This window comes from Tardiphaga sp. (genome assembly GCF_044340795.1).
GTDB lineage: Bacteria > Pseudomonadota > Alphaproteobacteria > Rhizobiales > Xanthobacteraceae > Tardiphaga.
On sequence record NZ_JBIISY010000005.1, the window covers coordinates 1 to 57315 of the forward strand.

Consider the following 57315-nt stretch of genomic DNA (forward strand, 5'->3'; position numbering starts at 1 on the left):
GAGTTCAAAGTTGAAACTCCGCGGCGGATGACGGCTTCGCCTCATCCGCCCTACGGGTTCATGTTTCGAGCGATTCAAAGCTACAGGGCTTCTAAGCGCAGGGGCCCGGAAAGCGGTTGAGCGATGCCATCTCGCAGCCTATTCAGGCGTGGGGTCGCAAAGGAAAAGCTCATGCTGCCACAGCCGGTCAAAACCGCCGATATCACCGACGAGAATTCGGCGCAGACCTATCTCAACCAGGCGATCATGACGACGTTCTGCCGCGTGCTGGACAGTTCGCGCCTGCCGCCCGATGTGGTGATGAAGCTCCTGGCCACGGCACTCGGCCAGACCTATCGCGAAGTCGCCGCCGCCCATCAGGATGGCGGTTGCCCCTGCGGATGGCGCCCGCAGCCGGGGACGGATATCGAGACCCTGCGCACCTCGTTGGAAGAAGCTGCGGCGCCGCGCCGCATCGACGATCTGCTCAGCATGGCGGCAGTCGGCAGGGCGTAGCTGCTACGTCACTGATCTGCCCGCATTCTCGGCTGTTGCATCGCAAACCGTCATCGCCTCGACAGGCGATGGGCGGTTTTTCGTTGTCTCACGATAGTCTGATGACACGACTGCGCGGATTTTGCTAAATTGCTTTAGGCCTAAACTTTTGGCCTGATCCTTGAATGAATGTCGCGACCATCGTTGCTTCCAGCCGAGTGACCGCATGACATCGTTGACCGCCAAATCATCCCGCGCCGAGGTTGCAAGCGCGCCCGATTCCATTCCCGTCTGGCGTGCCGTGGCCCGTGCAATTGCCGACCTCGGCGCTAGGCGCTGTTTTGGCCTGGTGGGTGGTGCTAATTTCAAGGTGACGCTGGCGCTCACCGATCTCGGCGTCGAATTCATCGCCGCCCGCCACGAAGGCGGTGCGATGAGCATGGCCGATGTCGCCGCGCGCCTGACGCGTGAACTCGTGGTGGTTAGTGTCACCGCAGGGCCGGGTCTCACCAATGCGATCACCGGCATCGGCGAGGCTGCGAAGAGCGACACGCCGCTGCTCGTGCTCGCAGGCGACGTCGTCACCGGCGACAAGCAGTCGGCTTTTGCGTTCAATCAATCCGAACTCGTCCATGCAGTCGGTGGTGAATGGCGCCAGATAGCCGATCCGCAGACCGCCTATCTCGAAACCTGGAACGCCGCCGCGCGTGCGATCAGGGAGCGCAAGCCGGTGGTGCTCAGCCTGCCCATCGACGTGCAGGAGATGGCGGTCACCGCGACCATGGGCAAGCGGCATCCGCCATTGATGCCGCGCCGGACTCTCCATGCAGACAAGCTTGCGGAGCTGGTCGCCACCATCCGCTCATCGCGCCGGCCTCTGATCCTTGCGGGCCATGGCGCCGTGGTGGCCGATGCGCAGCCATTGCTGGTCGAACTCGCCGACAAGCTCGGCGCACTGCTCGCCACCTCCATTCAGGCGCATGGCATGTTCTCCGGCCATCCCTGGAATCTCGGCATTGCCGGCGGCTTCTCGTCGCCCGCTGCGGCCGAACTGATCGCGCAGAGCGACATGATCCTCGCCTTCGGCATGTCGCTGAACATGTGGACGACGAAAAAGGGCAAGCTGATCGACGATCACGCCCAGCTGGTCCAGATCGATGTGGAGAAGGGCCGCATTGGCATGCATCGTCCGGTCGATCTCGAACTCGAGGGCGATGCCTCGCAGGTCGCGACAGCCCTGCTGGAAGCGCTGTCTGCCGAGGATGTGGCGGGTATCGGCTGGCGCACGCCGCAGATCGCTGCGGTCATCGACGGCAAGAGCAATCGCAACGCACCGTTCGAGGACACCAGCAGTGGCGAGCACATCGATCCACGCACACTGAGCAAGGCGATGGACGATCTGTTGCCGAAGGATCGCACCGTCGTCGTCGATGGCGGCCATTTCGTCGGCTGGGTGGCGCGCTATCTGTCGGTGCCGGATCATCGCGGCTGGTGCATTCCGATCGCCTTCCAGTCCATCGGTCTCGGCCTCGCAGGCGCCATCGGCGCAGCGGTGACGCAGCCGGAGCGGCTGACGGTACTCGCGGTCGGCGATGGCGGGTTCTTGATGTCGATTGCGGAGCTGGAAACCGCTGTGCGGTTGAAGAAGCGCATCTGCATCTTCATCTATAACGACAGCGCCTATAGCGCCGAGGTGCATCACTTCGTGCCGGAGGGTTATTCCGCTGCGATGGCGCAGTTTCCTGTCACCGATTTCGCAGCGATCGCGCGTGGCTATGGTGCCGATGGCTGCGTGGTGAAGACGCTGGACGATCTCGGTGCGGTGAAGCGCTGGGTCGAGGCTGGCGCGCAGGGTGTCTTCATCGTCGATGGTCGCATCAATCCGAAACTGATTGCGGACTGGTATCGCGAGATTTTCGGATCGGCGAATCTATAGTGTGAGAAAGCGAACGCCCCGCTTGTCAGCGGAGCGTTCAGTCGTTTCATGCAGCCGCGTTGTCGGAGCGCGAGGTGTCGATCCCGCCCAACCATTCCTGCGCTACCGTCAGATCCGCCTGCGATAGCTGATGCCCGATCGGTAGTGTGCGATGTTGCACATCGGCACCGGCCTTGGCCAGTTCAATGGCCAGTCGCTGCGAGTTGCTCGCCGGAATGATCGGATCGAATTGCCCCGATACGATCAGTACCGGCTTGCCGTCCAGCTTGACCGCAGGCGGATCGCTCAGCGGCACCATGGCCCGCAACAGGATCGCGCCAGCGAGAACATCCGGTCGCAGTTGCAACACCGCCGCAGCGATATTCGCGCCGTTGGAATAGCCGAGTGCAATCGGCGCCGGCAGATCGTAGCACTTGCGGGCATCGTTGACGAAATCCGCCAGCGCATCGGCGCGGCGACGGACATCGTCCTCGTCGAACACACCTTCCGCCAACCGGCGGAAGAAGCGCGGCATGCCGTGTTCCAGAACCTGGCCACGCGGCGAGAGCAGCGATGCACCGGGCGAAACGGCCTGACCGAGCGGCAACAGATCGTTCTCATCACCACCCGTGCCATGCAGCAGCAGGAGAGGCGTAGCCTCGTGCCGGTTGCCCGGCACGAAGCGATGGATGTGGGACAGGTCGGTCATGCCGACACCTCATTCGTTGTGAGCGGCGGCAACACGCGCTCGATGTCGCTGCGATGCTTTTCGAGGAAAGCCGGCAGCTTCAGATGTTCGCCGAGGGACTCGACGGGCTCGTCCACGGCAAAGCCGGGGACATCGGTGGCGATCTCGAACAGCACGCCGCCAGGTTCGCGGAAATAGACCGAGCGGAAGTAGTTGCGATCCTTCTGCTCCGTCACATGCTGGCCGTGCACCTCGACAAGCTTGCGGCTCATCTCGGCCTGCTCGGCGTCATCCTTGGCGCGAAACGCGACGTGATGCACCGAACCGCGACCCTGGCGCGCCGGCAGGAAACCGCCGGCCTCATAGATATCGACCACGGCGCCTTCCCGGGCGTCGCCGGTCAGGCGGATGATCGAACCTTCGCGGGCGACCTCCTTGAAGCCGAACACGTCGGTGAGGATCGCACTCGTCTTCTCGGCCTTCTCCAGCAGCAGGGTCACGCCATGGAAGCCGCGGATCGCGTGCTCCGCCGGGATGTCGCCATTGCTCCAGCCCGCTTCATCTTCCGCGCCCGCGACGCCGACAAGCGCGAGGCTCATCCCGTCCGGGTCGGTGAAGGGCAGCACCGATTCGCCGAAGCGCTTTTCGAGCGCCTCATGGGCGATGCCCTGTTCGATGAAGCGATGCGTCCAGTAGCCGAGCGAACTGGCCGGCACGCGGAACGCGGTCTGCTGGGTCTGGCCGACACCGCCGCGACCGGGAGCGGCATGCTCCCACGGAAAGAAGGTCAGGATCGTACCGGGCTGGCCGGTCTCGTCGCCGTAATAGAAGTGATAGGTGCCGGGATCGTCGAAATTGACCGTCTTCTTGACGAAGCGCAGGCCCAGCGCACGGGTGTAGAAATCGAAATTGCGCAGCGCGGGGCCGGCGATGGCGGTGACGTGATGGATGCCTGACATGGTCTTGTCTCCGGTTTGGGAGGGCGTGTCGTCCTCCGTTGCCGGGATAATTGGTCTGTTCTCGTTCAAAGACAATCTGGTGATTTGTGGCAAGACTGTCTATGAATTGAGGACAATCGGATGGGACCGAAATGGACAAGCTCGACAGCCTGCGGGCCTTTGTGAAAGTGGTCGAACTCGGGAGCTTTTCGGAAGCCGGGCGTCAGCTCCGGCTGTCGCGCTCGGCGATGTCGAAATATGTCGCCGAACTCGAGGAAAGCCTCGGCGTGCAGCTGTTGAACCGCACCACGCGCCATGCCAGCCCGACTGAAGCCGGCCAGACCTATTTCGAGCGCGCGCTCAGCATTCTGGCTGATATCGACGCCGCCGATCAGGCGGTGGCGCAGGCGCAGTCGTCGCCACGCGGGCTGTTGCGGGTCAACGCGCCGATGTCCTTCGGCACGCTGCAGCTCGGGCCGGCGGTGGCGGATTTCATGGCCACGTGTCCGGAGTTGCAGATCCAGCTGGCGCTGTCGGACGATCAGGTCGATCCGATGCAGGGCGGCTTCGACGTGACGCTGCGGATCGCTGATCTGGAATCCTCCAGCCTCATCGCGCGAAAAATCGTCGCCATCGATCGCGCCGTCTGCGCTTCGCCGGATTACCTGAAGCAGCACGGCACGCCAAAGATCCCCGAGGATCTGCGCAAGCACGCGTTGCTCACCTACGGATTGCTGCTCACCGGCAATCAATGGAAGCTCACCGGCAAGGATGGCGATCACTGGATCCAGCCGAGCTGGTCGCTCTGCGTCAACAATGCGGAAGTGTTACGCGATGCGGCGATCGGGGGGCGAGGGATTGCGTTGTTGCCGACCTTCATCGCCGGCGATGCCTTGCGCGCGGGGACATTGCTGCGGGTGTTGAAGCCTTACAAGGCGCCGCCCCTGACGCTATACGCGATCTATCCGCCGACACGGCATCTGGCGATGAAGGTGCGGCTGTTCATCGATTTTCTGGTGGCAAGATTTGCGGGCACGCCGAGCTGGGATGCTGGGCTCTAGCGCCACAGCGAGCGCATGCGCGAATTGATGTCAACGCGCACATTGGGCATCGCGCCACGGGCGGTTTCCGATCCGGCGCGGGGCCAGCTGGTCCGCTCGAACAGATGCAGCAGCGCTTCCGGGATGAACCGCGTGCGCGAGGCATAGACGTGGCGGTCGCCATGCGACTGCTGGCCGTGGGTGAAGAAGCGCTGTGGCACCATCAGATGCAGATCGTCCTTGGCGCGCGTCATCGCCACATAGAGCAGGCGGCGTTCCTCCTCGATCTCCGCGGACGTTCCGGTGCCGAGATCGGACGGCATGCAGCCATCGACGACATTCAGCACATAGACCGATTTCCATTCCTGCCCCTTGGCGGAATGAATGGTGGAGAGGATGAGATAGTCGTCGTCCAGCAGTGGCACGCCCGATTGATCGCTGGTGGCATCGGGTGGATCGAGCGTCAGTTCGGTGAGGAAGCGCTCGCGCGACGGATAGCCAGCGGCGATGGACTCCAGCTGGATCAGATCGGCACGGCGCGTCAGCGCATCCTCATGAATACGATCGAGATGCGGCTCGTACCAGCGGCGGGCCAGTTCGAGTTCGGCCGGCCAGCCGGCGCGTCCCGATTTGATCTCTCGGATCACATCGACAAAATCGCGCCAGTCATGGGCGGCACGCGGCGGAGACGGTGCCAGCGCAAGCGCGGTGATCGGATCGGGCGATGCGATCATGTGATCGAGCGCCTTCTGCGCAGACGCTGGCCCGACGCCGGGCAGGAGCTGCATCAGGCGAAAACCGGCGACGCGGTCGCGCGGATTTTCGACGAAGCGCAGCAGCGCCAGCATGTCCTTCACATGCGCGGCGTCGAGAAACTTGAGGCCGCCGAACTTCACGAAAGGAATGTTCCGACGTGTGAGTTCGATTTCAAGCGGACCGCTATGGGACGATGTGCGGAACAGCACGGCCTGCTCCTTCAGTCGCGCACCTCCCTCGCGGTGATCGAGCACGTGCTCGACGATGGCACGGGCTTGATCGGCTTCGTCACGGACGGTGATGAGCTGCGGCCTGGCCGAGGATTCACGTTCGGTGCGCAGGTTTTTTGTGAAGCGCTCACGGGCGAGACCGATCACGCCATTGGCCGCAGCGAGGATCGGCTGGGTCGAGCGATAGTTGCGATCCAGCGTCACGATGGTCGCCGGCGGTGAAAACTGTTTCGGGAAGTCGAGGATATTGCGCACGGTGGCAGCCCGAAACGAATAGATCGACTGCGCGTCGTCGCCGACCACGGTGAGGCCCTGGCCATCGGGCTTGAGCGCCATCAGAATGGTCGATTGCAGGCGGTTGGTGTCCTGATATTCATCGACCAGCACGTGGTCGAAGCGGCCGCCGATATGTTCGGCCAGCTGCGGTTCGCTGGCCATCTGCGCCCAGTAGAGCAGCAGGTCGTCGTAATCGAGCACGTTCTGCTTCTGCTTGGCCTCGACATAGCCGGCGAACAGATCGCGCAATTCGGCAGCCCAGCCGGCGCACCATGGAAAGTTTGCGCCGAGCACCTGCTCCAGCGGCGTCTCCGCATTCACGCAGCGTGAATAGATGGAGAGGCAGGTGCCCTTGGTGGGGAAGCGGTTTTCCGTCTTCGAGAATCCGAGTTCGTGCCGGACCAGATTCATCAGGTCAGCGGAATCTTCGCGGTCGTGGATCGTGAAAGCGGGATCGAGGCCGATCTGTTCGGCATAGTCGCGCAGCAGGCGCGCGCCGATGCCGTGGAACGTGCCGGCCCAGGTCAGGGCGTCGGTCATTACGCCAGCATTGTCACCGATCACCTTGCGCGCGATGCGCTCGACGCGCTTGTTCATTTCGCTGGCGGCGCGGCGGGAAAAGGTCATCAGCAGGATGCGGCGCGGATCCGCGCCATTCACGATCAGATGTGCGACACGATGTGCCAACGTGTTGGTCTTGCCGGAACCGGCACCGGCGATCACCAGCAGCGGTGCAGATGGCGTGGCGATCCGTTCACGCACGCCGTGTTCCACGGCGGAGCGCTGTTCCGGGTTGAGGGTGTCGAGATAGGCGGCTGAAGCGAGCAAGGGAATGATCCGAGGTGACGAATCACGCTCGCTGATTCCCGTTCTGTTCGCAATGGAAGAGCGGCGCGCCGAAGCGCGCCGCCAGCGGTGATTAAGCCGCCCGGACTTCGCGCAGGAATGCGTCCACTTGGGTCTTCAGGTCTTCGCCGTTGCGCGAGAGTTCCCCGGCGGACTCGACCACCTGCGAGGCGGCGACGCCGGTTTCGCGGGCGGCCTCGTTGACCCCGGCGATGGTCTGCGAGACCTCACCCGTGCCGCGGGCGGCTTCGGCGACATTGCGGGCGATCTCCAGCGTCGCGGCGCCCTGTTCCTCGACGGCAGCGGCGATGGTGCTGGCGATCTCGCTGACGCGGCCGATGGTGGTGGTGATGTTCTGGATCGAATCCACCGACAGGCGTGTGGCACTCTGGATCGACGACACCTGCGCGGAGATTTCGTCGGTGGCTTTCGACGTCTGGGTGGCCAGCGCCTTCACTTCGGAGGCGACGACGGCAAATCCGCGGCCGGCTTCGCCTGCGCGCGCGGCCTCGATGGTGGCGTTGAGCGCCAGCAGGTTGGTCTGCGCGGCGATCTCGCTGATCAGCTTCACCACGTCGCCGATCTTCTGTGCGGCGTCTGCGAGGCTCTGCACTTCGCCATTGGTGACCTGAGCCTGCGACACGGCATCGCCGGCGACGCGGGCGGATTCGTTCACCTGCTTGGAGATCTCGCTGATCGACGCATTGAGTTCCTCGACAGCGGCCGCCACGGCCTGGGCGCTTTGCGTGGCTTCTTCCGAAGCGGCGGCGACGGCTGCGGTCTGGTTGGTCGATTCCGATGCAGTCGCGGCCATGGACTGTGCCGTATGGCGCAATTCGGTGGCGGCGGAGCTGACGGCGCTGACGACGCCGCCGACACCACTTTCGAAGCGTGCGGCGAGGGCATTCATCGTATCGCGTCGTTCATGCTGGGCCCGTTCGCGCTGCTGGTCCTGCGCAGCGCGCAGCTGTTCGGTCTCGAGCAAGCCGGTCTTGAAGACTTCGACGGCACCGGCCATCGAGCCGATCTCGTCGCTGCGGCCAGCGCCCGGCACAGCGATGCTGTGATCGCCGCCGGCAATGGTGCGCATCGCTGCTTCGAGTGCGTTGATCGGCTTCGCCATGCTGCGCCCCATGAAGGTCGCGACGGCGGCCGCGAGCAGCAATACGCAGACCGAGGCAAGAGCAAGCCAGGTCAGCGAACTGCGCGTCAGCGCCTGATAGGAGCTGGCGTCTCGCACGATCTCGAACACGGCGACCGGCTCGCCGGAGAAACTCTTGATCTGGCCGAAAGAGGTCGCCGAAGCGCGGCCATTCAATTCGCCCTGCTGGATGATGACGTCGCCCGCCAGCGCCCGACGGATCACGCTCGGATCGACGGCGGTGCCGGTAAAGGTCGAGGCCAGCGTCTTGGCGGCCTGGCCGTCCATCTGGTGAATGGCAACATCGACCTTGAAGCGCGCCTTCATGCTGTCGACGAATGCCTTGCCGAAAGGCGCGCCGACGTCGACCACGCCCAGAATGTTGTTGCCGTCCATGATCGGTGCGGTGCCGAACACGTTGAGCACGTCGCGGCCGGGCTCGACGCCACCGATCGGCTTGCGGTTCGCCGTCGCCTGCGCCACGGTTTTGCGACGCGGGGTCATGTCATCATCGAAGGTCTTTGGATTGTGAACCCGTGCGAAGCCAGTGCCCGGCGGGGTGGCGACGGTCACCAGTTCGAGACCGCGCGGCTTGATGCTGGCATAGGGCAGGTCGAGCAGCGCCAGCGTGGCGGCGCGGTCCTTGGCGCGAACGGCATCCTTCATCTGCGGCATCGCAGCCAATGTTTCGGCAACCGAAAGGGTCGTACGCGTTTCAGCGTTCAACGCCGCAGTGAGATTGAGATAGTCGTTCTGTAGTTCACGCTCGAGCGCGGTATCGACGATGGTCTGCTGCTGCCACATGCTGAAGGCTGCAAGGACGCCACAGGAGCCTGCGGCGACCAGCGTGATGGCAACGATCATGCGTGCCGAAATCGACTTGAGTACTAACATCTGAAATGCCCCTTCCGTCGCAACTAACAAAATGTCGCGTTCGTAAAATCCCCGGTCCAGCCTTAGGGAATTCCAGTGAAGGAGGTCTTAATTACCTTTCGATCTCAGCTGATCGGGTAATATTGTGCTGCAATGCGAAGGTTTTGGATCGCTGGGCGAACACAAAGCTGCGGATGGAGGTCTAGGAGGCCGCCTGCGCGTCAATGCTGTCGCTCGACATCGCGTTGAGCAGCGACTCATGAACCTGGATTTTGGCGTCGTAACTGATGAAACCGAGGCGCCGGAACTTGTTCATGAAGTAACTCACGCGCGAACGGGTGGTGCCGATCATCTCGGCGAGCGTCTCCTGGCTGATATCAATGTCGATCGGCCGGCTGCTGCCGTCTTCGCCGAAGCGGGCCAGAATCAACAGCAACCGGGCCAGACGCTTCTCGCTCGAATTGAAGAGCTGGTCGACAAGGTCTTCCTCGATCCGGGTATTGCGCGCCAGGAGATAGGCCATGAAGAATTCGGCCATGGTCGGTTCATCTCGCAACGTGGCGAGCATCGTCTGCTTGCTGATCACCGTGATGGTGCAGTCCTCCATCGTGGTCGCGGTCGACGTTCGCACGGGGACGCCGTTCAGGCAGCACTCGCCGAAGAACTGACCGGGTTCGAGCAGGCCGACCACGGCTTCCTTGCCCTGTTCTGACAGAACTGTGAGCTTGATCCGCCCTTGCAGAATGAAGAATACGGCATCGGCACTGTCGCCTTGGCCGAAGACGATCTGGTTCTTGCGATGGTCGGTGATGGACTTGCCGCTACCAGGCGTCGACAGAAAATAGGGCGCATCGAAATCTGTAACGGTCGGCATTCGGAGGACGGCGTGTCGTGTCATCATCACTCTCCGGATCGCGTCGGATCGAGTCTATTCGAGGTTGTGTTGCTTCACTAATATTTTAGATAATTGAAATTCGATTGTGAAGCGAGACGGCCGAACAACCGTGCTGCATGATGAATCCATCAGCTTCGATAGGTACATAGCTACGCAAATGATTCCGCTTGGGTAGCAGCTTCTGACGATTGTGTTCACCGGGGCGAAACGTCTCGGTCGCATCTTGGTTGCATCAACGCATGGAGGCGGATGATGACCGCGCGCGCGACCGCTCTCGAATTGCGGGGATTAACAAAACGTTTCGATCGGCCCGCGGTCGATACGCTGGATCTCACCGTGCATGCCGGTGAGTTCTATGCGCTGCTCGGGGCGAATGGCGCGGGCAAGACGACGACGTTGCGCATGGTGGCGGGACTGCTGCCGCCGGATGCGGGCGCCATCCATATCGCCGGAATTGATGCGCTGGCCGATCCCGTCGCCGCCAAGCAGGTGATGGCGTGGGTCTCCGACGAACCGATGATCTATGACAAGCTGACGCCGCTTGAATATCTTGAATTCATCGCGGGTCTATGGGGCTGCGATCCCGGAGCCGCCGATGTCGCGGCCCACGAACTCCTCGGCTCGCTCGGTCTCGCCGCGCATATGCACGAACGTTGCGAAGGCTTTTCCAAGGGCATGCGGCAGAAAGTGGCGCTGGCGGGCGCGCTGGTGCATGAGCCTCAACTCATCATCCTGGACGAGCCGCTCACCGGCCTCGATGCGGTGTCGGCGCGGCATGTGAAGGGACTGCTGCAGGCGCGGGTCAAAGGCGGCTGCACCGTGATCATGACCACCCATATCCTCGAGGTTGCCGAGCGCATGGCAGATCGCATCGGGGTGATCGCGGCCGGGCGATTGATTGCCGAAGGCACGCTCGCCGAATTGCGTCAGCAGATGGGGCAGAGCGACACCAGCCTCGAGGAAATGTTCGTCGCCTTGATCGAAAACGCGTCGGCTGCCGCATGAGCGCAGCCGTCAGCGCGCTGTGGTTTGCGCGGCACGAGCTTCGTCTCGGCTGGCGCGAGATGCTCGGCATGCTGACCGGCGGACGCCGCAGCCGCACCCGAAGCGCCACGATCCTGCTGGTCGTCTTCGCGATCTTCCTGCACCTGCCGGCCTATGCGGTGGTCGGTCGTTTCGCCGATGTGCAGACGCCGCTGGATCAACAGAGCGCCATCATCATCACCGCCAGTGTATTTCTCGCCTGGGCGCTGATCCTGTCGCAAGCGATCGAGTCGGTCACGCGGGTGTTCTATGCGCGCGCCGATCTCGATCTGATCGTGTCGTCGCCTGCGCCGCTGGGCAATGTCTTCTCCGTCCGGATCGCCGCGATCGCGCTCACCGTCACCGTGATGGCCCTGATGCTGGCGACGCCGTTCGTCAACGTGCTGGTGCTTGGTGGCGGCACGCGATGGTTCGCGGCCTATGGCGTCGTCCTTGCCATGGGTCTGTCGGCCTCCGCGGTGGCGATTGCCGTCGCGGTTGGTCTGTTCGAACTGTGCGGCCCGGCCCGCACGCGCATGGTCGCGCAGATCATTTCAGCTGTGACCGGCGCGGGTTTCGTCATTGCGCTGCAGGTGGCTGCGATCCTGTCCTACGGGACGCTGTCGCGTTTCGCGGTGCTGACCTCGGATGCTGTCGTCGCCTTCGTGCCGGATGCGTCGAGCATTGCATGGTGGCCGGCGCGGGCGATGCTGGGGGAGGTGAGCGTATTGCTGCCATTGCTGGCGGCTGGGCTGCTTCTGCTCGGCACGACCATGGCGCTGTTCTCTCCGCATTTCGGTCGCTATGTCGTAAGCGCTTCGCCCCAACTGGCCTCAAGAAAGATCGGGATCGCAAGGCCGTTTCGCGCCATCTCTCGTCGGCACGCGCTGCGCCGCAAGGAGTTCAAGCTGTTGTGGCGCGATCCCTGGCTGATGTCGCAGACGCTCATGCAGCTGCTCTACCTGCTGCCGCCGGCGCTGATGCTGTGGCGCAGCTTTGGCGACGGGCCGAGCGCTTTCGTCGTGCTGGTGCCGGTCATCGTGATGGCGGCCGGACAACTCGCCGGCGGCCTGGCCTGGTTGACCATCTCCGGTGAGGATGCTGCCGATCTGGTGACGACAGCACCGATACCGGCCGCGGCGTTGCTCACGGCGAAGGTTGAGGTGGTCCTGATTTGTATCACGGCGATCTTCACGCCGCTGATTGCGGCGCTCGGCTTAGTCTCGCGGGAGATGGCAGTGGTCGCCGCTCTTGCGACGATTGTCGCTGCGGGATCGGCGACGTCGATCCAGCTGTGGTTTCGCGTTCAGGCGAAGCGAAGCCAGTTCCGGAGACGCCAGACATCATCGCGTATCGCCACCTTCGCCGAAGCTTTTTCATCTATCGGCTGGGCTGCGACGGCGGTGCTTACATTGGTGCTGCCGGTCGGGGGTGCGATCGCGGGCGTGCTCACGGCCGGGATCGTGGCGCTGGCCTGGAAGCTCAGTCCGTCGCGGAGCTAGATCAGGCAACCTTCTGGTCCGACGTCGCGGTGTCGGTCACCTCGTCGGTGACCACTTCGAAGCGCGTCAAAAGCGGCTTGCCAAAAGCGGTGGAGATGGCGACATCAGCCGCATCGCGCCCGCGAGCCATGACGATGCGGCCGATGCGGGGCTCGTTGTGGCGGGCATCGAACGTGTACCACTGACCGAGCAGATAGACTTCGAACCACGCACTGAAATCCATCGGGGCGGGATCGATGGGAACGCCGATGTCGCCGAGATAGCCGGTGCAGTAACGCGCCGGAATATTCATGCAACGGCACAGGGTGACCGCGAGATGTGCGAAGTCGCGACAGACGCCAATGCGTTCTTCATGCGCCTCGAACCCGGTCCGGTCGTTGCGCGCGTGGTGATAGCCGAACTCGATGCGGTCGTGAGCATAGTCGACGATGGCCTGCACCAGTTGCGCGCCATCCGTGATGCCGTCGAACTGCGCCAGAGCCAGGTCGAACAGTTTCTGGGTATCGCAATAGCGACTGCCGAGCAGATAGATCAGGACGTCATCCGGCAGATCTCCCACCGGCATCAGCCGGCCTGCAGGGGGGCTGAGTTCCGGAAGGCCGCTATCGGAAATGAGAAAACTGTTGCTGATGGTCAACGGGCCGGGCGGCGCCACCAGACGGGTGCACGTATTGCCGTAGATATCGTGATAGTCGTGGAGCGGTATGTCGCGGGACAGGCTGATCTGATGCGGGCTCAGGAGGTCCTTTTCGCGATCGGGATGGATGCTGAGCATCAGCACCACCGCGGTATTCTCGCTGAATTCGAACGCGATGTCGTAGCCCGCGCGGATCTGCACCTGACGTTCCCCGTGGCTGCATTGCCATGCCAATAGCGTATGTCAGACAAGTTAAGTTGTGCAGCTTCGTTCCGCGCCAAAATACGTGCAGTCTGCGGGAATTGTGAGCAGCGACAGCAAGATGCCGCCGCTGCCCAAGTCTCACTTCTGCAGCGTCAGCAGCAGGAGCGAGCGTCCGGTCACCTGATACATCTCGCCGAACGGGAAAGTCTGTCCGCCCGGCGCGTCAGGAATATTGGTGTCGATCAGGAGCTCCCAGCCCTTGCCGCCAAAAGCTTCCGGCATGGTGAAATCGACCAGTCCCTCGAAGCCGTTGAAGATCAGCAGCATGGTCTGGTCGTCGGCCTGCTTGCGGATGCCGGTCTTTTGTGCGCGGCCGTCGAGCAGCATGCCGAAGCATTTGACGTTGCCGTCCTTCCAGTGCTCCTCCTGCATCGGTCCGCCATTGGCATTGATCCAGGTGACGTCGCGCACATCGAGATGCGGATCGTGCTCGCCGGTGAGGAACCGTGAGCGGCGCAGCACCGAGCAATCGCCAAGCAGGCCGATCAGACGCTTGGTGAAGGCGTGGAGGTCCTTGCCTTCCTTGGTCCATTTCCAGTCGAACCAGGAGATCTCGCTGTCCTGGCAATAGGCGTTGTTGTTGCCTTTCTGGGTGCGGCCGAATTCGTCGCCGCCGAGCAGCATCGGCGTGCCCTGGGCGAAGAGAAGCGTCGCCAGCATGTTGCGCTTCTGGCGCTCGCGCAGCGCGATAATCTCCTTGTCGTCGGTGGGACCTTCGACGCCGCAATTCCACGAGCGGTTATGCGAGTGACCATCCTTGTTGTCCTCGCCATTCGCCTCGTTGTGCTTCTCGTTGTAACTGAAATTGTCGTTCAACGTGAAGCCGTCATGGGCGGTGACGAAATTCACGCTGGCCCAGGCGCGGCGGCCCTGATGATTGAACATGTCACCGGAAGCGACGAGCCGGGGCGCGAGCGCCGAGACCGGCGCTTCGCCGCGCCAGAAATCACGCGCGGTGTCCCGAAACTTGTCGTTCCATTCTGCCCAGCCGGGCGGGAAGCCGCCGACCTGATAGCCGCCGGGGCCGATATCCCATGGCTCGGCAATCAGCTTGACCGTGGTGAGCAGCGGGTCCTGGTTCACGGCCTTCAGGAAGCCGCTCTGTTCGGTGAAGCCGTAGACCTCGCGCGCCAGAATGGTGCCGAGATCGAAGCGGAAGCCGTCGATATGCATCTCGCGCACCCAGTAGCGCAGGCTGTCCGTCACCATGCGAATGACATTGGCATGGGAGAGATTGACGGTGTTGCCGGTGCCAGTGTCGTTGATGTAGTAGCGCGGCTTGTCCGGCATCAGCCGATAGTAGCTGGCATTGTCGATGCCCTTGAAAGACAGGGTCGGGCCGAGCTCGTTGCCTTCGGCGGTGTGGTTGTAGACCACGTCCAGGATGACCTCGAGACCGCCCGCATGCAGCTTTGCGACCATCTCCTTGAATTCGCGCAGTGAGTTCGGCACGTCCGAGGCATAGCGCGGATCTGGCGCGAAGAAGCCGATGGTGTTGTAGCCCCAGTAATTGACCAGCTTCTTCTTCAGCAGATAGTCGTCATTGATGAAGGTATGCACCGGCAGCAGCTCGACCGAGGTGATGCCGAGATCGCGAAGGTAGTCGACCGAAGCCTGGGAGCCGAAGCCGGCATAGGTGCCGCGCAGTTTTTCCGGAACGTTCGGATTGAGCTTGGTGAAGCCCTTTACATGGGTCTCATAGACGATGGTGCGATCCCATGGCACCGGCTGCCGGCCGGCTTCACCGGTCCAGTCGAAGTCCCGATCGACCACCACGCATTTCGGCATGAAGGGGGCGGAGTCGCGCTCGTCGAAAGTGAGGTCGTCGCCGGTCTCCATCTTGTAACCGAACACGGCGGGGTCCCATGTCAGCGTGCCGGCATGGGCGCGCGCATAGGGATCGAGCAGCAGCTTGTTGGGATTGAAGCGGTGGCCCTTCTCGGGCTCGTAGGGGCCGTGGACGCGATAGCCGTAGTACTGGCCCGGTCCGACATCGGGCAGATAACCGTGAAAGATCTCGTCGGTATATTCCGGCAGTTCGATCCGGGTCTCCTTGTCGCCGTCGAACAGGCAGATCTCCACCTTGGTGGCGTTGGCCGAGAACAGCGCGAAGTTTGTCCCATTGCCATCCCAATGCGCGCCCAGCGGATAGGGAAGGCCTTCTTCAACAGCTTTGCTCACGATTGCCCCGTTCGGTCAAAATATTGGATTGAAACGCGCATTATAACGGCGATGGTTCGATTGCGTTGCACTGCGGAAAGCGCATTTTGGACATTATTTTCATGATTTCGCCGCGGCGTGATGACAGACGCGGCAGCGCTGCAGGAGCCGATCTATGAGCCAGCCTTTCCGTCCGAACCGCATTGCCTTGCTGGGCGCCCCCGTCGAGATCGGCGCATCGCAGCTCGGCACCCTGATGGGACCGGACGCCATGCGGACGGCTGGACTCAAGCCACTGCTGGAAGAACTCGGCTTTGCGGTCGAGGATCACGGCAATCTGGCGCCGTCGCGGCCGACGAGCACGGACACCCCGCCGTCCACTGCGAAACATTATCGCGAGATCCAGGCCTGGATTCAGGCACTCAGTGCGCGGAGTTACGAACTTGCCGCGTCGGGCGCGCTGCCGATCTTCATGGGCGGTGATCACAGCCTGTCGATGGGCTCTGTCAATGGAGTCGCCCGGCACTGGCACGCGCAGGGACGCGAGCTGTTTGTTCTCTGGCTCGACGCCCATGCCGACTACAACACGCCACACACGACCATCAGTGGCAACATGCATGGCATGTCCGCTGCCTTTCTGTGCGGCGAGCCGGGCCTCGACGGGCTGCTCGGCAGTGAGCCGCGCGCCGCCATCACGCCCGATCATCTCGACCTCTTCGGCATCCGCTCCATCGACAAGCTTGAGAAGGAGCTGGTGAAGCAGCGCAAGGTCTCGCTGATCGATATGCGGCAGATCGACGAATTCGGCGTCGGCGTGCTGATCCGTCGCGTCATCGACCGCGTGAAAGCGCGAAACGGCGTGCTGCATGTCTCGCTGGATGTGGACTTTCTCGATCCGATCACCGCGCCCGGCGTCGGCACCATGGTGCAGGGTGGCGCTACCTATCGCGAAGCGCATCTCATCATGGAGCTGCTGCATGATTCCGGCTTGATGTGCTCGCTGGATGTAGTGGAGCTCAATCCCTTCCTCGATGAACGCGGCCGCACGGCGCGGGTCATGGTCGAGCTGGTCGGTAGCCTGTTCGGTCAGCAGATCACGGACCGGCCGACGCCGACCAATGCGATCATACCGGCCGAGTAAGGTTTCTGCGCATCCAGCACGGCTTTCGTTCCCTTGCGGGGCCGGCTTTATCTAACCGTTTCGTAACAAAGCTCCGGAACGATCATGGCCACGCCGGATTGCCTTCTCATCGTTACGCAACTGAGGAGCAGGTCATGATCAAGCATCTTGCCATCGTCGCCGTGGCTGCGGCGAGTATCGGCACCGCACTTCCGGTTACCACCGCAAGCGCACAGGAAATCGGTGTGGGCGTCGGCCCGGGTGGTGTCACCGTAGGCGCCGTGGGCCGTGATCGTTACCATCGCGACTATGACCGCGATTATTATCGCGATCGCCGCGATCGCAACGAGACGGTGATCATCAAGCGCAGCCGCGACCGTGATCGCGGTTACTATGATGGCGGCGTCGAGCGTCGAACTGTCATCGAACGCTACTAGGATTTGAATATCGCGATTCGGCGGCCCTTCCTCGGAAGGGCCGCTTTTTCGTGCCGATTTTAGCTCATTCTGTCGGGTTCAATCCGCCTCATGACCATGTCCAGCAAAGCGTCCGCTGCATCCATCTGGTGGCAGGCCGGCACCATCTATCAAATCTATCCGCGCTCATTTCAGGATTCCAATGGCGATGGAATCGGTGATCTCAAAGGGATCATCGGTCGGTTGCCCTATCTCCACCAGCTCGGCGTCGATGCGATCTGGATTTCTCCGATCTTCCCGTCGCCGATGGCGGATTTCGGTTACGACATTTCCGACTATGTCGACATTCATCCACTCTTCGGCACGCTCGCGGATTTCGACGCGCTGGTGGAGGCCGCCCACGCGCAGGGGCTCAGGGTCATACTCGACCTGGTGCCTAACCACACCTCCGATGAGCATCCATGGTTCATCGAGAGCCGTTCGTCGCGAGATAATCCAAAGCGCGACTGGTACATCTGGCAAGATCCGAAGCCGGATGGCAGCGCACCGACGAACTGGCTGTCGGAGTTCGGCGGCAGCGCGTGGCAATATGACGAGGCCAGCGGGCAATATTACTATCACGCCTTCCTTGACCGGCAGCCCGATCTGAACTGGCGCAATCCCGATGTGCGCGATGCCATCTACGAGGTGATGCGGTTCTGGATGCGGCGTGGCGTCGATGGCTTCCGCGTCGACGTGATCTGGCATCTGATCAAGGACGACCAATATCGCGACAATCCTGTTAATCCGAACTATGTCGCAGGGCGACCGCCGCATGAGACATTGATCACGCTCTATTCCGCTGACCGTCCCGAGACCCAGGATGTCGTCGCCGAGATGCGTCAGGTGATCGACGAGTTCGAGGATCGCGTGCTGATCGGGGAGGTCTATTTGCCCATCGATCGGCTGGTGGCCTATTACGGTGAAGACCTCGGCGGTGCACATCTGCCGTTCAATTTCGCACTGCTGTCGGCTCCGTGGAATGCGCGCGACATTGCCGATCTGATTGCACGCTACGAGGCCGCCTTGCCGCTTGGCGCCTGGCCGAACTGGGTGCTCGGAAATCACGACCGGCCGCGCGTGGCAACACGTGTGGGGGATGCACAGGCGCGAGTCGCGGCGATGCTGCTGCTGACGTTGCGTGGCACGCCGACACTGTATTACGGCGACGAGATCGGCATGCGGCATGTCCCGATCGCGCCGGAACAAGTGCAGGACCCGTTCGAGAAGAATGTGCCGGGCATTGGTGTGGGTCGCGATGGCTGCCGAACGCCGATGCAATGGGCGTCGGGCGAGAATGCGGGCTTCACCGCCGGCATGCCCTGGCTGCCGCTCGATGATGATTTTCACCGGAAGAATGCGGCAACGCTGGCCGTCGATCCGCGCTCTATCCTCAGCCTCTATGTAAAGCTGATTGCGCTGCGCAAGCGAATGCCGGAGCTCGTATTCGGCAATTATGATCCGGTGGAGACGCAGGACGCGGTGCTCGCCTATCGGCGCAGCTATGACAACCAGTCGATCCTGATTGCACTGAATTTCACCGGCGAGCCGGCATCATTGCATATCGGGGCTGGGGAGGTGTTGATCTCGACGGAGCTGGACCGCGAGGGAGAGAATGTCCCGGGCCCACTCGAACTGCGGGGCAATGAAGGTGTGATCGTGCGATTGCGGTCGTAACGTGGATGCTGGCGCATCGCGCGGATGTCGTCCCCCGCGAAAGCGGGGGGATCCAGTAAACACCGACATTCGTGCTGAAACGCTAACGACGCGTATACTGGGTCACCCGGTCGAGCCGGGTGACGACAGTTGTGAGTGGGGCCGTTGCGCGATCAGTCCAGCCCAATCGTCGTCAGATCCTGGAACCAGTGCTGCGCCTGCACGAACTTCTTCACCTTAGGCGACAGCGCATGCGGATTGGTGTCGTGGACGACCCAGACCAGCACGGCATCGTCGACGATCTGCGCATGCGCTTCAGCCAGCAATTCGTCCTGCTTCTTCGGATCGAAATTGTTCTTGGCTTCATCGATCAGCGCGTCGACCTTCGGGTTCTTGTAGCCGCCCCAGTTCACGCCGACCGGTGCGATCTGGCCGGAATGGAAGAACCGCACAATGGCATAGAGCGGGTCCGAGGTGACATAGGCGATGTTGTTCGAGGTGATGCCCTTCATGCTCTCATCGGCCGCGCCCTTGCGCCACGCGGTGTAGAGAACCTCGAGCTCGACCACCTTGAATTCGACCTCGACGCCGATCTCCTTGAAGCTCTGCTGGAGGAATTCGTTGATCGGCAGCGACAGCATCTGGCCGGTGCCACCATTGGCGATGATGAAGGTCGCCTTCAGGGGCTTCTCCGGACCATAGCCGGCTTCCTTCACCAGCTTCTTGGCTTCGGCGAGATCATATTTGATCTTGAAGTTCGGCTTGCCGAACCATGGGCTGGACGGATCGACCTGGCCGATCGCCGGCTTGGCGAGGCCGTTCATCAGCGCGACAACGCCGTCGCGGTCGATCGCGAGATTGAGCGCCTTGCGCAAACGCACGTCGGTCCAGGGCGAGCCCGGCAGCACGCTGAGATGATAATTCCAGACATGCGGCGTGACGTTATCGACGATCTTCATGCCAGCGCCCTTGAGCTGCGGCACGGCGTCCGGGGCAGGCGTTTCGATGAGATCGACCTGACCGGCGAGCAGCGCATTGGTGCGGGTGAGCGCTTCCGGCATCGGGATCAGCACGAGCTTGTCCGCCTTGGGCAGTCGCTTCTTGTCCCAATAGTCAGCATTCTTGCTGAGCTCGGCAAGCTCGCGCGGCACGAGCTTGGTGAGCTTGAACGGGCCGGTGCCTGACGGCTGCGACGCGAACTTGTCCCAGTCCTTGCCGACCTTTTCATATTGCGCCGGGCTGGACACCAGAAACCAGAGCATCTGGTAGGGGAAGAAGGAGTCGACGGTCTTCGTCGTGATCTCGACGGTGCCGTCATCGATCTTGGCATAGCTTGCCACCGAGGGAAGGCGGGTCTTTACCTGCGCGCTCTGGCGCTTGTCGAACTGTGGTGCCTTTTCATTCAGCACCTTGTCGAGATTCCAGATCACTGCATCGGCATTGAAGTCGCTGCCGTCGTGAAACTTGACGCCCTTGCGCAGCGTGAAGCGCCACTTGGTCTTGTCCTTGTCGTCCACTTTCCATTCGGTGGCGAGGCCGGGAATGAGTTTTCCGGGGCGATCGGCGACATCCATCTCCCATGCAACCAGCGGATCATAGATCGTATATCCGGTAAACTGGTAGCCACCTGCGCCGCGATCAGGCTGGCCGGTGGTCAGCGGAACGTCCGCCATCGAGATGCCGTAACGCACAACGGTCTCGGCTTTCGCGGTTGCAGCGAGGCCGATAACAGCTGCCAGCGCTGCGCCTGCAAAAGAAAATCGAAAACTCATCCCCAACTCCTGATGTGGAAAACATTCGTTGGCGGCTAAGCAAGCTTGGTGCCAGACTGGTTCCATTCAACAGGACCCGCGCCAGTCGGTCGCGGGGGAGGAGGGTGTACACCGCACGCGCACGTTGCTCTGATTATTGGCACAGGCGTTGCATTGCACTGCATCAGAATTAGCCAACCGAATTCGTATCGAAAGAAGGGGACTAGTCAGAATGCGTATCGAGAAGCCCATCAAAGGCCGTTTTAGAACTGCTCTCGCGATGCTCACCGTCGCGACAGCGCTGACGCTGCCGCAATTCGCGCAGGCTCAGACCGTTAAGATCGGCATGACCGCTGCGGATATTCCGCGCACGCTGGGCCAGCCGGATCAGGGTTTTGAAGGCAATCGCTTCACCGGCAATACAATGTATGAGGGACTCACGCTTTGGGATCTCTCGTCTGCCACCAAGCCGAGCGTTGTGATCCCCGGATTGGCTACAGAATGGGCAGTTAACGATAGCGACAAGACCAAGTGGACCTTCAAGCTGCGTCCCGGTGTCAAATTCCACGATGGCAGCGATTTCAATGCCGATGCAGTGGTGTGGAACGTCGAGAAGGTCCTGAAGCAGGACGCGCCGCAATTCGATGCAAGCCAGGTCGGCGTCACCGCGTCGCGCATGCCAACTTTGCTGTCGGCCAAGAAGATCGACGACATGACCGTCGAACTGACGACGAAAGAGCCGGACTCTTTCCTGCCGATCAATCTGACCAACCTCTATATGGCGAGCCCGACCAAGTGGCAGTCCTTCTATGACAAGGCGCAGGGCGCTGATGCCAAGGCGAAGTCCGCTGCGGCATGGGATGCGTTCTCGAAGGACGCATCGGGCACCGGTCCGTGGAAAATGTCCAAGTTCACGCCGCGCGAGCGTCTCGAACTGGTGAAGAACGCCGCTTACTGGAACAAGGATCGCGTGCCGAAGGTCGATGGCATGGTGCTGTTGCCGATGCCAGAAGCAAACGCGCGCACCGCGGCATTGCTCTCGGGTCAGATCGACTGGGCCGAAGCGCCAGCGCCGGATGCGGTGAAGGAAATCACCGCGCGCGGCTTCAAGATCGAGAAGAACGAGCAGCCACATGTGTGGCCGTGGCAGTTCTCGCGCATCGAAGGCTCGCCCTGGAACGATATCCGCGTCCGCAAGGCCGCGAATCTGTGCATCGATCGCGAAGGCCTGCGTGACGGTCTGCTCGCTGGCCTGATGGTGCCTGCCACCGGCACGTTCGAGCCCGGTCATCCCTGGCACGGCAATCCGTCTTTCAAGATCAAATATGATCTGAAGGAAGCGCAGAAGCTGATGGCGGAAGCCGGTTACGGCCCCAACAAGAAGCTCAAGGTCAAGACTCAGACCTCGGCTTCTGGCTCGGGCCAGATGCAGCCACTGCCGATGAATGAATACATGCAGCAGGCGCTGGCGGAGTGCTACTTCGATGTGCAGCTCGACGTCATCGAATGGAATACGCTGTTTACCAACTGGCGCCGCGGCGCCAAGGACCCGACGGCGAACAACTCGAACGCGACCAACGTCACCTTCGCGGCAATGGATCCGTTCTTCGCGCTGGTGCGCTTCCTGCAGTCCGGCATGGCACCGCCGGTGTCGAACAACTGGGGTTTCATCAACAACCCGAAGTTCGACGAGCTGGTGAAAAAGGCACGCACCACCTTCGATGCGGGTGAACGCGACAAGGCACTGGCCGAGCTGCATGCAGCTTCGGTGGATGATGCGGCGTTCCTCTATGTCGCCCACGATGTCGGCCCGCGCGCGCTCAGCCCGAAGATCAAGAACTTCGTGCAGCCGAAGAGCTGGTTCGTCGATTTCTCGACCATGACGATGACGCCGTAAGGCGTCGCAAGCATCGGCTCCGCCCAGGCGGAGCCGATGTGTCCGCCGTCTTGCCCGGGGGCCAATCCCGGTCATGACGACCGAGAGGTCGGAATTCAAGAACCCAAAGGTGCCCCGTGTTCAGCTATGTCGCGCGCCGCGTCGTTTACGCGATCCCCATCATTCTCAGCGTCGCGCTGGTGTGTTTCCTGCTCGTCCATATCACCCCGGGCGATCCGCTGGTCGCCGTGCTCCCGGCGGATGCCTCGCAGGAGCTGGCGCAACAACTCCGCGTGGCCTACGGCTTTGACAAGCCGCTGCCGGTGCAATTTGGTCTGTGGGTCTGGCGCGCGCTGCATGGCGATCTCGGCGCTTCCATCGCCACCGGTCGCCCGGTGCTTGCTGAAGTGATGAATGCCGTTCGCAACACGGTCATGCTCGCGGTATTCGCAGCCTCCATCGGCTTTACGCTTGGTCTCTTCTTCGGCCTGATCGCCGGCTATTTTCGCGATACCTGGGTGGACAAGGTCGCCACCTCCATCGCCATCGCCGGCGTGTCCGTGCCGCATTACTGGCTCGGCATGGTGATGGTGATCATCTTCTCGGTGCAGCTCAACTGGCTGCCCGCGGTGGGCGCTGGCCCCGGTGGATCCGGCGCCTGGGCGTGGGACTGGGAACACATCAAGTATCTGATCCTCCCGGCGGTCACCACCTCGGTGATCCCGATGGGCATCGTGACCCGTACCGTGCGCGCGCTGACCGGCGACATCCTCTCGCAGGATTTTGTCGAGGCGCTGCGCGCCAAAGGCCTGCAGGAATTCAAGGTCTTCAAGCACGTCATCAAGAATGCGGCTCCCACGGCGCTGGCGGTGATGGGCCTGCAGCTCGGCTACATGCTCGGCGGATCGATCCTGATCGAGACCGTGTTTTCCTGGCCCGGCTCCGGCCTGTTGCTGAACTCGGCGATCTTCCAGCGCGACCTGCCGCTGCTGCAGGGCACGATCCTGGTGCTGGCGCTCTTCTTCGTCTTCCTCAATCTCCTGGTCGATATCGCGCAGGCGTTCATCGATCCGCGCATCAAGCGGGCCTGACGCCATGACAGTTCTCACTGACAACGCATTGCAGGCAGCACCCGTCACAAAGGCCCGTGGCTACTGGGCCACGGTCGGCCGCCGCATCCGTCGCGACAAGGTTTCGATGGCCTGTGCGGCCATCCTGCTGCTGATCCTGCTTGCCGCCATCTTCGCGCCCTATCTCGGCCTTGCCGATCCCTATCAGGGCTCGATGATCCGCCGCCTGCGCGCCATTGGCACGCCGAACTATCCGCTCGGCACCGATGAACTCGGCCGCGACATGCTCGCCCGCCTGATCTATGGCGGGCGGCTGTCGCTGCTCATCGGCATCCTGCCGGTGATCCTCGCTTTCATCATCGGCACGTCGCTCGGCCTTGTCGCCGGCTATGTCGGCGGCAAGCTCAACACCGCCATCATGCGCACGGTCGACGTGTTCTACGCCTTCCCCTCGGTGCTGCTGGCGATCGCGATCTCCGGCGCGCTCGGTGCCGGCATCGTCAATTCCATCGTCTCGCTCACCATCGTCTTCGTGCCGCAGATCACGCGCGTGGCCGAGAGCGTCACCACCGGCGTGCGCAACATGGATTATGTGGAAGCCGCCCGCGCATCGGGTGCCGATACGTTCACCATCATGCGCGTGCATATGCTCGGCAACGTGCTTGGTTCGATCTTCGTCTATGCGACCGGCCTGATCTCGGTGTCGATGATCCTGGCCGCCGGCCTCTCTTTCCTCGGTCTTGGCACCAAGCCGCCGGAGCCGGAATGGGGCCTGATGCTGAACACGCTGCGCACGGCGATCTATGTCAATCCGTGGGTGGCCGCGCTGCCCGGCGTGATGATCTTCGCCGTGTCGATCTGCTTCAACCTGCTGAGCGATGGCATGCGCAGCGCCATGGATATCCGGAACTGATGCGATGACAGATACGCTCGAAATTGCCGACAAGATGCTCGCCCCGATCGAAGACATCGGCGGCGAAGCGCAGCCGCTGCTTCATGTGAAAGGACTGACCAAGCATTTCCCGGTGCGTGGCGAGTTGTTCGCGCCGAGCAAGACCGTGCGCGCCGTGGACGATGTGTCCTTTGCTATTGGCAAGGGGGAAACCGTTGGTATCGTCGGGGAGTCCGGTTGCGGGAAATCCACGACGGCGCGTCTCCTGATGCATCTGATGGAGCGCAATTCCGGCGACATCATTTTTGACGGCCGCATGGTCGGGCGCGAACTGACGCTGCGTGAACTCCGTCGTGGCATGCAGATGGTGTTCCAGGACAGTTACGCCTCGCTCAATCCGCGCCTCACCATCGAGGAGTCGATTGCTTTCGGTCCGAAGGTCCACGGGATGGCAGACAAAGCTGCACGTGCCTTGGCCCGCGATCTGCTCGGCAAGGTCGGCCTGCGGCCCGAGACCTTCGCCAATCGCTATCCGCACGAAGTCTCCGGCGGCCAGCGCCAGCGCGTCAATATCGCCCGTGCGCTTGCGCTGTCGCCGCGTCTGGTCATTCTCGACGAAGCCGTGTCTGCGCTCGACAAGTCGGTTGAAGCCCAGGTGCTCAATCTTCTGGTCGATCTCAAGCGCGAATTCGGCCTGACCTATCTGTTCATCAGCCATGACCTCAACGTGGTTCGCTATATTTCCGACCGTGTGCTGGTGATGTATCTCGGCGAGGTGGTCGAACTCGGTCCGGTCGATGATGTGTGGGACGCGCCGGCGCATCCCTATACGCGTGCACTGCTGGCCGCGATGCCATCCACGGATCCCGACAATCGCACCGAAGTCCCGCCGATCACCGGCGATCCGCCGAACCCCATCGATCCGCCATCCGGCTGCCGCTTCCATACTCGCTGCGCCTTTGCCGAGGCGATGTGCGGCGAGAGCAAGCCGGCATTGACGGCAATCGCTGCAAGCGGTCATCAGGCCGCGTGTTTCATGGCGATTCCGGGCTCAGGCCACAGCAAGGCGCCCAGCGCAGGAGTGCAGTGAGATGACGAAGCCGACTGCGAAACAGATCAAGATTCTATCCGATGTGACTGGTGTGCCGGCTTCCGACGAGACGGCTGAGCGCATCGCCGTCTCCATGGGCCCGGCTTTCGAAAATTTTGCCGCCATCGCCGGGACATTGCCGCTGGACCTCGAACCCGCGACCTATATCGCCGTCCAGAACGGAGAGGCCGGCAAATGAGCGCCACCGAACCCGCATTGCTGTCGGTCACGGAGATCGCAGCGGCCATCGCCGACAGGAAGATCTCGTCGCGCGAAGCCACGCAATCCTGTCTCGATCGCGTGGCCAGATGGCAGCCGCATCTCAACGCATACATGTCCATTGAGGCCGATGCCGCGCTCAAGGCCGCCGACGCGGCGGATGCCGCGCTCGCCAAAGGCGAAAGCCATGGCGTACTGCATGGCGTGCCGATGGCGCACAAGGACATGTATTACGACGAGGGTCATGTGGTGACCTGTGGCTCGAAAATCCGCAAGGATTGGGTCGCCAAGACCACGGCCACCTCGCTCCAGCGCCTCAAGAACGCCGGCACTGTTCGTCTCGGCTCTCTGCAGATGGTCGAATTCGCCTTCGGCCCGCTCGGTCATAACACGCATTACGGTCCTGTCCGTAATCCCTGGCATGTCGCGCATGCCACCGGCGGCTCGTCGTCCGGATCCGGCTCGGCGGTCGCCGCGCGCCTGACCTTTGCAGCGCTCGGCTCCGATACCGGGGGCTCGATCCGCATGCCCGCGCATTTCTGTGGCGTGTCCGGTCTCAAGACCACCGTTGGCCTTGTCAGCCGTGCCGGCGCAATGCCGCTGTCGCAATCGCTCGACACCGTTGGCCCGCTGGCGCGCACCGTCGAGGATTGCGCGCTTGTCACCGGCTTGATGGCCGGTGCGGATCCGCTCGATCCTACCACCAGCACGCGCGAGGTGCCGGATTACATGGCGGCCACCAAGGCGTCAGCGAAAGGCATGACTGTCGGCATTCCCAAGGCGTTCTATATCGACGATCTCGATCCGGAGGTCGCTGCGATCCTGCAGAACACGATTGCAGCGCTCAAGGACGAGGGGATCAAGATCGTCGAGATCGATCTGCCCAATCAGCTCCAGCTCAGCGGTGCATCGCAGCTCGTGCTCGCGACCGAAGCTGCAGCCTTGCACAAGCGCTGGATGATCGAGCGCCCGCAGGATTACGGCCCGCAGGTTTTGATGCGTCTCGAAAACGGTCTCGCTGTCACCGGTGTGGCCTATCTCGAAGCCTTGCGCTGGCGCGGTCCTGCGCTTGCGGCGCATCTCGCAGCAACCGCCGGCGTCGATGCCATTCTCGCCCCGGTGTCGCCGATGGCGGCGCCGCGCATCGACGAGACTGACATCGGCAATGGCCCCGGTGCCGAGGCGCTGATCCAGCGCGTGACGCGCTTCACGCGCCCGATCAATTATCTCGGTTTGCCGGCGCTTTCGATCCCCGCCGGCTTCACCAAGGCGAAACTCCCGGTGGGCATGCAGCTCGTCGGGCGCCCGTTCGATGAAGCGACGCTGCTGACCATCGGAGCGACGTTCCAGCGTGCGACCGATCACCATACGAAATGCCCGGAATTGCCATGACCAACCTGATCGACGTCCGCAATCTCAATGTCACCTTCAGCGGTGAACGCACCGTCTATGCGGTGAACGATCTCAGCCTCTCGGTGAAGGAGGGCGAAGTGCTCGGCCTGCTCGGCGAGTCCGGTTCGGGCAAGAGCGTGACCTTGCGTGCGCTGATGCGGCTGCTGCCGAAGAAGCGCACGAAGATCGGCGGCAGCATCAATGTGCTGGGCAAGGATGTGCTGGCTCTCGACGATGACGAGTTGTCAAAATTCCGCGGCCAGAGCGTGTCGATGATTTTTCAGGAGCCGGCGCTGGCGCTCGATCCCGTCTACACCATCGGCCAGCAGATCGCCGAAAGCGTGATGCGCCATGAGGGCAAGAGCCAGGCCGAGGGCATGAAGCGCGCGCTGGAAATGCTCGAAGTCGTGCGCATTCCCTCTGCCAAGCGCCGCCTCGATGCCTATCCGCACGAAATGTCAGGCGGCATGCGCCAGCGCGCGATGATCGCTCTCGCGCTTGCCTGCAAACCAAAAATCCTGCTGGCGGACGAGCCGACCACGGCGCTGGATGCCACCGTGCAGATCCAGATCCTGTTGCTGCTGCGCGAGCTGCAGCGCGAATTCGGCATGTCGATCATTTTCGTGACCCACGATATCGGCGTCGCCATCGAAATCTGCGATCGCGTCGCCGTCATGTATGCCGGCCAGATCGTGGAGCAGGGCACCACGAGCCAGATCGTGCGTTCGGCGGTTCATCCCTATCCGAAGGGCCTGCTGTCTTCGACGGTGCATGGCGCCAAACGCGGCGAGCGTCTCGAAACAATCCCCGGCACGCCGCCCTCGCTCGACACCAAGCCAGCAAGCTGCTCCTTCGCGCCCCGCTGCAAGTTCGCAGAGGACCGCTGTACGGAGGCCCTGCCACCGAATGTGGAGCTCGCGGGTGATCGTGTGGTGCGGTGTATTCGCGCGGAAACGGTTGCGGCTTGATCTTCTTTCACCTCTCCCCTGCGGGGAGAGGTGACCGCGCCTCGTTGCTAGTTTTTGAAGTTCTTCAGCAAGAACGTCAGCGCCGTTTGCGCAAATACCTGCATGTTCTGCTGCCTGTCGCCGCTTCCCGTCTCCAGCGTCATTACTTCATTTGCCGGCCCTGCGACGGCGATACAACTATGCCCCGCGGCATCGCCATAGCGATTGCCCGACGGTCCACTGGCGCCCGTCTCCGACAATCCCCAATCACATCCCAGCCGCTCACGGATCTGTGTTGCCAGCAGTTGCGCATAAGGCTCGGAAGACGAGCGCATCCCCGGCACGCGAAAGGCATCGTCGGGAATATCCATCAGCGCGCGCCGGGCATCGCGGGTATAGATCACGCCGCCGCCGATGAAATAAGCGGAGGCGCCGGGCACCGCGAGCAGCGCCGCGGAGATCAGGCCACCCGTAGAAGATTCGGCGACGCCGATGGTCTGCTTGCGCGCGATCAATGCGACCGCGACTTTCTCTGCGAGCGGGAGCAGGTCCTTCATCACTTCACTCCGGCTTTCTTCGGCGCCAGCGAGGCATAGACCGCGCGAACAAAATTCTTGCTCGCCGTCTCGTTCGGTGCCCATTTGGCATCGAGATCGGCGAAGGGCTTCGCAGCCTGTACCTCATCCTCGCTCTTGCCCTCCTTGACCAGCTTGGTCATCCGATCACGCGCGGTGACGAGCATGTCGCGATAGGCGGCAAGCGCTGCCTTGTCGCCGAGTGGACCGTGGCCGGGTACGATCTTGGTCTTGTCGTTGGCCATTTTCAGATAGGTGTCAGCGGCGGCGATCATGCCCTTGATGTTGCCGCCGTTGAGGATGTCGATATTGGGATAGCAGCCATTGGTGAACGTATCGCCGGTGGCGATCACATGGGCGTTCTGAAAATAGACATAGGTGTCGCCGTCGGTGTGCGCGTTCTTGATATGACGCAGTTCGGCGATACGGCCTCGCAGGCTGAGCGAGAGGCGGCTCGGATAGGTCCGCGTCGGCAGCGCGGCTTTCGGTGCCGGCGGATTCTGGCCGCCTGTCAGGAAATTCGCCGTCCCCTTGGCAAGACGGGTGCGCACCTTGATATTGGCCACGATGGTTGCACCGTCCTTGGCAAAGGCTTCGTTGCCGCCGGTGTGGTCGCCATGGAAATGCGTGTTGACCACATAACGCACCGGCTGCGGCGTCAGCTTGGCGATGGCCGCCTTGATCTTGTCATGCAGTGGCGCGAACTGGCTGTCGATCAGGATCGCGCCGTTCTTTGCCGTCGCAAGGGTCATGTTGCCGCCCATGCCCTCCAGCATATAGATGCCGTCACCAAGATCGGTGGACTTGATTTCCACCTTGGAGAAATCCGGTGTCGGCGACGCTTGCGGCGTCTGCTGGGCGACAGCAGGCGTGGTCAAAGCGAGAAGTGAGCTGGCGAGAAGGATCGCAAGGCTGCGCATGGGGCACTCCGGTAACGAGACCCTACCGTCTTAGCATGTCTGCAGCCGCGTCAATCCCCTCACATTCACATCGGCGTTCCCGCTACGCGGCAACAGGCCTCTGTGCCGCCGCTTCGCCACGATTGCGATAGATCGCAAGCGCAGCGATGGCGCCGCTGGCTGCAGCCGCCATCAGCCAGAAACCGGGGGAGGCGCGGTTGCCGGTGTGCTCGATCAGCCAGGTCGACGCGAACGGCGTGAAGGTGCCGAGCAGGCCGGCAGCCAGCGCAAAGGCCAGCGAGAAGCAAGTGGTGCGCACATGCGAAGGGACGATCTCCACCAGTGCCCCCAGCATGGTCCCGCTATAGACGCCGAAATAGAACGAAAACAGCATCTCGACCGCCAGCATCTTGCCGAAGGTCGGTGCGCTCACCAGCCAGTTCAACGCGGGATAGGCCGTGAGGAAGGCCAGGCAGGTGATCGTCAGCAATACTGGCTTGCGGCCGATGCGATCCGACACGGCACCGCCGACAGGATTCCAGACGAAGTTGGTGATGGCGATCAGGCAGGTGACGATGAGCGCGTCCTGAGTGGAGAGCTTCAGCACATTCTTGCCGAAGGTCGGCGTGTAGACGGTGACGAAATAGAACGTCACCGTGGTCATGGTCGCCAGCATCATGCCGAGCAGCACGATGCGCCAGTTCGCGGCCGCGGACGCGAACACTTCGCCGGCGGTCGGATGTTTCTTCATTTTCAGGAATTCCGGCGTTTCCTCCAGCGTGCGGCGCAGGAAAAACAGGAACGGAATGATGATGCAGCCGATGAAGAATGGAATGCGCCAGCCCCAGGCATCCACCATATCCTTCGGCATCACCTCGCTGAGCACGAAACCGATGATGGCAGCGACGAAGATCGCGACCTGCTGGCTCGATGACTGGAACGAGGTGTAGAAGCCGCGATTGCCGAGCGTGGAGATCTCCGAAAGATACACCGACACGCCGCCCAGCTCGACGCCGGCCGAAAAGCCCTGCAGCAACCGCCCGATCAGCACGATGATCGGCGCGGCAACGCCGATGCTGGCATAGGTCGGGCACACCGCGATGGTGACCGTGCCAGCCGCCATGATGGCAAGGGTGACGATCAATCCCTTCCGGCGGCCGATCTGGTCGATGTAGGCGCCAAGTACGATGGCGCCGACCGGGCGCATCAGGGCGCCGAGCCAGAACACGCCGAAGGTGTTGAGGAGGGCGGCTGTTTCATTTTCGGATGGGAAGAAGGCCTTGGCGATGACGCTGGCGTAGAACCCGAACAGGAAGAAGTCGAACTGCTCCAGAAAATTGCCACTGGTTGCCCGCAAGATTGCCGCAAGACGGGACCTGATTTCGGGCGTCGATACCGCATTCGGGGCATCATTTCTTGTGGCATCCATGCGGCATTCTCCCGGCGTTCTTGCGACCGGCAAGATGCGCGGCCGGGCAGCCTGACGCCGCCAATATGCGACAATCTGCCACAGTTGGTGGGGTGGGCCAAGCCGAAACGGATCAGGATTTTGGCGGGCCGAGCGACTGCAGCCATTCCCGGAATGCGCGCAGGTTGGGCGTGTCCGCGCTGGACTCCGGCGACACCAGATAGAAGCCGGCATCGGCCGGTAGCCGGATGTCGAAGGGCATGACCAGCCGGCCGGAAGCGAGGTCGCCTTCCACATAGGTGGTGCGACCAACAGCGACGCCGAGACCGTCGATCGCGGCTTGCAGGGTCATGAAGATCAGGTCGAAGCCGAGCGCAGGTTGCTTCGAGATATTGTTCGGCAATCCCGCGGCCGTGAGCCAGAGGCGCCAGTCGTCGTCGTGGCTGGCATTGGTGTGTAGCAAGGTGTAGCGCGCTAGATCTTCGGGTTTGCGCAGCGGCCGGTCGCCCATCAGCAGTTTTGGACTGCACACCGGAAACAGGTGATCTGCCGTCAGCCAGTCCGCACGCAGGCCCGGCCACTGGCCGCGGCCATAGCGGATCGCGGCATCGACATCGCCGCTCTTGAAATCGACCAATGCGGTTGAGGTGGTGATGCGTACGTCGATATGCGGATTCGCTTGCTGGAAAGCGGAAAGCCGCGGCAGCAGCCATTTCGAGGCGAAGGATGCGAGCGTGCTCACGGTCAGCACGTGATCGCGGTCACGATGCAGCAGGCGGTCGGTAGCCAGGCGCAGGTCATTAAATGCCGCGCGTATACCTGGCAGGTAATCGCGGCCCTGCTCGGTGAGTGCCAGAGTGCGGTTCTGGCGGATGAAGAGTTTGATGCCGAGTTCTTCCTCGAGCCGCTTGATCTGATGGCTGATGGCCGTTTGCGTGACGTTCAGTTCATCGGCCGCAAGGGTGAAACTGAGATGCCGTGCGGCGGCCTCGAAAGCCCGCAGGCCGTTCAGGGATGGCAGCCTGTGGCTCATCATCCGGCTCCGGAGCGCCTAATCCATCGCATGAGTTTATCTCATGTTTTGCGTCGCGCAATGTCGTTTGTCGGCAACGCCATTCAGGCAGATATCAGAGGGCGTAGATTTAGCTTCAGGAGAGCAAAATGTCTATTTGCACCCATGAATCGATGACAAATCATCATGCTTCGAGTGCGCTTTCGGGCGTGACCGAGACGCTGCGGCTGTGGTGGCAGCGCTATCACCAGCGTCGCGAACTGGCGGAATGGACCGAACGCGACCTGCACGATCTCGGCCTCAGCTGGTCGGAAATGTTGGCGGAGGCAGACAAGCCGTTCTGGCGGGCCTGAGGCCTGCCAGCATCGCGGGAGGTTGTCATGAAACACATCGATCTCAAGAATCTCGGTCGCTACTCCGACGTCCTGCTGTCGCGCGACGGCGAGGTGATCTCGCTCCGTTTCGCCGACCCCACCGACGCCGACGCCCTGCAGTCCTATTTTCGCGGGCTGTCGGCGGGCTCGCGTTACAATCGGCTGATGGGCGCTGCGAGCGAACTGCCGGCCGGTGAGCTCGAACGCTTCCTCCATGTCGGTATGGATGACGGCTTCTCGCTGGTGGCGACGACCAAACGCGATGGTGTTGAGGTGATCATCGGCGAAGCGCGCTATGCCATCGATGACAAGGACAACAGTCTCGAAATCGGTCTGTCGGTGGACGATGCGATGCAGCGGCAAGGGATCGGCATGGCGCTGCTCCGCCATCTCGAATGCCGTGCGGCGGCGCTCGGGGCCGATCGCCTGCTCGGCGATACGCTGCGTTCGAACGATGCAATGCTGGCGCTGGCGCGCAAGGCGGGCTTCGCCTTCGCGCCGACGCCGGGTGACTGGAAGCAGATTCGTTTCGAGAAGAAGATCCTGCACGCCGCCGAGGACATTCCTTGTTTGGGGTGGCGACTGGCGGCGATGACCGCCAGTGCGCATGCTCTGTAGTTTTCAGGCTGTTTCCTTGGCAAAATCCGTCGAGGTCGCAAGCGCACGCCATGCCGCCAGTTCGTTTTCCACATGCGCATGCTTGGCTTCGATGCGGGCGACTGTATCGCTGCCGAGCGGCAGGCGGGTCGGTGGTGCTGTGGCTGCCGCAAGCTGCATGAAGGCCCGGGCGAGCTTGCTGGGATCACCCGGCTGCGCATGATTGGCACCGACTGCATGCGCACGTGTCTTGCCGACGGTCTCGCTGTAGTCGTCGATCTCGAGCCTGGTCCGCACCAGCGAATTGTCATCGAGGAAATCGGTACGGAAGAAGCCGGGTTCGACCACGGTGACATGGATGCCGAGGGGCGCGACTTCCGCACCGAGTGCCTCGCTGATCCCCTCGACGGCAAACTTGGTCGAGCCATAGACGCCCCAGCCCGCATATCCGGAATAGCCGCCCACCGATGATATATTCATGATGTGACCCGAGCGCTGCCGGCGCATATGCGGCAACACTGCGCGGGTCACCGCGAGCAGGCCGAACACGTTGGTCGCATAAAGCCGTTCGACTTCCGCCGCACTGGCTTCCTCGACCGCGCCGAGCAGGCCATAGCCCGCATTGTTCACCAGCACGTCGATGCGGCCAAAGGTCTTCACCGCGAGGCCGGCGGCTTCATGGGCCTGGTCCGCCTTGGTGACGTCCAGGCGGGTGGCGAGCAGGCGCTCGTGGTGGCCGAGGCTTGCGGTGACGGCATCGGGATCGCGAGCCGTCGCGACGACGGCGTCGCCCTGTGCAAGGGCTTCTGCTGCGATGAGGGCGCCGAAGCCGCGGGATGCCCCTGTGATGAACCAGATACGCATGATCGTCTCTCCTTGGGTGGCCCCGCGACATCGCCGGGCTGACAGGAGGGACACTAGGGTCTCGCCAGAACTGAATTAATCCGCTATTTCTTTCATGTGTTCATGAGCAGAATTCATCAATGACTCGGATCGGTTCGGCAGAGCTGGCGACGTTTCTGGCGATTGCCCGGCATCGCAGCTTTCGCAGCGCGGCGGTGGAACTCGGCGTGTCCGCTTCGGCGCTCAGCCATGCTTTGCGCAATATCGAGGAACGGCTTGATCTGCGGCTCGTCAATCGCACCACGCGTAGCGTCGCGTTGACCGAAGCCGGAGAGCGATTGTTCGCACGCGTCAGCCCTGCCTTTCAGGATATCGATGACGCGCTAGAAGATCTGAACACGTTTCGCGGCAAGCCGGCGGGGACGCTGCGCTTCAACGCGGCTCGGCAATCGGCGCAGCTCGTGCTCCTGCCCATCGTAACGCGGTTTCAGAAGGCCTATCCGGAGATCAGTGTCGAAATCGCGGTGAATGACGGGCTGGTCGATATGGTCTCGGCTGGCTTCGATGCCGGTATCCGTTTTGGCGAGACGATCGCGGCGGACATGATCGCTGTGCCGATCGGGCCGCGGCAGCGCTCGGCGGTGGTGGCGTCGCCGGCCTTCTTCAAGAAACACAAGGCGCCGCAGACCCCGCATGAACTGAAGAACCTGCCATGCATCCGCTTCCGCTTCTGGGGTGGCGCGCTCTATCGCTGGGAGTTCGAGCGCGGCGGCATCGCGCTGGAGATCGACGTGTCAGGTCCGTTGACGCTGAACGATCAGGACTTGATGGTGGATGCCGCGCTGGATGGCGCCGGGCTCGCTTATGTCTTCGAGAAACAGGTCGAGGAGTTGATTGCCAAACGCAAGCTGGTGCGCGTGCTGGCCGACTGGTGCCCGGCCTATCCCGGTTTCTTCATGTATTATCCGAGCCGCAGGCAATTGCCGGCGGCGCTGCGGGCATTCGTGGATTTTGTGAAGGCAGCGAAATAGCACGAGATCGTAGGATGGGTATCGCTCTCAACCCATCCCACGGCATCGCGCTAAAATTTCTCCACCCACGGCCGGATTTCCAGCTCCGAACTCCACGCGCTGCGGGGCTGTTGCAGCACATTCCAGTAATTCGCGGCGATGGCGTCGGGATCGAGCAACGAATCCGGCTTGTCGGCAGCCTCGGTGCGCACCGAACTGCGGATGCCACCGTCGATCACGAAATGCGCGACATGGATGCCTTGCGGCGCGAATTCGCGAGCGAGCGACTGTGCGAGGCCGCGCAGCGCGAATTTGCCCATGGCGAAAGGCGCCGACTGCGCAAAGCCCTTGATGCTGGCGGAGGCGCCGGTGAACAGGATGGCGCCGCGCTTGTGCGGCAGCATGCGCTGCAACGCCTGTTGCGCGACGAGGAAACCGCCGAAGGCGCTGACGGCGATGGATTGCGCGACGTCGTTCGGTGCGAGTTCGATGAAAGGGCCACGGGCGCGCTGGCTGGCATTGTAGACGACGATGTCGATCTCGCCGATCTGCGCTTCGACATCCTTGAACAGTTTCTCAACATCGTCGGATTGCGTGGCATTGCAGGCGAAAGTCCTCGCGCCCGTTTCGCGTGATAGTCCGTCGAGCTTGCCGCTATTGCGTGCGGCAAGTGCCACGCGAATACCTTGCTTCGACAGCAGGCGCGCAAGCGACGCGCTGATGCCTTCGCCGGCTCCGACGATCAGGGCAGTTTCGTAACGCGGGATATCCATCAGACGGGCCTCCGGCTAAGCACTTTATCCGCGGGCGTTGCGGGTGCATGATGGAGATGGAAACGCACATCGCTCATCACAAGAGGCCGCCATGAACGCCCATGCGCCAATCGAAAACCTGATCGCGCCCGATACGTCCGGGATGAATTTTTACCGCGCCGATCCGGCGTTGCGCGATCTGTTGCGCATTCATCTGCCGGACGACCTCTTCAAGCATATGGAGCCGCATCTGGAGCGGCTGGGTGAACTCGTCGGCGGACCGCTCGATGAGGCCGGACGCATGGCGGACCGGCATGGCCCGGTGCTGCATCAGCGCGACAAGTTCGGGCAGGACGTGCAGTGGGTGGAATATCATCCGGCCTATCGCGAGCTGGAGAATGCGGCGTTCGGCCAGTTTGGCATTCACGCGCTCTCGCATCGCAAGGGCATCATGGGCTGGCCGTCGACCTATCCGGTGGCGGCGAAGCACGCTTTCACTTTCCTGTTCAACCAGTCCGAATTCGGCATGGGCTGCCCGATCAATGTCACCGACGGCGCGGCAAAGCTGCTGTCGAAATTCGGTGACGAAGCACTGCAGGCGAAATATCTCGACGGCCTGACGCAGACCGACATGAGCAAGCTGACGCAAGGCGGTCAGTTCATGACGGAGAAGGAGGGCGGCAGCGATGTCGGCAAGCTGACGGCGCGCGCGGTGCAGGAGGGCGACCACTGGCGCCTCTATGGCGAAAAGTGGTTCTGCTCCAATGCCGATGCGAAGGTGGTGATGCTGCTGGCGCGTCCGGAAGGTGCGGTCGGTGGCACCAAGGGCGTCGGCCTGTTCCTGATGCCACGCTTCCTCGATGACGGCACGCAGAACCACTACCGGATCGTGCGCCTGAAAGACAAGCTCGGCACGCGCTCGATGGCCTCGGGCGAGATCAAGCTGGAAGGCGCCATCTGCTATTCGGTCGGAAAGCTCGATCGCGGTTTCGTGCAGATGGCGGAGATGGTGAATTCATCCCGCCTGTCCAATGGCGTGAAGTCCACCGCGTTGATGCGCCGTGCCTGGCACGATGCGATCACGGTGGCGCGCAACCGCGTGGTGTTCGGCCTGCGCATCATCGACATGCCGCTGGCGCGCCGGCAATTGATGAAGATCCTGCTGGCGACGGAGCAGGGACTCTCCATGAGCTTCCTCACGGCCGATGCGCTCGATCGTGCCGAAGCCGGCAGCCAGGACGCCGCAGCGTTGCTGCGAATCCTGACGCCGACGCTGAAATTCCGCGCGACGCGCGATGCCCGCAAGGTGTGCGGCGACGCGATGGAGATGCGCGGCGGTGTCGGCTACATTGAGGAATTCGCCACCGCGCGGTTGTTGCGCGACGCCCATCTCGGTTCGATCTGGGAGGGCACCGGCAATATCGTCGCGCTCGACGCCTTGATGCGTGCGGTGGGCCGGCATGGCGCGGAAGCAGCGCTGGCAGCGGATCTGCACAACCGGCTCAATGAATCCCAGAGCGTGCCGCAGGCCTGGCGCGATCGTCTGCATGCGCTGTCGGATCGGGCGATCTCGTTCGCGCGCGAGGTTGCGTCACGTGCGGACAATGAGGGTGATGCCCGCCGTGCGACCAGCGCGCTCTATCATGTGGCGAGTGCCGTCGCGATGGCCTGGGAAGCGCACCGTATTCACTTCCGGCGCGGCGACGCCCGGCGGCTGCTGATGTCGCGTCTCGTCATCGAGCATCGGCTGCTGTCGCCTGATCCGTTTGCGGTGGTGGAGAGCGATGTGCAGAAGGCGATGGTCACGCATCTGCTTGGCGAGCGCGATGTGAGCATGGAAGAAGCCGGGCGACTGGTGACGGCGTAAGCCGCCGCCAGCGGCGGGACCGTCCTGTATAGCGATGGCATAAAGGCCCGCCGGGCAGCGGGCCGGGAAATGATCGAGAGAGCCCCGGGTGGCGGGAAATTGCTGCCCGGTCGTCCTTGCTCAGAAGCTGATCAGAGATACAACGATCGCAATCAAGGCGATCGCCAGAAGAAGATCGAATGCGGTCTGTGCATTGCTATTGATCATCGCAATGACTCCGTTTGGCGCCCTGGCATTCATTTTCACTCAGGTCGACACCGGCGCTGACAATCTCGTTCTTCAATGAGTTCTCGCCGGTTGTGTAATAATCACGCCCTACAACCGATCTGCAATCAGGAATTGTTGGTTCCCATTCCGTCTCTCTTCGAGTGTGTTGCCGCGGTCTCACCCATTTGGGACATGGTCTCAGGCGGGATCGGATCGACGCATGTCGCCGTGAGCCGAGCCCATAAACCGAGGCGATCGGCGTGAATGATCCAACGTTCATGAAGGCAGATGCCAATCCCCATCGGGGATGAATTTGGTAGCGGGAGAGGGACTCGAACCCCCGACCCCAGGATTATGATTCCCGTGCTCTAACCAGCTGAGCTACCCCGCCACAGGGTCACGACGGCCAAAATGCCGCGTCGCGAACGGGCCGCTTATAAGGACGCGGAGGACTCCCTGTCAAGCAAAGCGACCGCCGGAAATCCGCTTTTCCGCCATCCAGTTAGCCGAATTCGGGCGGAGCGCCGATTGCGGCGCTCCGCCAAGGGCTTGGCAGGCATGTATCGTCGCTTTAGCCGCCGTCAAAAGCCTTCTTCAAGGCGGCAAGGTCGAGTTTCACCATGGTCATCATGGCGGCCATGGCGCGCTTGGCGCCTTCGCCATTTTCGCTGGCGAGCATTTCCGTGAAGCCGTTGGGGACGATCTGCCAAGGCACGCCCCAGCGGTCGTTGATCCAGCCGCAGGCGTTTTCCTTGCCGCCGTTGCTCAGGATGGCGTCCCAGACCCGATCCACCTCGGCCTGGTCCTCGCAATGGATGGTGAAGGACACCGCATTGCTGAAGGTGGCGGGGCTGCCGCCATTGAGGCCGATGAAGCTCGAGCCTCCGAGGGTAAAGCCGACCACCAGCACGTTGCCCGCCTGGCCGCCGGGATAATCGATCGGGGCACGCTGTACGCGATCGACAGAGGAATTGGGAACCAGCGAGCAATAGAATCTTGCCGCCTGCTCGGCTTCAGTCTCGAACCAGATGCAGGGAGAGATCTTCGACATCGTCATGTCCTCCTGACGTAAAACTCAGGTGGCCATCGCGGCTTCGGCGGCCGCCATGTCCATCCACATCACTTCCCAGATGTGACCATCGGGATCTTCGTAGCTGCGGCCATACATGAAGCCGAAGTCCTGCGTGGGCGTGGGATCAACGCCGCCGCCGGCAGCCTTCGCCTTGTTGACGATGCCATCGACCTCGTCGCGGCTATCGGCGGAGACGCAGATCAGCACCTCGCTCGAGGTCTTCGCGTCGACGATCTTCTTCGAGGTGAACTGCTTGTACTTTTCATGGGTGAGCAGCATCGCGTGGATGGTGTCGGAGAACACCATGCAGGCGGCGGTGTCGTCGGAGAATTGCGGATTCTTGGTGGCACCGACGGCTTCATAGAAGGCGACGGCGCGGGGCAGGTCGGTGACCGGCAGATTCACGAAGATCATCTTGCTCATGGGATTTTCCCTCTCGAATGACGCGGTATTGCACCAAGGACGACGCGGACGACAGCGATCCGACATGCCCGCCAAACTTTTTTTGCCGGCGTTTCTCAATGCCGCGGCGATGGTCTCGCCACCATGACGTGTGGGGTCATGATGACGGTATGTCGCATGCGCATCTGCCCATCGGAATTGCGGGGCTGCGCAAATCATCGTTCATTGCCAACACGGCAGCGATACGACGGAAGACGCACTTTGCGACGACGATTTCCGCGTTACACTGCCGTCACAACAAAAGGCCCGGACATGAGCCGCGGCCACCAAGAGATAAAAGAGGGAGAGAATTCATGTTGCAACGCAATCGCATTGCATTGTCCAGTCGTCTTGCAATTTCCTTGTCCATTGCTGCTGCCGCGATCGCCACACTAGGCCCGGCCACCATTGTCCGCGCGCAGGAATATCCCACCAAGCCGATCACGCTGATCGTGCCATGGCCGGCCGGCGGCTCCACCGACATTTCCATGCGCGCCATTGCGGATGCAGCGTCGAAACATCTCGGCCAGCCGATCGCCATCGACAACAAGGGCGGCGGTGGCGGCACGGTCGGTCCGGCGACCATGGCGGCGGCGGCGAAGCCGGATGGCTATACGATCTCGCAGATTCCGATCACGGTGTTCCGCCTGCCCCTGATGCAGGAGGTGTCGTGGAATCCGGACAAGGATTTCTCCTACATCATCCATCTCACCGGCTACACCTTCGGCATCACCACGAATGCGGAGTCGCAGTTCAAGACGTGGAAGGATGTGGTCGATTTCGCCAAGGCCAATCCCGGCAAGGTGACCTATGCGACACCGGGCACCGGCACATCGCTGCATGTGGGCATGGAGCAGATCGCAGCCATGGCGGGCATCAAGCTGACGCAGGTGCCGTTCAAGGGCGGCGCCGAGACCAATGCGGCGGTGCTCGGCAATCACACCATGCTGCAGGCGGACTCCACCGGCTGGCGGCCGTTGGTCGATGCCGGCAAGCTGCGCCTCTTGATGGTGTGGACCGACAAGCGTTCGCCGAATTTCCCGGATGCGCCGACGCTGAAGGAGAGCGGCTATCCGATGGTGTATGACTCGCCGTTCGGGATCGCGGGTCCGAAGGGCATGGATCCGAAGATCGTCGCCAAGCTGCATGATGCGTTCAAGAAGGCGATCGAGGATCCCGCTGTCGTCGCGACGCTGGCGAAGTACGACATGGTGCCGAACTACAAGAACACCGAGGACTACAAGAAGTTCGTGGTCGAGGTGACGGCATCGGAGCGCAAGGTGATCGACAGCATCGGGCTGGCGAAGAAGTAGAACGTCTCAGCATCTGTAGGGTGGGCAAAGCGAAGCGTGCCCACCTTCACCTGCATGGCACTTGAAGGTGGGCACGGCGCCAGAGCGCCTTTGCCCACCCTACAAGAAACCTACTTTGAAAGCGCTCCTCCATGTCCGCCATCCGTCCTCCCTTCCGTCTCAACAATTCCGAATTCTGGACCGGGGTGATCGGCCTCGGGCTTGGTGTGTTCGTGATCCGCTCCGGACTCAAGCTGAAGCTCGGCACCATCAATGATCCCGGCTCGGGCTTCATGATGTTCTATATCGGCATCCTGATGTGCGCCTTCGCTGTCAGCATCATCCTGGCTTCGGTGACGGAAGGCGGACCGACCTTCGGCTCGCGCTGGGAGGATGCGCGCTGGAGCAAGCCGGTGCTGATCATTGTCTGCCTGATTGCCTATGCGTTCGCGCTGGAGCCGCTCGGCTTCCTGATTGCGACCATCCCGCTGATGCTTCTGCTCTTGCGCATCATCGATCCCGTGCGCTGGACGCTGGCCGTGCCGCTGGCGGTGCTGGCGCCGGTCGGTGTGTGGTGGGTGCTCAAGCATGGTCTCGCGATCATGTTGCCCACCGGCGTGTTCGAGATTGGTTGAGGGGAGCGGCATCATGGACGTTCTCGCCAACGTATTTCACGGCTTCGGTGTCGCGCTGCTGCCGGTCAACTTGCTCTATTGCTTCATCGGCGTGTTCATCGGCACGCTAGTCGGCGTGCTGCCGGGCATCGGCCCGATCTCGGCGATGTCGCTGCTGCTGCCGGTCACGTTGTCCGGCACGCCGGAGAGCGGCATCATCATGATGGCCGGCATCTATTACGGCTCCATGTATGGCGGCTCCACCACGTCGATCCTCGTCAACATTCCCGGCGAGGCCGCATCCGTCGTCACCTGCCTCGACGGCCACCAGATGGCCAAAAGAGGTCGTGCCGGTCCCGCACTCGGCATTTCCGCGCTCGGCTCCTTTATCGCCGGCACATTTGCACTCGTTGCCCTGATGCTGGTGGCGCCGTCGCTGGCCGCCGTCGCGATTGCGTTCGGTCCCGCCGAATATGCCAGCCTGATGGTGCTCGGCCTCGTGGTGCTCACCTTTCTGACCCAGGGCTCCATGGCGAAAGCGTTGCTGATGGCGTGCATCGGCATCGTCCTCGGCCTTGTCGGCCTCGACAGCATCACGGCACAGCCGCGGCTCACTTTCGGTCGCATCGAACTGATCGACGGGATCGGCCTCGTTCCTGTGGTGATGGGTCTGTTCGGCCTGGCCGAAGTGCTGCTCAACACCGAGCAGGCCATCAAGCGCGACATCATCAATGCGAAGATCACGCAGCTGCTGCCAAACAAGGAGGACTGGAAGCGCAGTGCCGGGCCGATCGGCCGCGGCACCGTGCTCGGCTTCTTCCTCGGTATCCTGCCGGGCGGCGGTGCGGTGGTGGCATCGTTTGCCTCCTATGCGCTGGAGAAACGGCTCTCCAAGAAACCGCAGGAATTCGGCCACGGCGCCATCGAAGGTGTGGCAGGCCCGGAAGCGGCCAACAATTCCGCGGCAGGCGGCGCCTTCATTCCGTTGATGACCCTCGGCATTCCGCCGAACGTGGTGATGGCACTGTTGCTCGGCGCCTTCGTCATTCACGGATTGCAGCCGGGGCCGCTCCTGATCACGCAGAATCCGGGCCTGTTCTGGGGCATCGTCGCCAGCATGTATATCGGCAATGCCATGCTGCTGGTGCTGAACCTGCCGCTGATCGGCATGTGGGTGAAGCTGCTCAAGCTGCCCTATAACGTGCTGTTCCCGCTGATCGTGCTGTTCACCATCATCGGCGTCTATTGCTCGAGCAACAATGTCTTCGACGTGTATGTGATGATCGCCTTCGGCATCATCGGCTACTTCATGCGCAAGTTCGGCTATGAGCCTGCACCGCTGGTGCTGGCCTTCGTGCTCGGTCCGCTGCTGGAGAACAACCTGCGCAAATCGCTGATCCTGTCGCAAGGCGATCTGATGACCTTCGTCGAACGGCCGATCTCGGCGGCGTGTCTCGTGCTCGCGGTGATCCTGCTGATTGCGCCGCTCTTGCCGGCGCTGCGGCGGAAGCGTCAGATGGTGGCGCTGGACGAGGGTGCATAAGGGCGCGGAGCGATGGACACCGAACTGGCCAGGACATTCCTTGCAGTCGTGAATGCGGGGAATTTCGTGGCCGCGGCGGAGCGCCTCCATGTCACGCAGTCCACCGTCAGCGCGCGCATCCAGACGCTTGAGCAGCAACTGCGTTGCGTATTGTTTGTGCGCAACAAGGCCGGCGCTTCACTGACGGCGGCCGGACGTCAGTTCCAGAAACACGCATCGATGCTGGTGCGCACCGTCGAACAGGCACGACACGAAGTCGGCATCGCGCAGGATTTCAGCGCGACCCTCACGGTCGGCGGTCGCATCGGGTTGTGGGAGGAGTATCTGCTGCGCTGGCTACCCGCGATGCGCGCGGAATTGCCCGCTATCGCCATCCGTGCCGAAAGCGCCCTGGAGCCGGAACTGATGCAGGGTCTGGTCGAAGGGCGCGTCGATATCGGCGTGATGTATACGCCGCAGAGCCGGCCCGGCCTCAAGGTCGAGCAATTGTTCATCGAGCAGCTCGTTTTGGTCTCCACCAGGCGCGGGCATCCGCCGAGGCCGCAACAGAACTATGTCTATATCGATTGGGGGCCGGAATTCTATGCGCGTCACATCGCGTTGTTTCCGGATTTCAGCGGCGCTGCCGTCACGGCGAATATCGGCTGGGTCGGCCTGCAGCATGTGCTGGAGAATGGCGGCTCGGGCTATTTCCCGCGACGGATCGTGGCGCCCTTGATCAGCAGTGGCCGGCTGCATGTCGCCGCGGGGGCGCCGGACTTCAACATGGCCGCCTATGTCGCCTATAACGATGATGGCGATCATCCCGCTATCACGCAGGCCGTTGCGCTGATGCACCGGCTGGCCGTTGCGCCCGTGAAGCCTCCGCCGTCGCGTGCAAAGTCGAAGGCCGGCCGGCGCTGAAGATGCAACAGTAAGCGCACCCGGTGCCGGTCACGCGCCGGAGGGATGACCCGACGCCGCGACCGCTGCTTCGATTTGTGCTGCATCATGGCGAGGGCGCACGACATCGAAGACCGCGCGCAGCATGGCACGCAGGGCGTCGACAAACGGCGAATGTGTCCGTGCGATCGTTTTCATGGCGCTACCTCATTCGTAGCCATCATGGCTCTGATTTGAGGTTAGGCGCTTCCGCAAAATTGAATAGCGAATATTATCGATGGTTTATATCGGCAATTCCGATGTAAACCGAAGCTGTCGCTGATACCCGTAGAGGCTGGCCGTCGGCGGGAGCAGCCGCTAGAACAGCGCCGACCGCGCTGCGGATCCTGCCCGGGACACGCCATCGGCGGCCGCTTGTGAATTGTCGTCGGCAATGCCGCAGGCGGCCTCGCATCGTGATCAATGGCGATCGCGCTTTAATCAATTTCCGATCGCCCGGTTCAATCCATGACAATCAACCAGCGCCCCGAGAGAGCGGAGGGGGCAACGACTGCAGTGGCGCGACCGCGCCGCGGCTTCAAGATCTTCGCGCCCATTCTTGCCGGCGCCAGCCTGCGCGAGCGCATGCTCGCCTGTGTCGGTGCGTTGGTCGGCATCGCGCTGACGGGACTGATCTGCCGCTTTGTGCTCGGGGATCACACCAGCCTGCCGCTGATCGTGGCGCCGCTTGGCGCGTCGGCCGTGTTGCTGTTCGCGGTGCCGGCGTCGCCGCTGGCGCAGCCGTGGTCGATCATCGGCGGCAATACAATCTCGGCGCTGATCGGCGTCATCATCGCGCATTTTGTGCATGACCAGATTCTGGCGATCGGCTTTGGCGTGTCCATCGCCATCGCCGCCATGTCCTTTGCACGCTGCCTGCATCCGCCCGGTGGTGCGACCGCCTTGACGGCCATCATCGGTGGCCCTGCCGTAACATCTGCCGGATTTCTGTTTCCCTTCGTTCCGGTCGGCCTCAACTCGCTGCTGCTCGTGGCGCTCGGCCTGCTGTTTCACAAGCTCTCGCGGCACACTTATCCGCATCGCGCCGTGACACCCGCGCCGAATACGCATGAGACTGCCGATCTCAGCCCGGTGCAGCGGATCGGCTTCACGCCCGAGGATATCGACAAGGCGCTGGAGACGCTGAAGGAGACCTTCGACATCAGCCCCGAAGATCTCGACAGCCTGTTGCGGCAAGTCGAGTTGCAAGCGTTGTTGCGCGCCCATGGCAGTATCCATTGCAAGGACATCATGTCCCGCGACGTGGTGACCGTGGGCGTATGGGATGATGTCGAGCTCGCGCGCACGCGATTGCTGAAACACAATGTGCGGACGCTGCCGGTGATCGACCGGCAGGGGCATCTTGTCGGGACCATCGGCCTGCGCGAGATCCTCGACAAGGGCGGCGATATCGGCGCGCGCATGTCGCCAGCCTCCACGGCGTCAGCACGAACGCCCGCCGTGGCCCTGCTGCCGACGCTGACCGATGGCCGCACCCATGCCGTCATCATCATAGATCACGACCGGACCATTGGCGGCCTGATCACACAGACGGATCTGCTTGCAACCATCGCCAAGCTCGTTCCGACCGATGCGGCGTGATCGCGAGGCATGCTTGAAGCCGCCATCAGCGCGCCGCGCGCATCGTTGCCAGAGCAGGGCGCGCAGCGCAGTCCGGCTCAGATGCCGGTGCTCGATTCCAGCCGCTCATTGAGCTTCTGATCGACCACATCGACGGTGCGATCGATATGCGCATTGGTCATGCCGATCTGGTGTGAGATCAGTTTCACCAGCAGGTCGACGCGCTCGATGAAAGGCGCTCCGGCCGCCACGGCGCGCGCGGCCGATGATGGTTTCAGCAGGCTCTCTGCTGCCTTGGCATATTTGGCGAACGGCACCTGATCCTCGGGATCGGCGCCAAGCTTCCGCGCAATGGCATCGACATGGTCATAGATCGATTGCGAGACGCCGAGATCGCCATGCACGGCTTCGCGGATCGATTGCGGCTCTTCCGGCGTGATGCAGCGATAATTGCCCGTGAGCAGCATCGACCATTTCGCCAGCGGCACGAACAGCGAGTCGAACACTTTCAGTTTCACCGGTACGTCCTGGCCGTCGAGCTTCACGGCGTCGATATCGGCCTCGAGTTCGCGCAGCACCTTGTTATGCGCGTCGTCCGCGAAGGCGGCGGCCTTGAAATTGGTGGGCAGGCCGACATGCAGCACGTTGGCGGCTTCTTCCGGCGGACGGAAGGCTTGTGGATCGGGCGAGCACAGCGTGACCAGGCCGGGCTCGAAGCGCTCCCATACGGCGGCATTCGTATAGGCCTCTTCGAGGTCCATTCCCTTCAGCGCCGGGATGCGCTTGAGATAGGGCAGCGGCGGCATGTTCATGATCGACAGGCAGGGCAGTTTTGCCGCGGCGATCTTGATCATCAACATGCGGATGGTGTGGTTGGTGTATTGCGGCTCCTGCATCGCGAGGCCGACCAGATCGTAACGCGTCAGATCCACTTGATCAGGGGACGTAGCGTCCAGCTTGCCCGGCAGGTCGCGGGAGAAAATGGCGCGGTGCTCTTTCTCGTCGCGCAGTTTGATGCGGACCTCGGTACCGTCGCGATTGATGAGTTCGGCGGTCTTCTTGCGGCACACCAGGGTCACGTTGTGCCCGGCTATCAGGAGCTTGGTTGCCAGCAGCGAGCCGTAAGAGGCTCCGAGAATGAGGATGTTGCGCGCCACTTTGTTTCCGTCCCATGGGATTGTTGGCGCCGGTGTTGAACCGGTCCGACGCCTTTTGTGGATTATGTATACCACGATAGCTGATCACAAGGAGCCAATCTAGCCGGTCGGACAGCTTCCGAGAGGCAGGTCCGAGTGCAATCCAATGCGGGCATCGGCCGATCGGATGAGATCGCTGTGCAATCGTATGTCGAGATGGCTGACAGCGTGACGGCTACGCGGCCGTCCATGTTTTGACCGACGACGATCCGGTCAGTTCGAACGGCTGCTCGATGGTGATTGTCGTGCAGGCAAGGCGGCTTGCGATATGTCCGGTGGAGGCGATCACGGCCTGGTCGATCTGCGAGCCCGGAATCTGCGCGACGATGAGGTGCGCGATACAGAGCTGACGCTGGCCTTTGATATCGAGATCGACCCGAAAGGCGAACAGGGCGTGGACGATGTTGGCGCGGTCCCGGATCACGATCAGGCCGCTGGTCTCGCCGGACCCGGTGCGCCGGCGGACGAAATCGAGCCATGCGTCCAGCGAGACGCTGGCATCGTGCAGATAAACCAGCGGATAGGCCAGCGGCGCCTCCGCCCGGGTCATGGGGAGGGCCTGATATTCCTCGTGTTTCATGGGTATTTCCCGCATGGGGCGCCAAATTGAAGGGCCCAGGGCGGGTCGGCATTGATCTGCATCAAGGCGCGACAGATTGATCAATGTCAAAAGGTATAAGGTAATCTGAGGACTTGGCTGATATGACCCTCGCGAGCTTAGAAATGACCACGGACCACGCCATGACCTTCGCGGAACTCCCCGTCGACAGCTGCGGCACCAGCGATTGCAAGCACGCGCGCGGCGCCTGCGACGACTGCAAGGTGCGCCTGTTCAGCGTATGCGCGGCCCTGGAACCCGATGAGCTGGACGAGCTCGACCGCCTGAGCCAGGTCAAGCACTATCCGGCCAAGACCATGCTGTTCGACCAGGGCGCACAGGCTGGCGCCGTGTTCAATGTCACCGAGGGCGTTGTTCGCCTCTACAAGTCGCTGCCGGATGGCCGTCGCCAGATCGTCGGCTTCGCGCTGCCTGGCGACTTTCTCGGTCTTGCGATGATGGACCGCTATGGCGTTGCGGCCGAAGCCGTGAGCCCCGCGCGGGTCTGCCGTTTCTCCCGCTCGGCTTTCCTGAGCTATGTCGACGGCAAGCCGCATCTGCTGCGCCGGATGCACGAATTTGCCGGCCACGAGCTCAGCCTCGCCCAGGACCAGATGCTGCTGCTTGGCCGCCGCAATGCCGATGAGAAGGTGGCGGCCTTCCTGCTCAACCTGCAGGCCCGCTATGCCCGCATCGGCCAGAAGTCGGTCACCGTCCCGCTGCCGATGAGCCGGCAAGACATCGCTGATTATCTCGGCCTGACCATCGAGACGGTCAGCCGCACGCTCACCAAGCTCGCCAAGGACAAGGCGCTGGTGGTGGTGCCGGATGGGGTGCGGCTCCTGTCGATGGACAAGCTGGACGCATTGGCCGCGGCCTGATCGCCCGCGGCGGATTGATCCATCTCAAGGCGCTCCACACGCCGCGGGCGCACGATCTTCTCCATAAAACCAAGGAGAAGAGATATGCCCTTCGAAAGCATGCTGGTCGCTGGCGCCGTGGTCGTGATGTTCCTGTGTTTTGCGTTGCCGCTGGCCTGGGCATCCAGCCAGGCTTCGGGACGCGCCTGAGCGCCATCCCATGCCGGAGCCGTCGCAAAGGCGGCTGATTTGTCCTCCGAAACATGCCATGAGTTCTGTTCCCGGCCACCGATCTGCGGCTGCCGGGGCTCTTGGTATGCGAAGGAGACTATATGGCTGCCCACGTCCATCCGCTGGCCGGTAAACCGATCGACCCCTCCCAGCTCGTGAACGTGCCCCGGCTCGTCTCGGCCTATTTCGCCGGCAAGCCGGACCCGTCCGTTGCCACCCAGCGCGTTGCGTTCGGCACCTCCGGCCATCGTGGCTCGGCGCTGCACAATTCGTTCAACGAGAACCATATCCTCGCTATCAGCCAGGCGATCTGTGACTATCGCAAGGGGGCCGGCATCGATGGCCCGCTGTTTCTGGGGATCGACACCCATGCGCTGGCCGAGCCCGCCATGGTCTCGGCGCTTGAGGTCTTCGCCGCCAATGGCGTCTATGTGATGGTGGACAAGGACGGCGGTTATACACCGACTCCGGTGATCTCCCACGCGATCCTGACCTACAACAAGGGCCGTACGTCGGGCCTGGCAGATGGCGTCGTGGTCACGCCATCACACAATCCGCCGGAAGACGGGGGCTTCAAATACAATCCGCCCAATGGTGGCCCGGCCGATACCGATATCACCGGCTTGATGGAGAAGGCCGCGAACGGCTTTCTCCAAGCCGATATGGCCGGCGTCAAGCGCATCCCGCTCGCCCGCGCTCGCGCGTCGGAGTTCATCAAGCCCTATGATTACATCACGCCCTATGTGAGCGACCTCGCAGATGTCGTCGACATGGATGCGATCCGCAATGCGGGCGTGAAGATCGGCATCGATCCGCTCGGCGGCGCCGGCGTGCATTACTGGGAGCCGGTGATCGAGCGCTACAAGCTCGACGCGACCATCGTGAACACCGCCATCGATCCCACTTTCCGCTTCATGACCCTGGATTGGGACGGCAAGATTCGGATGGACTGCTCGTCGCCATATGCGATGGCGCCGCTGATCCACATGCGCGACAAGTTCGATGTCGCCTTCGCCAATGACACCGATGCCGATCGCCATGGCATTGTCACCCGCACCGGCGGGCTGATGAATCCGAACCACTACCTGGCGACGTCGATCGACTATCTGTTCGCGCACCGCCCGCACTGGCGCAAGGATGCTGCCGTGGGCAAGACCATCGTCTCAAGCGCGATCATCGATCGCGTGGTGAAGAGGCTCGGTCGCAAACTGGTAGAGACACCGGTGGGCTTCAAGTGGTTCGTTAACGGCCTCGTCGATGGCTCATTTGGATTTGGCGGCGAGGAGAGCGCCGGCGCTTCCTTCCTGCGCAAGGACGGCACGGTCTGGACCACCGACAAGGACGGTCTCATTCTCGGCCTGCTCGCCGCGGAGATCACCGCGGTGACGAAGGAAAATCCGAGCCAGCGTTTCGAGAAGCTGATGCAAGAATTCGGCACGCCCTATTACGAGCGCATTGATGCCGCTGCAACGCCGGACCAGAAGAACGTGCTGAAGAAGGTAACACCAGAGCAGATCGGCATGACTGAGCTGGCTGGCGATCCCGTCACAGTGACCGAGAGCAAGGCTTCCGGCAACGACCAGTCCTTCGGTGGCATCAAGGTGAGTACGGCCAATGGCTGGTTTGCCGCGCGGCCATCGGGCACCGAGGATGTGTACAAGATCTACGCGGAAAGCTTCCGCAGCGAGGATCATCTGAAGCAGATCCAGAGCGACGCGCAGGCCGCGATCGGCAAGGTGTTTGGCGCGTAGGCCTCTCAATCGTCATTGCGACCGTGCGAAGCAATCCAGATTTTCACGAAGAAAGAACTGGATTGCTTCGTTGCTGTGCGCCTCGCAATGACGACGGAGATGGATTACATCGCCGCCTTCTCCCCATGCCCGAAATAAGCGCGCTCGAGTCGCTGCGGCAAATTCGCTTCGCTCGTGGCCGCCTGCAACACGATATGTCCCTGCGACAGCGCATAAACGCGATCTGCCGCCGCAAGCGCCTTCTCCACGAGTTGTTCCACCAGCAGCACCGCCGTTCCCGCCTTGCGCAGCTGTGTCACCACGTTGAGCACGCGATCGACCAGCACAGGCGACAGTCCCGCCGAAGGTTCGTCCAGCATCAATAGCCGCGGCCGTCTGACCAGTCCTTGGGCCACCACCAGCATCTGCTGCTGTCCGCCCGACAGCGATGCGCCGCTCTCATGGCGTTTCTCCGCGATCTCCGGAAAGAACGATAGCGCTTCATCGACCCGCGCCGCTCGTTCGCCACGCGGCAGGTCATAGGCGGCGAGCAGCAGGTTCTCCGTCACGGTCTGCTGCGTGAACACGCGGTGCCCTTCGATGACATGCACCAGTCCCGCCCGCGCTGCCTCGCGTGGCGTGCCGTTGCTGATGTCGCGGCCATCGAAGGTAACGCTGCCGGCATTGACCGGCAGCAGGCCGGAGATTGCGCGCAGGAGCGTCGATTTGCCGGCGCCGTTGGGGCCGAGCAGGGTCACCACCTCGCCCGCGGCGATGCGCATGTCCACGCCATGCAGGACGCGAATCTTGCCATAGCCGGATTCCAGGGCGGTGATCTTCAACAGCGGTTCAGCCTCCAAGGTAAGCACTGACGACCTCCTTGTGTACACGGATCTCTGCCGGCGTACCGGCGGCGAGGATCTTTCCAAGATTGAGCACGGTCACCTGATCGCAGATGTCGAAGATCAGGTCGGCATGATGTTCCACGAGCAGCACGCCGGTGCCGCGGCGGCTGATCGCCTTGATCAGTTCGCCAAGCCGGTTGATCTCGTCGCTGGACAGGCCGGCAGCCGGCTCGTCCAGCAGCAGGAAGTCCGGTTGCAGCATCAGCGCGCGCGCAATCTCGATGAAGCGCAATTCGCTGTGTTGCAGGCGATCGGCGCGCACGTCGGCGAGCGGCTCCAGACCGACCACGCGCAGCATGGCGCGGGCCTGATCCGTCAGGGCGCGCTCGTCGCGGTGATGCCGCGGCAGCGAGAGCAATGCTTCGGCAAATGTCGCCTGTCCTTCGATGGTGCCGCCGACCATGACATTGTCGAGCACCGAGGCTTCGCCGATCACTCGCGGTGTCTGGAAGGTGCGGGCAATGCCCTTGCCAGCGCGCAGCTCCGGCCGTCCCGGTGGGAGAGCCTCGCCGCCGAGGGTGATCCGCCCACCCTTGGCAGCGTAATAGCCGGAGATCACGTTCAGCGTGGTGGTCTTGCCGGAACCGTTGGGGCCGATCAGGCCGTGGACCTGACCGGGCTTCACGTCAAGGTCGAGGCCATCGATGGCGCGAACATTCCCGAAAGTGAGCACGACCTCGCGCAGCGAAAGCACCGCCTGTCCTGCGGTCTTGCGCAGCGCTTCTGCGAGCACCGCGGGGCGTGGCACGATGGCGCGATTGCTGGCCAGTGGGCGTCGGCTCTTGAAATCGAGCAATGCCGCGATGCCGCCGGGCATCACCAGCACGATCACCAGCAGCAGCACCGCATAGAGGAAAGTGGACCAGGCGGCGAGCGGCGCGGCGATCTCCGGCAGAATGGTGAGAATGATGGTACCGAGCATCGGCCCGAGGATGGAGCCGCGACCGCCGATCAGGATGGCGATGAAGAACAGCACCGACAGATCGAAGGTGAAGGCATCGGGCGTGATGTAAGTCTGCAGGCTGGCGAACAGCCCGCCGGCAAAGGCCGCCATGGCGCCGGCGAGCAGGAAGATCGACACCAGCAGCTTCGGCTTGGAAATGCCGGTGGCTTCCGCCGCCACATCGACATCGCGTATCGCGATGAGCGCGCGGCCGAACCGGCTATGCGCCACATTGGCGCTCAGCCATGTTGCGACAGCACCAAGCCCGATGCAGAGATAATAGAAGCCCCAGGGCGTGTTGAACGGTGCGGGCATTTCCGGCCCGACAATGCCGACGCCGCCACCGGTCACGCTCTGCCAGGCCAGCGCGATCTGGGTCACGATGGTCGCAAAGCCGAGTGTGGTCATGGCAAAGTAAAAGGTGCGCAGCCGCATCGCGGGCAGGCCGACGATGACGCCGAACACCGCGCCGACACAGCTCGCCGCGATCAGGGATACGAAGACCGGAAGCGGCGGCATCACATTGCCCGAAGCCAGCACGCTGGTCGTGTAGGCACCAAGCGTCAGCAGCGCCACATAGCCGATGGCGAGATGGCCGGCAAAGCCCACCACGAGATTGAGGCCGGCGACCAGAAACCAGTAGATCGCCGCGCGGGTGCCGATCAGGGCCCAGTAATCGTTGCTGACGAAAGGCAGGATCATCGCCACGACGAAGATGCCGATGAACGGCAGCAGCGCCGACAGCTTCGCCTGTTTCGTGGATGTCTCGTGCATCGCGGTGGTATCGGTGATCGTCGCCATCAGACTCTCCGCGCGGTGGCCGAGCCGAACAGGCCCTGCGGTGCTGCCAGCAATACGATGATGAAGATCGCGAACACTGCGACCGAGGAGAAGATGCCGCCAACCGTGAAATTCATCGCCTGCTGGAACAGGCCTAGTGCCAGCCCGCCGATGATTGCGCCGCGATTATTGCCGAGCCCGCCCAGCGCCACCGGCACGAATCCGTAGAAATTCAGCAGCGCGCCGTTGGCGAAGAAGGCCAGCATCAGCTCGCCGCCGGCGAAGCCCGCGACTCCGCCGATGACGCCGGCGAGGGCATAGCTCGCGACGCGCAAATTTCGCTCGGGAAGCCCGAGTGCGCGGGCAGCAAAGTTGTCCTCGGCGATGGCCATGAAGGCGTGACCGATCAGGGTGCGACGATACAGATATTCCAGCCCGATGATGGTGAGCCCGCAGGCCACCACGGGCAGCCAGAATTTCTCGTCCCATACGCCGCTGCCGATCCCGATCATGCGCGGGAATGGCTGTGGTTCGGTGCCCCATTTGATGGCGGTGACCTGCTGGATCATCAGCGCCAGTGCAAGCGTCGAAAGCACATAGAGATGCTGTTCGAGGCTTTTCAGCACTGGTCGGACCGCTACGAATTCGGTGATGACGCCGATCATGGCGCAGCACACCAAAGTCAGCGCGAACCCGACAAGCGTCGGCATCCCCAGCTTGAGCATGAACAGTGAGCCGAACACGCCGCCGAGCATAGCCAGCTGCCCTGCGGTGAAGCTCATCACCCGTGAGGTCGAGAACATGGTGTTGTAGGTGATGCCGACCAGCGCATAGATCGCGCCAGCCGCCAATCCGGAAGCTATGATGGAACCGAGCATGCGGCTTGCCTCCCGGCCTATGTGTAGCCAGGGGCGAGGGCGAAGGTGCCATTCTTGGCCGAACGTGCTTCGGACATCACGATCTCGTCGGTCGGATAGCCGTTATGTTCGGTGGGCGTGAATGTATAGCTGCCGAAATAGCCGGGATATTTCGTGAGGCTGTTCCAGTATTTGATGATGCCTGCGCTGTCCGTCGAACCCGATGCCTCGACGCCCTTGACGATCAGCTCCACGGCATCAATGCCGCAGGCGACCCACCACAGGAGTGTGTCCTGTAACTGGATGCCTGCCTTGGTCAGGCGATGGACGAGTTGCTGGCTTTTATCGGGAAGCATGCCGGCCTTGTCGTAGCTGCAGCTCTTGTAGCCGACCGCATAGACCTTCTCCCAATAAGTCGGCTTTTCGACCAGGCTCGCGAGTTCGCCGGAGGCGAGGGACGGGTGGCCGACAAAGGGCACGTCCCAGTTCATCGAGCCGCGGGTGTTGAACATGCGCGCTTCCATGCCGGTGGAGACGCTCCACACAACGATGGCTTCGGCACCGGCATTCTTGGCGCGCAACATATCCGGCGTCATGTCGGGTTGCGTGGCGTCCACATTGGCGGAATAGACGACATCGGCGCCGTCCTTCTTGAACGCCTCGACCGACGCCTTCACTGCGGTGACGCCATAGCCGGTGGTGTCGCCGATCACGGCGACTTTCTTGATCTTCAGCACCTTCAGGCAATAGCTGCGCACCGCGTCGTCCCACTGTCCATTGGACGGTGCGATGCGGAAGGCGTTGGGATATTTCGTGGTGTCGATCAGCGTATCGACGACGCAGGGATGCAGGTCGGGAATTTTGGCACGTGCCATCAGCGGCGTGGTCGCCAGCGCCTCACCGGAATTCACCGGTCCCCAGATTGCGTGCACCTTGACCTGGCTGATCAGTTCCTGCGTGGCATTGACGGCCTTGGTGGGGTCGCCCTGGGTGTCGCGGGTCACGATCTCGATCTTGCGGCCTTTGACACCGCCTGACGCATTGATCTCGTTGGTGGCAAAAGTGACGCCGCGGTGAAAACCGACAGTGGGCGCCGAGCTCGGACCGGTCATGGCGGCGAGCCAGCCGATCTTGATAGGTTCGGAGGATTGCGCAATGGCGGGGCGGGGAAACGGCAAGGTCGCGGCCCCAATGGCACCGGCGCTGCCCAGCAGAATATCTCGACGAGAAATGCTCATCCGGTCTTCCTCCCTGTGCGTTATTTGCGGTGCCCGTCATTGATGCGGGCATCCGTCTGATCCGGCCTTGCCGGAAACTGGAATATTCGGTGTGAGTGACTCCGGGTCGCAGCCGCGCTGGCTTGCAGCTTTTGTTGTCTCGTATATTGGTGCGACAAAATGCGCCGGTCAACCAACGGTGGCGCGGACCGAGGAAGCCCAATGACGAAAAAGAAGACGCCCGATCAATTGCGCAGTGCACGCTGGTTCGCGCCGGATGACCTGCGTTCCTTCGGCCACCGTTCGCGGGCGATGCAGCAGGGTTATGCACCGGAAGAGTGGAAGGGCCGTCCGGTCATCGCCATCCTCAATACGTGGTCCGAGGCGCAGCCCTGCCACATGCATTTCAAGACGCGCGTCGATGACGTGAAGCGCGGCATCCTGATGGCGGGCGGTTTCCCGATGGAATTGCCGGCCCTGTCGCTGTCGGAGTCGTTCCTCAAGCCGACAACGATGCTCTATCGCAACATGCTGGCGATGGATGCGGAAGAACTGCTGCGCGGCCACCCCGTCGACGGCGTTGTGCTGATGGGGGGGTGCGACAAGACCACGCCGGGCCTGCTGCTCGGCGCCACCTCCGCCGGCTATCCTGCGATCTATTTGCCGGCCGGCCCGATGCTGCGTGGCAACTGGAAGGGCAAGACGCTTGGCTCCGGCTCTGATGGCTGGAAATATTGGGACGAGCGCCGGGCCGGCAACATCTCCGAGAAGGAATGGCTGGAAGTCGAAGGCGGCATCGCGCGCAGCTATGGCACCTGCATGACCATGGGCACGGCCTCGACCATGACGGCGATCGCGGAAAGCATCGGCATGTCGCTACCCGGCGCGTCCTCAATTCCTGCCGCCGATGCTGGCCACATCCGCATGGCGTCCGCCTGCGGCCGTCGCATCGTCGAGATGGTGTGGGAGGATCTGACGCCGGCGAAGATTCAAACGCGAAAGGCATTCGAGAATGCCATCACCGTGGCGATGGCCATGGGCTGCTCCACCAATGCGATCATTCACCTGATCGCGCAGGCACGCCGCGCCGGGCAGGATATCGGCCTCGATGATTTCGAGATAGCCAGTCGAAAAGTGCCGGTGATCGCCAATGTCCGCCCGTCGGGTGACACGTATCTGATGGAGGATTTCTTCTATGCCGGCGGCCTGCCGGGCCTGATGAACCGCATCAAGGAGCACCTGCATCTCGATGTCATGACCGTCACCGGCCAGACGCTCGGCGAGAACATTGCCGGTGCCGAGGTGCATAATGACGACGTCATCCGCACGGTGAGCGATCCGATCTATGCCGAGGGCGCGCTCGCCGTGCTGAAAGGCAATCTCGCGCCTGATGGCTGTGTCATCAAGCCATCGGCCTGCGATCCGCGCTTTCTCAAGCATACCGGGCCGGCGCTGGTGTTCGACGACTATCCGAGCATGAAGAAGGCCGTCGATGACGAGAGCCTCGACGTCACGGCAGATCACGTCCTGATCCTGCGCAATGCCGGTCCGCAAGGCGGACCGGGCATGCCGGAATGGGGCATGCTGCCGATCCCGAAGAAGCTGGTGAAGCAGGGCGTGCGCGACATGGTGCGCATTTCCGATGCGCGCATGAGCGGCACGAGCTACGGCGCCTGCATCCTGCATGTGGCGCCGGAATCCTTCATTGGTGGCCCGCTGGCGCTGGTGCAGAATGGCGACATGATCACGCTGGATGTGGATGCGCGCACGATCAATCTCGACATCTCCGATGCGGAAATGGAGAAGCGCCGTGCCGCCTGGCAGGCGCCTGAGAAGAATTACGAGCGCGGCTATGGCTGGATGTTCAGCAAGCATATTCAGCAGGCCAATGAAGGCTGCGACTTCGATTTCCTGCGCAGTGATTTCGGCGGTCCGGTGAAGGAGCCGTCGATCTACTAGCCGGGAACCGTAGAGCCTCACCCGCCGTTATTGTGGCCGACAACCAACGGCCGGGTGAGGACCATGCGGATAATATCGATCGCGTCACTCGCGCTGCTCATGGCGACACCTGTCATCGCGAAAGATGACAAAAAGCCCTTCACTGCCGAGGCCATCAACGCGGCGACCTTTATCGGAAAGCTTCCCTCGGATGTCAGGGAGCATCCGCTCGCGGTCAAGGTGCAGGTTCTGCTCGACCGCCTGCATTTCTCGCCGGGCGAGATCGACGGTCTGTTCGGTGATAATGTAGAGAAGGCGCTGGTTGCCTTTGCTGAAGCCAACGGGCTGGCATCGACCAAAGTGCTCACGCCCGAGATCTGGGACAAGCTGCAGGCAACATCGGCCGAGCCCGTGCTGACTGACTACACGCTCACCGACAAGGACATTGCCGGCCCCTTCATCGACAAGCTCCCAGTGAAGATGGAAGCGATGAAATCGCTCAAGACGCTCAGCTATACCAGCGCGCTGGAAGCGCTGGGCGAGCGTTTCCATATGAGCCAGGATCTGCTGGAGACGCTCAATCCGAAAGCAAGTTTCGAGAAGGCCGGCGAGACCATCACCATCGTCAAGCTCTCCGATCGCAAGCCCGACAAGGCTGCCCGGCTGGAGGTGGATAAGGTGCGGCAAACCGTGAAGGCCTTCGGCAAGGACGGTGCGCTGCTCGCTTTCTACCCGGCCAGCGTTGGCAGCGAGGAGAAGCCGACGCCGTCAGGCGTGCTGAAGGTGACGTCGATCCACGCCAATCCGGTGTATCGCTACGATCCGAAATACAAGTTCAAGGGTGTCGACAGCAGCAAGGCGTTCAAGATCGCCGGTGGCCCGAACAATCCTGTGGGGACGATGTGGATCGGCTTGTCCGAGAAGAG

Annotated in this window: 51 protein-coding genes and 1 tRNA gene (1 of these 52 only partly in view); 28 read left to right on the forward strand and 24 right to left on the reverse strand. The window is 62.3% G+C overall.

Going from position 1 to position 57315, the window contains the following annotated elements:
* Positions 1-171 precede the first annotated feature (171 nt).
* Positions 172-495, forward strand: coding sequence for a hypothetical protein (locus tag ACIQ17_RS01510; protein WP_398464641.1), 324 nt, complete (start codon positions 172-174; stop codon positions 493-495).
* Positions 496-700: 205 nt separating this feature from the next.
* Entirely contained in the window at positions 701-2410 is a 1710-nt protein-coding gene (locus ACIQ17_RS01515; protein ID WP_398464643.1) for a thiamine pyrophosphate-binding protein, read from the forward strand.
* Between the two features lie 46 nt (positions 2411-2456).
* Here the strand turns inward: ACIQ17_RS01515 and ACIQ17_RS01520 are convergent, their stop codons facing one another.
* Both ACIQ17_RS01520 and ACIQ17_RS01525 read right to left on the reverse strand, forming a co-directional pair.
* Complete coding sequence (locus ACIQ17_RS01520; RefSeq protein ID WP_398464645.1) at positions 2457-3098, reverse strand: alpha/beta hydrolase; 642 nt, start codon at positions 3096-3098, stop codon at positions 2457-2459.
* Positions 3095-4036 (reverse strand): ring-cleaving dioxygenase, encoded by a 942-nt coding sequence (locus tag ACIQ17_RS01525; RefSeq protein WP_398464647.1) that lies wholly within the window; start codon positions 4034-4036, stop codon positions 3095-3097. The genes ACIQ17_RS01520 and ACIQ17_RS01525 overlap by 4 nt, the downstream gene beginning before the upstream one ends.
* Before the next feature lie 131 nt (positions 4037-4167).
* Here ACIQ17_RS01525 and ACIQ17_RS01530 point away from each other — a divergent pair, with 131 nt between their 5' ends.
* Positions 4168-5076 carry a LysR family transcriptional regulator gene (locus ACIQ17_RS01530; protein WP_398464649.1) on the forward strand — a complete coding sequence of 303 codons (909 nt, stop codon included), beginning with the start codon at positions 4168-4170 and terminating at the stop codon, positions 5074-5076.
* On the opposite strand, the gene ACIQ17_RS01535 is transcribed toward ACIQ17_RS01530, so the two are convergent.
* The 3 genes from ACIQ17_RS01535 to ACIQ17_RS01545 all read right to left on the reverse strand — a co-directional run bounded on the left by ACIQ17_RS01535 (position 5073) and on the right by ACIQ17_RS01545 (position 10075).
* Complete coding sequence (locus ACIQ17_RS01535; protein ID WP_398464651.1) at positions 5073-7145, reverse strand: ATP-dependent helicase; 2073 nt, start codon at positions 7143-7145, stop codon at positions 5073-5075. The two genes, ACIQ17_RS01530 and ACIQ17_RS01535, sit on opposite strands and share 4 nt — an antisense overlap.
* Before the next feature lie 91 nt (positions 7146-7236).
* Positions 7237-9198, reverse strand: a complete 1962-nt coding sequence (locus ACIQ17_RS01540; RefSeq protein ID WP_398464653.1) for a methyl-accepting chemotaxis protein — start codon at positions 9196-9198, stop codon at positions 7237-7239.
* Between the two features lie 181 nt (positions 9199-9379).
* Positions 9380-10075, reverse strand: a complete 696-nt coding sequence (locus ACIQ17_RS01545; RefSeq protein ID WP_398464655.1) for a Crp/Fnr family transcriptional regulator — start codon at positions 10073-10075, stop codon at positions 9380-9382.
* Positions 10076-10324: 249 nt separating this feature from the next.
* On the opposite strand from ACIQ17_RS01545, the gene ACIQ17_RS01550 reads away from it, so the two are divergent.
* Together ACIQ17_RS01550 and ACIQ17_RS01555 are read left to right on the forward strand one after the other, a co-directional pair.
* Complete coding sequence (locus ACIQ17_RS01550; protein ID WP_398464657.1) at positions 10325-11077, forward strand: ABC transporter ATP-binding protein; 753 nt, start codon at positions 10325-10327, stop codon at positions 11075-11077.
* Positions 11074-12597 carry a permease gene (locus tag ACIQ17_RS01555; protein WP_398464659.1) on the forward strand — a complete coding sequence of 508 codons (1524 nt, stop codon included), beginning with the start codon at positions 11074-11076 and terminating at the stop codon, positions 12595-12597. Before ACIQ17_RS01550 ends, ACIQ17_RS01555 begins: the two co-directional genes overlap by 4 nt.
* 1 nt (position 12598) lies before the next feature.
* Here the strand turns inward: ACIQ17_RS01555 and ACIQ17_RS01560 are convergent, their stop codons facing one another.
* Positions 12599-13435: a transglutaminase family protein gene (locus ACIQ17_RS01560; RefSeq protein ID WP_398464661.1), complete on the reverse strand. Its 837-nt coding sequence runs from the start codon at positions 13433-13435 to the stop codon at positions 12599-12601.
* Positions 13436-13576: 141 nt separating this feature from the next.
* Positions 13577-15682, reverse strand: coding sequence for a glycogen debranching protein GlgX (glgX, locus tag ACIQ17_RS01565; RefSeq protein WP_398464744.1), 2106 nt, complete (start codon positions 15680-15682; stop codon positions 13577-13579).
* Positions 15683-15833: 151 nt separating this feature from the next.
* On the opposite strand from glgX, the gene rocF reads away from it, so the two are divergent.
* From rocF to ACIQ17_RS01580, 3 genes are all read left to right on the forward strand, one after another.
* The gene (gene rocF, locus ACIQ17_RS01570) at positions 15834-16799 is read left to right on the forward strand and encodes an arginase (protein WP_398464663.1); all 966 of its coding nucleotides are present in this window, start codon (positions 15834-15836) and stop codon (positions 16797-16799) included.
* Between the two features lie 134 nt (positions 16800-16933).
* Positions 16934-17215, forward strand: a complete 282-nt coding sequence (locus ACIQ17_RS01575) for a hypothetical protein (RefSeq protein ID WP_211912138.1) — start codon at positions 16934-16936, stop codon at positions 17213-17215.
* 90 nt (positions 17216-17305) lie between these two features.
* Positions 17306-18910, forward strand: coding sequence for an alpha-amylase family glycosyl hydrolase (locus ACIQ17_RS01580; protein ID WP_398464666.1), 1605 nt, complete (start codon positions 17306-17308; stop codon positions 18908-18910).
* A gap of 152 nt (positions 18911-19062) precedes the next feature.
* Here the strand turns inward: ACIQ17_RS01580 and ACIQ17_RS01585 are convergent, their stop codons facing one another.
* Entirely contained in the window at positions 19063-20661 is a 1599-nt protein-coding gene (locus ACIQ17_RS01585) for an ABC transporter substrate-binding protein (protein ID WP_398464668.1), read from the reverse strand.
* Between the two features lie 211 nt (positions 20662-20872).
* Here ACIQ17_RS01585 and ACIQ17_RS01590 point away from each other — a divergent pair, with 211 nt between their 5' ends.
* The 7 genes from ACIQ17_RS01590 (at position 20873) to ACIQ17_RS01620 (ending at position 28147) form a co-directional block, all read left to right on the forward strand.
* Positions 20873-22537, forward strand: a complete 1665-nt coding sequence (locus ACIQ17_RS01590) for an ABC transporter substrate-binding protein (protein WP_398464670.1) — start codon at positions 20873-20875, stop codon at positions 22535-22537.
* Positions 22538-22653: 116 nt separating this feature from the next.
* Positions 22654-23607: an ABC transporter permease gene (locus ACIQ17_RS01595; RefSeq protein ID WP_398464672.1), complete on the forward strand. Its 954-nt coding sequence runs from the start codon at positions 22654-22656 to the stop codon at positions 23605-23607.
* Between the two features lie 4 nt (positions 23608-23611).
* Entirely contained in the window at positions 23612-24499 is an 888-nt protein-coding gene (locus ACIQ17_RS01600) for an ABC transporter permease (protein ID WP_211912143.1), read from the forward strand.
* A 4-nt stretch (positions 24500-24503) separates the two neighbouring features.
* Positions 24504-25568, forward strand: a complete 1065-nt coding sequence (locus tag ACIQ17_RS01605; RefSeq protein WP_398464675.1) for an ABC transporter ATP-binding protein — start codon at positions 24504-24506, stop codon at positions 25566-25568.
* Between the two features lies 1 nt (position 25569).
* Positions 25570-25767 carry a hypothetical protein gene (locus tag ACIQ17_RS01610; protein WP_398464677.1) on the forward strand — a complete coding sequence of 66 codons (198 nt, stop codon included), beginning with the start codon at positions 25570-25572 and terminating at the stop codon, positions 25765-25767.
* Positions 25764-27179 carry an amidase gene (locus ACIQ17_RS01615; RefSeq protein WP_398464679.1) on the forward strand — a complete coding sequence of 472 codons (1416 nt, stop codon included), beginning with the start codon at positions 25764-25766 and terminating at the stop codon, positions 27177-27179. The genes ACIQ17_RS01610 and ACIQ17_RS01615 overlap by 4 nt, the downstream gene beginning before the upstream one ends.
* A complete protein-coding gene (locus ACIQ17_RS01620) occupies positions 27176-28147 on the forward strand; it encodes an ABC transporter ATP-binding protein (protein ID WP_398464681.1) in 972 nt (323 codons plus the stop codon). Before ACIQ17_RS01615 ends, ACIQ17_RS01620 begins: the two co-directional genes overlap by 4 nt.
* Before the next feature lie 47 nt (positions 28148-28194).
* Here ACIQ17_RS01620 and ACIQ17_RS01625 read toward each other — a convergent pair whose 3' ends face one another.
* From ACIQ17_RS01625 to ACIQ17_RS01640, 4 genes are all read right to left on the reverse strand, one after another.
* Positions 28195-28683 carry a CinA family protein gene (locus ACIQ17_RS01625; protein ID WP_398464683.1) on the reverse strand — a complete coding sequence of 163 codons (489 nt, stop codon included), beginning with the start codon at positions 28681-28683 and terminating at the stop codon, positions 28195-28197.
* Positions 28683-29621 carry an MBL fold metallo-hydrolase gene (locus ACIQ17_RS01630; protein WP_398464685.1) on the reverse strand — a complete coding sequence of 313 codons (939 nt, stop codon included), beginning with the start codon at positions 29619-29621 and terminating at the stop codon, positions 28683-28685. The genes ACIQ17_RS01625 and ACIQ17_RS01630 overlap by 1 nt, the downstream gene beginning before the upstream one ends.
* Before the next feature lie 82 nt (positions 29622-29703).
* Positions 29704-31029 (reverse strand): MFS transporter, encoded by a 1326-nt coding sequence (locus tag ACIQ17_RS01635; RefSeq protein ID WP_398464687.1) that lies wholly within the window; start codon positions 31027-31029, stop codon positions 29704-29706.
* 112 nt (positions 31030-31141) lie between these two features.
* Positions 31142-32041 (reverse strand): transcriptional regulator GcvA, encoded by a 900-nt coding sequence (locus ACIQ17_RS01640; RefSeq protein ID WP_398464689.1) that lies wholly within the window; start codon positions 32039-32041, stop codon positions 31142-31144.
* 128 nt (positions 32042-32169) lie between these two features.
* Here ACIQ17_RS01640 and ACIQ17_RS01645 point away from each other — a divergent pair, with 128 nt between their 5' ends.
* The gene (locus ACIQ17_RS01645; RefSeq protein WP_398464691.1) at positions 32170-32373 is read left to right on the forward strand and encodes a DUF1127 domain-containing protein; all 204 of its coding nucleotides are present in this window, start codon (positions 32170-32172) and stop codon (positions 32371-32373) included.
* 27 nt (positions 32374-32400) lie between these two features.
* On the forward strand, positions 32401-33012 hold the full coding sequence (locus tag ACIQ17_RS01650; protein WP_398464693.1) for a GNAT family N-acetyltransferase: 612 nt from the start codon (positions 32401-32403) through the stop codon (positions 33010-33012).
* A 3-nt stretch (positions 33013-33015) separates the two neighbouring features.
* Here ACIQ17_RS01650 and ACIQ17_RS01655 read toward each other — a convergent pair whose 3' ends face one another.
* Entirely contained in the window at positions 33016-33855 is an 840-nt protein-coding gene (locus ACIQ17_RS01655; RefSeq protein ID WP_398464695.1) for an oxidoreductase, read from the reverse strand.
* A gap of 119 nt (positions 33856-33974) precedes the next feature.
* On the opposite strand from ACIQ17_RS01655, the gene ACIQ17_RS01660 reads away from it, so the two are divergent.
* On the forward strand, positions 33975-34865 hold the full coding sequence (locus ACIQ17_RS01660) for a LysR family transcriptional regulator (RefSeq protein ID WP_398464697.1): 891 nt from the start codon (positions 33975-33977) through the stop codon (positions 34863-34865).
* Positions 34866-34915: 50 nt separating this feature from the next.
* On the opposite strand, the gene ACIQ17_RS01665 is transcribed toward ACIQ17_RS01660, so the two are convergent.
* Positions 34916-35617 (reverse strand): SDR family NAD(P)-dependent oxidoreductase, encoded by a 702-nt coding sequence (locus ACIQ17_RS01665; RefSeq protein ID WP_398464699.1) that lies wholly within the window; start codon positions 35615-35617, stop codon positions 34916-34918.
* Positions 35618-35708: 91 nt separating this feature from the next.
* Between ACIQ17_RS01665 and ACIQ17_RS01670 the strand changes: the two genes are divergently transcribed.
* Positions 35709-37463 carry an acyl-CoA dehydrogenase family protein gene (locus ACIQ17_RS01670; protein WP_398464701.1) on the forward strand — a complete coding sequence of 585 codons (1755 nt, stop codon included), beginning with the start codon at positions 35709-35711 and terminating at the stop codon, positions 37461-37463.
* A 521-nt stretch (positions 37464-37984) separates the two neighbouring features.
* Here the strand turns inward: ACIQ17_RS01670 and ACIQ17_RS01675 are convergent.
* The 3 genes from ACIQ17_RS01675 to ACIQ17_RS01685 form a co-directional block, all read right to left on the reverse strand.
* Positions 37985-38061: transfer RNA gene (locus tag ACIQ17_RS01675), tRNA-Met, on the reverse strand.
* A gap of 180 nt (positions 38062-38241) precedes the next feature.
* Positions 38242-38721 carry a VOC family protein gene (locus tag ACIQ17_RS01680; RefSeq protein ID WP_398464703.1) on the reverse strand — a complete coding sequence of 160 codons (480 nt, stop codon included), beginning with the start codon at positions 38719-38721 and terminating at the stop codon, positions 38242-38244.
* 24 nt (positions 38722-38745) lie between these two features.
* Positions 38746-39165 (reverse strand): VOC family protein, encoded by a 420-nt coding sequence (locus tag ACIQ17_RS01685; protein ID WP_398464705.1) that lies wholly within the window; start codon positions 39163-39165, stop codon positions 38746-38748.
* Between the two features lie 332 nt (positions 39166-39497).
* Between ACIQ17_RS01685 and ACIQ17_RS01690 the strand changes: the two genes are divergently transcribed.
* The 4 genes from ACIQ17_RS01690 to ACIQ17_RS01705 all read left to right on the forward strand — a co-directional run bounded on the left by ACIQ17_RS01690 (position 39498) and on the right by ACIQ17_RS01705 (position 43535).
* Positions 39498-40496, forward strand: a complete 999-nt coding sequence (locus ACIQ17_RS01690) for a tripartite tricarboxylate transporter substrate binding protein (protein WP_398464707.1) — start codon at positions 39498-39500, stop codon at positions 40494-40496.
* Positions 40497-40627: 131 nt separating this feature from the next.
* Positions 40628-41110: a tripartite tricarboxylate transporter TctB family protein gene (locus tag ACIQ17_RS01695; protein ID WP_398464709.1), complete on the forward strand. Its 483-nt coding sequence runs from the start codon at positions 40628-40630 to the stop codon at positions 41108-41110.
* Between the two features lie 13 nt (positions 41111-41123).
* Positions 41124-42632, forward strand: a complete 1509-nt coding sequence (locus tag ACIQ17_RS01700; RefSeq protein WP_398464711.1) for a tripartite tricarboxylate transporter permease — start codon at positions 41124-41126, stop codon at positions 42630-42632.
* Between the two features lie 12 nt (positions 42633-42644).
* Positions 42645-43535 carry a LysR family transcriptional regulator gene (locus tag ACIQ17_RS01705; RefSeq protein WP_398464713.1) on the forward strand — a complete coding sequence of 297 codons (891 nt, stop codon included), beginning with the start codon at positions 42645-42647 and terminating at the stop codon, positions 43533-43535.
* Between the two features lie 30 nt (positions 43536-43565).
* Here the strand turns inward: ACIQ17_RS01705 and ACIQ17_RS01710 are convergent, their stop codons facing one another.
* On the reverse strand, positions 43566-43712 hold the full coding sequence (locus ACIQ17_RS01710) for a hypothetical protein (protein WP_398464715.1): 147 nt from the start codon (positions 43710-43712) through the stop codon (positions 43566-43568).
* A 426-nt stretch (positions 43713-44138) separates the two neighbouring features.
* Between ACIQ17_RS01710 and ACIQ17_RS01715 the strand changes: the two genes are divergently transcribed.
* Positions 44139-45155: an HPP family protein gene (locus tag ACIQ17_RS01715; RefSeq protein ID WP_398464746.1), complete on the forward strand. Its 1017-nt coding sequence runs from the start codon at positions 44139-44141 to the stop codon at positions 45153-45155.
* A gap of 77 nt (positions 45156-45232) precedes the next feature.
* Here the strand turns inward: ACIQ17_RS01715 and ACIQ17_RS01720 are convergent, their stop codons facing one another.
* On the reverse strand, positions 45233-46291 hold the full coding sequence (locus tag ACIQ17_RS01720) for a ketopantoate reductase family protein (RefSeq protein WP_398464717.1): 1059 nt from the start codon (positions 46289-46291) through the stop codon (positions 45233-45235).
* Positions 46292-46505: 214 nt separating this feature from the next.
* Entirely contained in the window at positions 46506-46910 is a 405-nt protein-coding gene (locus tag ACIQ17_RS01725; protein ID WP_398464719.1) for a hypothetical protein, read from the reverse strand.
* 161 nt (positions 46911-47071) lie between these two features.
* Between ACIQ17_RS01725 and ACIQ17_RS01730 the strand changes: the two genes are divergently transcribed.
* Complete coding sequence (locus tag ACIQ17_RS01730) at positions 47072-47809, forward strand: Crp/Fnr family transcriptional regulator (protein WP_398464748.1); 738 nt, start codon at positions 47072-47074, stop codon at positions 47807-47809.
* 311 nt (positions 47810-48120) lie between these two features.
* Positions 48121-49770: a phosphoglucomutase (alpha-D-glucose-1,6-bisphosphate-dependent) gene (pgm, locus tag ACIQ17_RS01735; protein ID WP_398464721.1), complete on the forward strand. Its 1650-nt coding sequence runs from the start codon at positions 48121-48123 to the stop codon at positions 49768-49770.
* A 104-nt stretch (positions 49771-49874) separates the two neighbouring features.
* Here the strand turns inward: pgm and ACIQ17_RS01740 are convergent, their stop codons facing one another.
* From ACIQ17_RS01740 to ACIQ17_RS01755, 4 genes are read right to left on the reverse strand one after another with little or no spacing between them, the layout of a single operon-like run.
* Positions 49875-50618: an ABC transporter ATP-binding protein gene (locus ACIQ17_RS01740; protein ID WP_398464723.1), complete on the reverse strand. Its 744-nt coding sequence runs from the start codon at positions 50616-50618 to the stop codon at positions 49875-49877.
* The gene (locus ACIQ17_RS01745; protein ID WP_398464725.1) at positions 50599-52398 is read right to left on the reverse strand and encodes an ATP-binding cassette domain-containing protein; all 1800 of its coding nucleotides are present in this window, start codon (positions 52396-52398) and stop codon (positions 50599-50601) included. The genes ACIQ17_RS01740 and ACIQ17_RS01745 overlap by 20 nt, the downstream gene beginning before the upstream one ends.
* Positions 52398-53255: a branched-chain amino acid ABC transporter permease gene (locus ACIQ17_RS01750; protein WP_398464728.1), complete on the reverse strand. Its 858-nt coding sequence runs from the start codon at positions 53253-53255 to the stop codon at positions 52398-52400. Before ACIQ17_RS01750 ends, ACIQ17_RS01745 begins: the two co-directional genes overlap by 1 nt.
* A gap of 17 nt (positions 53256-53272) precedes the next feature.
* Positions 53273-54472, reverse strand: a complete 1200-nt coding sequence (locus tag ACIQ17_RS01755) for an ABC transporter substrate-binding protein (protein WP_398464730.1) — start codon at positions 54470-54472, stop codon at positions 53273-53275.
* Between the two features lie 201 nt (positions 54473-54673).
* Here ACIQ17_RS01755 and araD point away from each other — a divergent pair, with 201 nt between their 5' ends.
* Positions 54674-56410 (forward strand): L-arabinonate dehydratase, encoded by a 1737-nt coding sequence (gene araD / locus ACIQ17_RS01760; protein ID WP_398464732.1) that lies wholly within the window; start codon positions 54674-54676, stop codon positions 56408-56410.
* Between the two features lie 63 nt (positions 56411-56473).
* On the forward strand, positions 56474-57315 hold the 5' portion of the coding sequence (locus ACIQ17_RS01765; protein ID WP_398464734.1) for a L,D-transpeptidase family protein. The gene runs 157 nt beyond the window's last position; the window shows 842 of its 999 coding nt (coding positions 1-842); it begins with the start codon at positions 56474-56476; the stop codon falls past the right edge of the window.

Coding starts and splice junctions, on each gene's coding strand:
- ACIQ17_RS01600 (WP_211912143.1), top strand. CDS start 23,612: ATGACAGTTCTCACTGACAACGCATTGCAGGCAGCACCCGTCACAAAG.
- ACIQ17_RS01755 (WP_398464730.1), bottom strand. CDS start 54,472: ATGAGCATTTCTCGTCGAGATATTCTGCTGGGCAGCGCCGGTGCCATT.
- ACIQ17_RS01725 (WP_398464719.1), bottom strand. CDS start 46,910: ATGAAACACGAGGAATATCAGGCCCTCCCCATGACCCGGGCGGAGGCG.
- ACIQ17_RS01515 (WP_398464643.1), top strand. CDS start 701: ATGACATCGTTGACCGCCAAATCATCCCGCGCCGAGGTTGCAAGCGCG.
- ACIQ17_RS01615 (WP_398464679.1), top strand. CDS start 25,764: ATGAGCGCCACCGAACCCGCATTGCTGTCGGTCACGGAGATCGCAGCG.
- ACIQ17_RS01650 (WP_398464693.1), top strand. CDS start 32,401: ATGAAACACATCGATCTCAAGAATCTCGGTCGCTACTCCGACGTCCTG.
- araD (WP_398464732.1), top strand. CDS start 54,674: ATGACGAAAAAGAAGACGCCCGATCAATTGCGCAGTGCACGCTGGTTC.
- ACIQ17_RS01550 (WP_398464657.1), top strand. CDS start 10,325: ATGACCGCGCGCGCGACCGCTCTCGAATTGCGGGGATTAACAAAACGT.
- ACIQ17_RS01530 (WP_398464649.1), top strand. CDS start 4,168: ATGGACAAGCTCGACAGCCTGCGGGCCTTTGTGAAAGTGGTCGAACTC.
- ACIQ17_RS01555 (WP_398464659.1), top strand. CDS start 11,074: ATGAGCGCAGCCGTCAGCGCGCTGTGGTTTGCGCGGCACGAGCTTCGT.
- ACIQ17_RS01685 (WP_398464705.1), bottom strand. CDS start 39,165: ATGAGCAAGATGATCTTCGTGAATCTGCCGGTCACCGACCTGCCCCGC.
- ACIQ17_RS01660 (WP_398464697.1), top strand. CDS start 33,975: ATGACTCGGATCGGTTCGGCAGAGCTGGCGACGTTTCTGGCGATTGCC.
- ACIQ17_RS01590 (WP_398464670.1), top strand. CDS start 20,873: ATGCGTATCGAGAAGCCCATCAAAGGCCGTTTTAGAACTGCTCTCGCG.
- ACIQ17_RS01715 (WP_398464746.1), top strand. CDS start 44,139: ATGCTCGCCTGTGTCGGTGCGTTGGTCGGCATCGCGCTGACGGGACTG.
- ACIQ17_RS01750 (WP_398464728.1), bottom strand. CDS start 53,255: ATGCTCGGTTCCATCATAGCTTCCGGATTGGCGGCTGGCGCGATCTAT.
- ACIQ17_RS01705 (WP_398464713.1), top strand. CDS start 42,645: ATGGACACCGAACTGGCCAGGACATTCCTTGCAGTCGTGAATGCGGGG.
- ACIQ17_RS01730 (WP_398464748.1), top strand. CDS start 47,072: ATGACCTTCGCGGAACTCCCCGTCGACAGCTGCGGCACCAGCGATTGC.
- ACIQ17_RS01545 (WP_398464655.1), bottom strand. CDS start 10,075: ATGACACGACACGCCGTCCTCCGAATGCCGACCGTTACAGATTTCGAT.
- ACIQ17_RS01580 (WP_398464666.1), top strand. CDS start 17,306: ATGACCATGTCCAGCAAAGCGTCCGCTGCATCCATCTGGTGGCAGGCC.
- ACIQ17_RS01645 (WP_398464691.1), top strand. CDS start 32,170: ATGTCTATTTGCACCCATGAATCGATGACAAATCATCATGCTTCGAGT.
- ACIQ17_RS01575 (WP_211912138.1), top strand. CDS start 16,934: ATGATCAAGCATCTTGCCATCGTCGCCGTGGCTGCGGCGAGTATCGGC.
- rocF (WP_398464663.1), top strand. CDS start 15,834: ATGAGCCAGCCTTTCCGTCCGAACCGCATTGCCTTGCTGGGCGCCCCC.
- ACIQ17_RS01695 (WP_398464709.1), top strand. CDS start 40,628: ATGTCCGCCATCCGTCCTCCCTTCCGTCTCAACAATTCCGAATTCTGG.
- ACIQ17_RS01540 (WP_398464653.1), bottom strand. CDS start 9,198: ATGTTAGTACTCAAGTCGATTTCGGCACGCATGATCGTTGCCATCACG.
- ACIQ17_RS01690 (WP_398464707.1), top strand. CDS start 39,498: ATGTTGCAACGCAATCGCATTGCATTGTCCAGTCGTCTTGCAATTTCC.
- ACIQ17_RS01670 (WP_398464701.1), top strand. CDS start 35,709: ATGAACGCCCATGCGCCAATCGAAAACCTGATCGCGCCCGATACGTCC.
- ACIQ17_RS01620 (WP_398464681.1), top strand. CDS start 27,176: ATGACCAACCTGATCGACGTCCGCAATCTCAATGTCACCTTCAGCGGT.
- ACIQ17_RS01510 (WP_398464641.1), top strand. CDS start 172: ATGCTGCCACAGCCGGTCAAAACCGCCGATATCACCGACGAGAATTCG.
- ACIQ17_RS01745 (WP_398464725.1), bottom strand. CDS start 52,398: ATGGCGACGATCACCGATACCACCGCGATGCACGAGACATCCACGAAA.
- ACIQ17_RS01525 (WP_398464647.1), bottom strand. CDS start 4,036: ATGTCAGGCATCCATCACGTCACCGCCATCGCCGGCCCCGCGCTGCGC.
- ACIQ17_RS01630 (WP_398464685.1), bottom strand. CDS start 29,621: ATGCGCAGCCTTGCGATCCTTCTCGCCAGCTCACTTCTCGCTTTGACC.
- ACIQ17_RS01605 (WP_398464675.1), top strand. CDS start 24,504: ATGACAGATACGCTCGAAATTGCCGACAAGATGCTCGCCCCGATCGAA.
- ACIQ17_RS01710 (WP_398464715.1), bottom strand. CDS start 43,712: ATGAAAACGATCGCACGGACACATTCGCCGTTTGTCGACGCCCTGCGT.
- ACIQ17_RS01665 (WP_398464699.1), bottom strand. CDS start 35,617: ATGGATATCCCGCGTTACGAAACTGCCCTGATCGTCGGAGCCGGCGAA.
- ACIQ17_RS01680 (WP_398464703.1), bottom strand. CDS start 38,721: ATGTCGAAGATCTCTCCCTGCATCTGGTTCGAGACTGAAGCCGAGCAG.
- ACIQ17_RS01610 (WP_398464677.1), top strand. CDS start 25,570: ATGACGAAGCCGACTGCGAAACAGATCAAGATTCTATCCGATGTGACT.
- ACIQ17_RS01625 (WP_398464683.1), bottom strand. CDS start 28,683: ATGAAGGACCTGCTCCCGCTCGCAGAGAAAGTCGCGGTCGCATTGATC.
- ACIQ17_RS01635 (WP_398464687.1), bottom strand. CDS start 31,029: ATGGATGCCACAAGAAATGATGCCCCGAATGCGGTATCGACGCCCGAA.
- ACIQ17_RS01655 (WP_398464695.1), bottom strand. CDS start 33,855: ATGCGTATCTGGTTCATCACAGGGGCATCCCGCGGCTTCGGCGCCCTC.
- ACIQ17_RS01585 (WP_398464668.1), bottom strand. CDS start 20,661: ATGAGTTTTCGATTTTCTTTTGCAGGCGCAGCGCTGGCAGCTGTTATC.
- pgm (WP_398464721.1), top strand. CDS start 48,121: ATGGCTGCCCACGTCCATCCGCTGGCCGGTAAACCGATCGACCCCTCC.
- ACIQ17_RS01520 (WP_398464645.1), bottom strand. CDS start 3,098: ATGACCGACCTGTCCCACATCCATCGCTTCGTGCCGGGCAACCGGCAC.
- ACIQ17_RS01640 (WP_398464689.1), bottom strand. CDS start 32,041: ATGAGCCACAGGCTGCCATCCCTGAACGGCCTGCGGGCTTTCGAGGCC.
- ACIQ17_RS01700 (WP_398464711.1), top strand. CDS start 41,124: ATGGACGTTCTCGCCAACGTATTTCACGGCTTCGGTGTCGCGCTGCTG.